Origin of the sequence: Shewanella gelidimarina (assembly GCF_023283945.1) — a bacterium.
GTDB classification, from domain to species: domain Bacteria; phylum Pseudomonadota; class Gammaproteobacteria; order Enterobacterales; family Shewanellaceae; genus Shewanella; species Shewanella gelidimarina.
Genome location: NZ_JAKIKW010000009.1, coordinates 57,672 through 115,342 on the forward strand (window position 1 = coordinate 57,672; position 57,671 = coordinate 115,342).

The 57,671-nt window shown below is 43.7% G+C and carries 49 protein-coding genes and 1 pseudogene (2 of these 50 cut by a window edge); 45 read left to right on the plus strand and 5 right to left on the minus strand.

What is annotated here, in order from left to right:
• Together L2729_RS09765 and L2729_RS09770 are read left to right on the plus strand one after the other, a co-directional pair.
• Nucleotides 1-247: the 3' end of a DUF2804 domain-containing protein gene (locus L2729_RS09765; protein ID WP_248988093.1), read on the plus strand. It extends 818 nt beyond the left edge of the window; only the last 247 of its 1,065 coding nucleotides appear in the window; its start codon lies off the left edge, out of view; it ends in the stop codon at nt 245-247.
• A 65-nt stretch (nt 248-312) separates the two neighbouring features.
• The gene (locus L2729_RS09770; protein ID WP_248988094.1) at nt 313-1,281 is read left to right on the plus strand and encodes a sterol desaturase family protein; all 969 of its coding nucleotides are present in this window, start codon (nt 313-315) and stop codon (nt 1,279-1,281) included.
• A gap of 116 nt (nt 1,282-1,397) precedes the next feature.
• Here L2729_RS09770 and L2729_RS09775 read toward each other — a convergent pair whose 3' ends face one another.
• The gene (locus L2729_RS09775) at nt 1,398-2,663 is read right to left on the minus strand and encodes a methyltransferase (RefSeq protein ID WP_248988095.1); all 1,266 of its coding nucleotides are present in this window, start codon (nt 2,661-2,663) and stop codon (nt 1,398-1,400) included.
• Between the two features lie 129 nt (nt 2,664-2,792).
• Between L2729_RS09775 and L2729_RS09780 the strand changes: the two genes are divergently transcribed.
• From L2729_RS09780 to dinB, 18 genes are all read left to right on the plus strand, one after another.
• Nucleotides 2,793-3,464: an alpha-ketoglutarate-dependent dioxygenase AlkB family protein gene (locus L2729_RS09780; protein ID WP_248988096.1), complete on the plus strand. Its 672-nt coding sequence runs from the start codon at nt 2,793-2,795 to the stop codon at nt 3,462-3,464.
• Nucleotides 3,465-3,641: 177 nt separating this feature from the next.
• On the plus strand, nt 3,642-4,145 hold the full coding sequence (locus L2729_RS09785) for an ACT domain-containing protein (protein ID WP_248988097.1): 504 nt from the start codon (nt 3,642-3,644) through the stop codon (nt 4,143-4,145).
• 183 nt (nt 4,146-4,328) lie between these two features.
• Nucleotides 4,329-4,628 carry a BolA family protein gene (locus L2729_RS09790; protein ID WP_101090036.1) on the plus strand — a complete coding sequence of 100 codons (300 nt, stop codon included), beginning with the start codon at nt 4,329-4,331 and terminating at the stop codon, nt 4,626-4,628.
• Nucleotides 4,629-5,007: 379 nt separating this feature from the next.
• Nucleotides 5,008-5,136: a hypothetical protein gene (locus L2729_RS21675; protein WP_283104196.1), complete on the plus strand. Its 129-nt coding sequence runs from the start codon at nt 5,008-5,010 to the stop codon at nt 5,134-5,136.
• Between the two features lie 185 nt (nt 5,137-5,321).
• The gene (gene luxS, locus L2729_RS09795) at nt 5,322-5,831 is read left to right on the plus strand and encodes an S-ribosylhomocysteine lyase (RefSeq protein WP_248988098.1); all 510 of its coding nucleotides are present in this window, start codon (nt 5,322-5,324) and stop codon (nt 5,829-5,831) included.
• 654 nt (nt 5,832-6,485) lie between these two features.
• On the plus strand, nt 6,486-7,820 hold the full coding sequence (locus L2729_RS09800; protein ID WP_248988173.1) for a Na(+)-translocating NADH-quinone reductase subunit A: 1,335 nt from the start codon (nt 6,486-6,488) through the stop codon (nt 7,818-7,820).
• Complete coding sequence (locus L2729_RS09805) at nt 7,820-9,019, plus strand: NADH:ubiquinone reductase (Na(+)-transporting) subunit B (protein WP_248988099.1); 1,200 nt, start codon at nt 7,820-7,822, stop codon at nt 9,017-9,019. Before L2729_RS09800 ends, L2729_RS09805 begins: the two co-directional genes overlap by 1 nt.
• The gene (locus L2729_RS09810; RefSeq protein WP_101089958.1) at nt 9,012-9,806 is read left to right on the plus strand and encodes a Na(+)-translocating NADH-quinone reductase subunit C; all 795 of its coding nucleotides are present in this window, start codon (nt 9,012-9,014) and stop codon (nt 9,804-9,806) included. Before L2729_RS09805 ends, L2729_RS09810 begins: the two co-directional genes overlap by 8 nt.
• A complete protein-coding gene (locus L2729_RS09815; RefSeq protein ID WP_101089959.1) occupies nt 9,806-10,438 on the plus strand; it encodes an NADH:ubiquinone reductase (Na(+)-transporting) subunit D in 633 nt (210 codons plus the stop codon). The genes L2729_RS09810 and L2729_RS09815 overlap by 1 nt, the downstream gene beginning before the upstream one ends.
• A 5-nt stretch (nt 10,439-10,443) precedes the next feature.
• Nucleotides 10,444-11,052, plus strand: a complete 609-nt coding sequence (gene nqrE / locus L2729_RS09820; RefSeq protein WP_101089960.1) for an NADH:ubiquinone reductase (Na(+)-transporting) subunit E — start codon at nt 10,444-10,446, stop codon at nt 11,050-11,052.
• Between the two features lie 46 nt (nt 11,053-11,098).
• Nucleotides 11,099-12,346, plus strand: coding sequence for an NADH:ubiquinone reductase (Na(+)-transporting) subunit F (nqrF, locus tag L2729_RS09825; RefSeq protein ID WP_101089961.1), 1,248 nt, complete (start codon nt 11,099-11,101; stop codon nt 12,344-12,346).
• 29 nt (nt 12,347-12,375) lie between these two features.
• Complete coding sequence (locus L2729_RS09830; protein ID WP_248988100.1) at nt 12,376-13,392, plus strand: FAD:protein FMN transferase; 1,017 nt, start codon at nt 12,376-12,378, stop codon at nt 13,390-13,392.
• A 12-nt stretch (nt 13,393-13,404) separates the two neighbouring features.
• On the plus strand, nt 13,405-13,626 hold the full coding sequence (gene nqrM, locus L2729_RS09835) for a (Na+)-NQR maturation NqrM (RefSeq protein WP_101089963.1): 222 nt from the start codon (nt 13,405-13,407) through the stop codon (nt 13,624-13,626).
• A gap of 324 nt (nt 13,627-13,950) precedes the next feature.
• Complete coding sequence (gene bfr / locus L2729_RS09840; RefSeq protein ID WP_248988101.1) at nt 13,951-14,418, plus strand: bacterioferritin; 468 nt, start codon at nt 13,951-13,953, stop codon at nt 14,416-14,418.
• 12 nt (nt 14,419-14,430) lie between these two features.
• Nucleotides 14,431-14,898 carry a bacterioferritin gene (gene bfr, locus L2729_RS09845; protein WP_248988102.1) on the plus strand — a complete coding sequence of 156 codons (468 nt, stop codon included), beginning with the start codon at nt 14,431-14,433 and terminating at the stop codon, nt 14,896-14,898.
• A gap of 296 nt (nt 14,899-15,194) precedes the next feature.
• Nucleotides 15,195-15,398, plus strand: coding sequence for a hypothetical protein (locus tag L2729_RS09850; protein ID WP_248988103.1), 204 nt, complete (start codon nt 15,195-15,197; stop codon nt 15,396-15,398).
• A 279-nt stretch (nt 15,399-15,677) separates the two neighbouring features.
• Complete coding sequence (locus L2729_RS09855; RefSeq protein WP_248988104.1) at nt 15,678-17,678, plus strand: methyl-accepting chemotaxis protein; 2,001 nt, start codon at nt 15,678-15,680, stop codon at nt 17,676-17,678.
• A 186-nt stretch (nt 17,679-17,864) separates the two neighbouring features.
• The gene (dinB, locus tag L2729_RS09860; RefSeq protein ID WP_248988105.1) at nt 17,865-18,941 is read left to right on the plus strand and encodes a DNA polymerase IV; all 1,077 of its coding nucleotides are present in this window, start codon (nt 17,865-17,867) and stop codon (nt 18,939-18,941) included.
• Nucleotides 18,942-19,124: 183 nt separating this feature from the next.
• Here the strand turns inward: dinB and L2729_RS09865 are convergent, their stop codons facing one another.
• Complete coding sequence (locus tag L2729_RS09865) at nt 19,125-20,588, minus strand: aminoacyl-histidine dipeptidase (protein ID WP_248988106.1); 1,464 nt, start codon at nt 20,586-20,588, stop codon at nt 19,125-19,127.
• 227 nt (nt 20,589-20,815) lie between these two features.
• Here L2729_RS09865 and L2729_RS09870 point away from each other — a divergent pair, with 227 nt between their 5' ends.
• A complete protein-coding gene (locus tag L2729_RS09870) occupies nt 20,816-22,354 on the plus strand; it encodes a M17 family metallopeptidase (protein ID WP_248988107.1) in 1,539 nt (512 codons plus the stop codon).
• A 2,019-nt stretch (nt 22,355-24,373) separates the two neighbouring features.
• On the opposite strand, the gene L2729_RS09875 is transcribed toward L2729_RS09870, so the two are convergent.
• A complete protein-coding gene (locus L2729_RS09875) occupies nt 24,374-25,015 on the minus strand; it encodes a LysE family translocator (RefSeq protein ID WP_248988108.1) in 642 nt (213 codons plus the stop codon).
• Between the two features lie 115 nt (nt 25,016-25,130).
• Here L2729_RS09875 and L2729_RS09880 point away from each other — a divergent pair, with 115 nt between their 5' ends.
• The 8 genes from L2729_RS09880 to L2729_RS09915 all read left to right on the plus strand — a co-directional run bounded on the left by L2729_RS09880 (nt 25,131) and on the right by L2729_RS09915 (nt 36,395).
• A complete protein-coding gene (locus tag L2729_RS09880) occupies nt 25,131-26,054 on the plus strand; it encodes a LysR family transcriptional regulator (protein ID WP_248988109.1) in 924 nt (307 codons plus the stop codon).
• Nucleotides 26,055-26,464: 410 nt separating this feature from the next.
• Nucleotides 26,465-27,754: an NCS2 family permease gene (locus L2729_RS09885; RefSeq protein ID WP_248988110.1), complete on the plus strand. Its 1,290-nt coding sequence runs from the start codon at nt 26,465-26,467 to the stop codon at nt 27,752-27,754.
• A 516-nt stretch (nt 27,755-28,270) separates the two neighbouring features.
• Nucleotides 28,271-29,947: a sensor histidine kinase gene (locus L2729_RS09890; RefSeq protein ID WP_248988111.1), complete on the plus strand. Its 1,677-nt coding sequence runs from the start codon at nt 28,271-28,273 to the stop codon at nt 29,945-29,947.
• Nucleotides 29,944-30,654, plus strand: a complete 711-nt coding sequence (gene btsR / locus L2729_RS09895; RefSeq protein ID WP_248988112.1) for a two-component system response regulator BtsR — start codon at nt 29,944-29,946, stop codon at nt 30,652-30,654. The genes L2729_RS09890 and btsR overlap by 4 nt, the downstream gene beginning before the upstream one ends.
• Nucleotides 30,655-30,912: 258 nt before the next feature.
• On the plus strand, nt 30,913-32,349 hold the full coding sequence (locus L2729_RS09900) for a carbon starvation CstA family protein (protein ID WP_248988113.1): 1,437 nt from the start codon (nt 30,913-30,915) through the stop codon (nt 32,347-32,349).
• A 741-nt stretch (nt 32,350-33,090) separates the two neighbouring features.
• A complete protein-coding gene (gene proB / locus L2729_RS09905) occupies nt 33,091-34,209 on the plus strand; it encodes a glutamate 5-kinase (RefSeq protein ID WP_248988114.1) in 1,119 nt (372 codons plus the stop codon).
• Entirely contained in the window at nt 34,206-35,474 is a 1,269-nt protein-coding gene (locus L2729_RS09910; protein ID WP_248988115.1) for a glutamate-5-semialdehyde dehydrogenase, read from the plus strand. Before proB ends, L2729_RS09910 begins: the two co-directional genes overlap by 4 nt.
• Before the next feature lie 264 nt (nt 35,475-35,738).
• Nucleotides 35,739-36,395 carry a hypothetical protein gene (locus L2729_RS09915; RefSeq protein ID WP_248988116.1) on the plus strand — a complete coding sequence of 219 codons (657 nt, stop codon included), beginning with the start codon at nt 35,739-35,741 and terminating at the stop codon, nt 36,393-36,395.
• 90 nt (nt 36,396-36,485) lie between these two features.
• Here the strand turns inward: L2729_RS09915 and L2729_RS09920 are convergent, their stop codons facing one another.
• Nucleotides 36,486-37,403, minus strand: coding sequence for a DMT family transporter (locus tag L2729_RS09920; RefSeq protein ID WP_248988117.1), 918 nt, complete (start codon nt 37,401-37,403; stop codon nt 36,486-36,488).
• 304 nt (nt 37,404-37,707) lie between these two features.
• Between L2729_RS09920 and dnaK the strand changes: the two genes are divergently transcribed.
• The 12 genes and pseudogenes from dnaK (at nt 37,708) to secF (ending at nt 53,055) form a co-directional block, all read left to right on the plus strand.
• Nucleotides 37,708-39,633 carry a molecular chaperone DnaK gene (gene dnaK / locus L2729_RS09925; protein WP_248988118.1) on the plus strand — a complete coding sequence of 642 codons (1,926 nt, stop codon included), beginning with the start codon at nt 37,708-37,710 and terminating at the stop codon, nt 39,631-39,633.
• 89 nt (nt 39,634-39,722) lie between these two features.
• Complete coding sequence (dnaJ, locus tag L2729_RS09930; protein WP_248988119.1) at nt 39,723-40,853, plus strand: molecular chaperone DnaJ; 1,131 nt, start codon at nt 39,723-39,725, stop codon at nt 40,851-40,853.
• 87 nt (nt 40,854-40,940) lie between these two features.
• Nucleotides 40,941-41,330, plus strand: a complete 390-nt coding sequence (locus tag L2729_RS09935; RefSeq protein WP_428848235.1) for a M48 family metalloprotease — start codon at nt 40,941-40,943, stop codon at nt 41,328-41,330.
• A 246-nt stretch (nt 41,331-41,576) separates the two neighbouring features.
• Nucleotides 41,577-42,023: pseudogene (locus L2729_RS09940) on the plus strand (M48 family metallopeptidase); the annotation flags it as partial.
• 82 nt (nt 42,024-42,105) lie between these two features.
• A complete protein-coding gene (gene bamJ / locus L2729_RS09945) occupies nt 42,106-42,723 on the plus strand; it encodes a BamJ family beta-barrel-assembly machinery protein (RefSeq protein ID WP_248988120.1) in 618 nt (205 codons plus the stop codon).
• A gap of 63 nt (nt 42,724-42,786) precedes the next feature.
• Entirely contained in the window at nt 42,787-43,602 is an 816-nt protein-coding gene (gene dapB, locus L2729_RS09950; RefSeq protein WP_248988121.1) for a 4-hydroxy-tetrahydrodipicolinate reductase, read from the plus strand.
• Nucleotides 43,603-43,777: 175 nt separating this feature from the next.
• On the plus strand, nt 43,778-44,950 hold the full coding sequence (gene carA / locus L2729_RS09955; protein WP_248988122.1) for a glutamine-hydrolyzing carbamoyl-phosphate synthase small subunit: 1,173 nt from the start codon (nt 43,778-43,780) through the stop codon (nt 44,948-44,950).
• A gap of 28 nt (nt 44,951-44,978) precedes the next feature.
• Nucleotides 44,979-48,200 (plus strand): carbamoyl-phosphate synthase large subunit, encoded by a 3,222-nt coding sequence (gene carB / locus L2729_RS09960; protein ID WP_248988123.1) that lies wholly within the window; start codon nt 44,979-44,981, stop codon nt 48,198-48,200.
• 367 nt (nt 48,201-48,567) lie between these two features.
• The gene (gene greA / locus L2729_RS09965; protein WP_101089987.1) at nt 48,568-49,044 is read left to right on the plus strand and encodes a transcription elongation factor GreA; all 477 of its coding nucleotides are present in this window, start codon (nt 48,568-48,570) and stop codon (nt 49,042-49,044) included.
• 147 nt (nt 49,045-49,191) lie between these two features.
• Nucleotides 49,192-49,707 (plus strand): hypothetical protein, encoded by a 516-nt coding sequence (locus tag L2729_RS09970; RefSeq protein ID WP_248988124.1) that lies wholly within the window; start codon nt 49,192-49,194, stop codon nt 49,705-49,707.
• Between the two features lie 632 nt (nt 49,708-50,339).
• The gene (secD, locus tag L2729_RS09975) at nt 50,340-52,154 is read left to right on the plus strand and encodes a protein translocase subunit SecD (RefSeq protein ID WP_248988125.1); all 1,815 of its coding nucleotides are present in this window, start codon (nt 50,340-50,342) and stop codon (nt 52,152-52,154) included.
• Nucleotide 52,155: 1 nt separating this feature from the next.
• Nucleotides 52,156-53,055 carry a protein translocase subunit SecF gene (secF, locus tag L2729_RS09980; RefSeq protein WP_248988126.1) on the plus strand — a complete coding sequence of 300 codons (900 nt, stop codon included), beginning with the start codon at nt 52,156-52,158 and terminating at the stop codon, nt 53,053-53,055.
• 88 nt (nt 53,056-53,143) lie between these two features.
• On the opposite strand, the gene yhbY is transcribed toward secF, so the two are convergent.
• Entirely contained in the window at nt 53,144-53,443 is a 300-nt protein-coding gene (gene yhbY, locus L2729_RS09985; protein WP_101089990.1) for a ribosome assembly RNA-binding protein YhbY, read from the minus strand.
• Nucleotides 53,444-53,534: 91 nt separating this feature from the next.
• Here yhbY and rlmE point away from each other — a divergent pair, with 91 nt between their 5' ends.
• From rlmE to glmM, 4 genes are all read left to right on the plus strand, one after another.
• Nucleotides 53,535-54,164 (plus strand): 23S rRNA (uridine(2552)-2'-O)-methyltransferase RlmE, encoded by a 630-nt coding sequence (gene rlmE / locus L2729_RS09990; protein WP_248988127.1) that lies wholly within the window; start codon nt 53,535-53,537, stop codon nt 54,162-54,164.
• A 61-nt stretch (nt 54,165-54,225) separates the two neighbouring features.
• Nucleotides 54,226-56,178 carry an ATP-dependent zinc metalloprotease FtsH gene (gene ftsH / locus L2729_RS09995; protein ID WP_283104198.1) on the plus strand — a complete coding sequence of 651 codons (1,953 nt, stop codon included), beginning with the start codon at nt 54,226-54,228 and terminating at the stop codon, nt 56,176-56,178.
• Between the two features lie 28 nt (nt 56,179-56,206).
• Nucleotides 56,207-57,079 (plus strand): dihydropteroate synthase, encoded by an 873-nt coding sequence (gene folP / locus L2729_RS10000; protein WP_428848236.1) that lies wholly within the window; start codon nt 56,207-56,209, stop codon nt 57,077-57,079.
• Between the two features lie 83 nt (nt 57,080-57,162).
• Nucleotides 57,163-57,671, plus strand: partial view of a phosphoglucosamine mutase gene (gene glmM, locus L2729_RS10005; protein ID WP_248988130.1) — the start only. The gene runs 829 nt beyond the window's last position; only the first 509 of its 1,338 coding nucleotides appear in the window; its start codon is at nt 57,163-57,165; the stop codon falls past the right edge of the window.

Consider the following 57,671-nt stretch of genomic DNA (forward strand, 5'->3'; position numbering starts at 1 on the left):
GTTTACGCGACAGCGGATAAAAGGGGAGCAAGCACGGCAGTGGCGGATCTATTCTGATAATGGCCAGGTTGAGCTGACGTTTACTCCGCAAAATTGTCGCCAAGAAAAGCTAAACTTATGGCTAATTAAAAGTAACTTTAGACAGTACCTCGGGCACTTTAACGGATCTATTATCGATAACTTGGGTAACAAACATCAGTTAACTAATGTGCTGGGCTTAACTGAAGATCATTTTGCTCGTTGGTAATCGAGTCAATAAATTCACCTTTTTCGGTGTGAGCAACAAATAGAGATAATAAAGGATTGTATAAGATGGATTTTAATTCACTGATCTCCCACCCTGAAGTGTTGCTGCTGGTATTGGCACCGATTTTCTTCGTCTGTATTTTATTAGAATGGTATGTCGGCGATAGGCAAAATCGATTACCGCTCAATGCGCGCTATCACCTGCCAGAAGTATTGTGTAATTTTGGTTTGGCAGCGATGCACCAACTAACAGACCTTCTCACTGGACTGTTCATCGCCAAGCTTTACTTAATGTTTTTTGGTTGGCGCTTATTTGATATAGAGATGAATGGCGCAACATTTGTCGCATTGATGGTGGCTCAAGATTTTTGCTATTACTGGTTCCATCGTGCCAGCCATCGAATTCGCTGGATGTGGGCGGCTCATGTGGCTCACCATAGCTCGGAGAACATGAACTTTAGTACCGCATTTCGCCAAAGCTTAATGTATCCATTAGCGGGAATGTGGATCTTTTGGCTGCCGTTAGTGGTGGTCGGCTTTGATCCTAATTGGGTGGTGTTTGTGGTGCTACTCAATTTAGGCCTGCAGTTTTTCGTTCATACTCAAGCGATAAAGTCACTGGGGATATTGGAGTGGCTGATCAATACGCCTTCGCACCATCGAGTGCATCATGGGCGTAACCCGCAATACATCGATAAAAACTATGCTGGGATCCTCATTATTTGGGACCGCATGTTTGGTACTTTTGAAAAAGAGGTTGAAACGGTTGAATACGGCATTACTAAGCCTATCAATAGTTTTAATCCGTTAGTGGTCACCTTTACAGAATGGCGCGATATGTTTAAAGACACTTTTGCGGCCAACCTCAGTCCAATACAACGTTTTAAAATACTGTTTGCGCCGCCCGCGACGGCTGAATCGCAAATCACAAGGTTAGATGTTTATCATGAGAGTGGTAATGAGAGTCAAAGTACTAACAGCGATGAGCCACAAGAGCCGCTCGTTGCAGTAAAGTCGGCTACCGACGCTAAATAGGCTGTTGGCAGTGCTGATGGGATAAGTTAATGGTCTTAATTAGCGCAATAAAAAAAACGGTGAGTTAATCGCTCACCGTTTTATTGTCTGTCTATGGTGTGTTAATGCAAATGAGCCTAAGCGTTAGGCTTACCATACAGGGCACTTTGTGGGTGCGGTGTATCAGACGTTTTATCTGTGTCTGCATCAATTTCAACTTCAAGTTCAAGTTCAGGGTCTTGCGCTTTTTTACTGATTTTTTGTGCCTGTAAAATCACAAACTTCCCATTTGATGCCACCGTCGTACAATTCTTGAAAATACGCTGTAACTTTACGTGGTATGCCAAATGTCGATTACCCACGACATGTAAGATCCCGCCATTCTTTAGACGTCTAAATGCATCTAAGAACATCTGCCATGCGATATGATCGGTAATCGCTTCACCTTGATGAAAAGGAGGGTTACATAAGATTAAATCAGGGCGGAAGCCTTCGTTCATGTGTGTTAGACAATCATCCCAAGCAAACGTGGCTTGTTCGCCAACAAGGGTGGGGTTATCTAAATCATTCAATGCCCAGTTGTCTCTCGCGGAAGCGACTGCCATTTCTGAGTCATCAATAAAGTGTATGTAAGCTTCTGGAAAGCATTGCTTAGCGTGTAAGCCCAAAATACCGTTGCCACAGCCCAAATCGATAATGGATTTAAAATCACCTTTAGGCATGTTGTCGAGCATGATCCGTGCGCCTATATCAAGTTTGCTGGCGGCGAACACATTACTCAAATTACTTATCTGCAGTTGACACTCGTCTACTGACCAGTTTGTGGTGGTGGGTAAGGTGCGTGCTTTACCATCTGCGATACAGGTAATAACGCGGGTCTTTTTCCAAGTGAGGCTGGCGCTAGCCTCACCAAGATTACGACTAATGGTTTCGAGCAGTGACTTATTAATCGATTTAGCTTTAGCCCCTATCAGCACAGGGGTTCCTGCTGGCAGGACGTGTGACAATCTCTTTAGCTGGTGGCTAAAGTAGTTAAGATTCTTTGGCAGTTTCATTAACACCAGTTCGATGCCTTGCGGCAACTCGTCACGACTGTTCACCCATGTGAGGCTATCTTCACTGAGCTGGTTGCGCGTTAGGTTCTGGCTTGTGCCCAATAAACTGGTCTTTGCATCTGTCTCTAGCGTTAGTGGCCAATCAGGACTGATGGATAACAAACCTGCGGTTAACGCACCAAAGCCATCATTTACAATCGTGGTGTTGACCGCCGCTTGCTCTGTGTCGATTAGATACTTTACTAAGTGCTCATCGGCAGCGTCCCACGCCTGCAGGTTAGACTCTTGTCTGCTAGGGTAACGGAAGAGTTCGAGCTCGATGCCCGATACTGAAAATTGTGTCGTCATATGCCAATAAGTACCAAATAAATGTGGGCGCGTATTATCGCAGATTTATGATCTTAGGTATATGTTAGGTGTAATGATAGCTTTCTAGCACATTTGATGACTTTAAAAGCAACATTATAAGGGGGAAGGATGAAACAAGAGGGCTTTGGCTTTGATGAACAAACGCCATCGATCGTCGATAAGTCAGAGACTGCGGAGAATTTTGCGCAGGCGGAACGATCTGCAAACCCCCTATCTGCACCTTATACGTTAATCAAGGGGTACCTTAATGAGGCTCAGCAACAAGCGCTATTAATTGAGGCGAGGCAATATCCGATGAGTCAGCCAGAATTGGTGGTATACGGTAAAAGTCATCCTATCCCTCGAAGCCAAGCTTGGTTTGCAGATAAGGGCTGCGATTATTTTTATTCAGGTCTGTTTATCGAAGCTCTACCATGGCCAAAATATGCTGATAAATTGCGACAAAAGCTAAACCGAGATTTCTCTCTGATGAGTAATGGGGTACTGGTTAACTGTTATAAAGATGGCACTGAGTCTATGGGCTGGCATAGCGATGATGAGAAAGAGATTGCAAGCGGTAGCGATATCGCCTCGGTCACATTAGGCGCAAGCCGAGACTTTTTTCTGCGACATAAGCGGACGAAAGAAAAAATAGTACTGACGCTAAATAGTGGTGATCTACTCATCATGCACTGGCCAATGCAGGCGCAATGGGAACATGCGTTACCCAAACGATTACGAGTGTCGCAAAGCAGAATCAATTTTACCTTTAGACAGCTAGTACCTAACTTTCATCTGTGACGAGTAACTCTTCGTCAAATTTATACCGTTTTGTTAGCAAGTTCGCACTCTACGCTTAATAATTACTCTATGCTGGAACAAGGAGTTGTAGTTACGTATAAAATCATTAACGTTAACTGCTATTAAATTGTGAAATGGGCTGACGGCTTTTCACTTATGACTGTTAAGGAGTTTTCGATGAAAAAGATGTTTATTGCAACGGTGTTAGGCGCTGTTACTCCTGGTGTGATTAAAGCCCTGGCTGAAGAAACACGAGAAGCCGGTGGTGAGTGGATAACCAGTAAGGTGATTAAGGTTGACCACCATTTTGCGGCCTTGTTAAAAGTGGCTATTGAAGATGACATGTCACAGCCTTTAAAAGTTCAGTTTGAGCGACAGTTTCCCAAGCTCACTTTTTTATTTGAAGCATCAAGCGCTGCTCCGCTGAGTAATGTTAGGGAGCTTCACCTTAATGTAGATTGTAAAGACCGTCCTGGCTTGACGCGAGAGATCGTGGATGTATTAGTTAATCTAGACCTTGGCATTGAGCATATGGAGTTTAACCGAGTGCATGTGTCGACTATCGGGCAGACAGTATTTACTTCAAAGCTCACGGTATTGCTGCCAAATGAGGTAAGCAACGAGAGTGTGGTTGAACTGTTGGAAGGAATATCGAAGGATTTAAGGGTGAGTATTATTTAAATGGCATTGTTATCGACAGCTCTGCTGTTGAATTAAACGGTGATACTGACTCTGCTTTGTTGCACATTATCAGATAAGGCTAATGTGCGTGTCACCGTATCCGTAAAATAGCCTAGAGTTGACCTTTACTTCTCATGGCAGTAACCTGCCGCAATCGCATTTATGCCATTTGAGAACATCGTTATGTCAGTTGAACAGATCATTACCGAAAAACTCACCGCCGCACTTTCACCTTCGCACTTAGAAGTGATCAATGAAAGCCATAACCATCACGTACCGCCAAACTCAGAAACTCACTTTAAAGTGATTATTAGTAGCAGTGAATTTGTGGGTAAACGTCTGATTGGGCGTCACCGAGCGGTAAACGAGGCATTGGCAGAAGAGTTTTCTCAAGGCCTACATGCACTCTCTATGCATACATTTACACCTGAAGAGTGGGCGCTTGAATCGGCAGTTCCAGCTTCTCCTAAATGTAAAGGCTAGTATTAGTCATACTATTAGCAACACGCGTTTACAAAATCACAGCATTACGCTGTGATTTTTTGGTTTAAGGCGCTTAAATTTAGAATAAACGAACTGGGTTTTTAACGAAGTATCACTGCTGTTGGTTTTTATTAATGAGTGTGTTTTGACCTTGTTTTATCCTACTCGATGACATCTGTTCAACTTTGTTGGCAGCTTACTGTATCTATTACCAGCCTCGTTAGCGCACTCTAAATTCTAAAAAGATTGATGTTGGAGAGTCAGCGAAGCTTACTATGACTTAGCATTTAGTTTGCATAATGCTGCTATGTACGGCAATTCCCCTGGCTGCATGAGCCATAGAATTGTGTTTTAAACATTCGCTGCGGATCTCACCGCATTGTTAAGGTCGTGTAAGGCGGTTAACCAAGGTATGCTGGATGAGCAGACTGCGGGATATGTAGCGGGTTATATTATTAATGAAGAAAGCGTTATTGATAAGTTAATCGCTGCAGAGGTGATGGCTTAACTTACGGCTAAGTCAAAGAAAGCAGCGGCAAAGCCGTCTCAGCAAGGCTCGATAAATGATGCTTATATTGACTACTAAGCTGGGGTACGTAAGTATCAGCTAATGCCAAAAAATCCTTACAGTCGATTAAGGCAGTAACCTACGCCGTGCTCAATGGTAAACAAAGAGCAAATTTGGAGATTAATATGCCGTTATTAGATAGTTTTACCGTTGACCATACTCGAATGAATGCACCTGCTGTTCGCGTTGCCAAATCAATGTCTACGCCTAAGGGCGATACAATAACGGTATTTGATCTGCGTTTTTGTGTACCCAATAAAGAGATATTAAGTGAAAGAGGCATCCATACTCTTGAGCATCTTTTTGCCGGCTTTATGCGTGATCACCTAAATGGCGGCAATGTCGAGATTATCGATATTTCACCTATGGGCTGTCGTACTGGTTTTTACATGAGCCTTATCGGTACACCTACAGAGTCGATTGTGGCTGATGCTTGGTTGGCGGCCATGCAAGATGTACTTGCCGTGGTTGAGCAATCTGAGATCCCGGAGCTCAATGAGTACCAATGCGGTACTTATGAAATGCATTCATTAGATCAAGCCAAAGAAATTGCTCGTAGCATCATATCTGCTGGAATAAATGTGAACCGTAACGATGAACTCACTTTGAGTGATGAGATCTTAAACGGCTTGTAATATCAGTCGTGTCGGTGATGTTAAAAAAGCGGCATTAGCCGCTTTTTTTTGTTTTTGCTTAGCAATCAACGAATAGTGCGTCGATAGGCTTTTTTGACCGTTAACCTATTAAATTACGACCGAGGCATAATAACGGGCTACTTAGTGACCGATTTACAAGCTATTTGAGTTGCTTAGCGGGGAGTGTAAATCACACATTTTCTATATTAAGGTCAAATTCAAGCTGCAATTGTCTGATTCTTTGGTCATATTGTCTAATGAGACAAAGAGGTGTCGATTAAATAATCGGCATTTGAATTCAAGGCCGTTGTTAATCATATCCGCCAAATGTTGGATGCATTTTTATCAATTGAAATCGATTAACCCCTTTATACCTATGGATAAAGGGAGATCGGCGACAACTAATTGAAACCTAAACATCTCATCAATTCGGGATGTTTGTTATTAAAACGTCGGCAACCTTTTAAAACAGGCATATTTTTCATGGCGACCTAGTGATATTTGGGGTAAAATGCGCGCGACCAGCGTGATTGCGATCGCATTTCTGTGATAAATCTGCGCTAGCTCAACACGAAAAAAAGGTTTGTTTAAAACTTGTGTGTTTAGCAGGAACGCGGCGCATTGTCTTTCCTTCATAACGTAGTGCTTGTGGATATGATTACAATAAAGAAAGGATTGGACCTACCCCTAGTCGGTGGGCCAGAGCAAGTTATCTATGATGGCCCGGCCATCAAACATGTAGCTATTTTGGGTGAAGAGTATATTGGCTTACGTCCTACGATGAAAATCAAAGTGGGCGATAAAGTTAAAAAAGGTCAGGTTCTTTTTGAAGATAAAAAGAATTTGGGCGTGAAATATACTGCTTTAGCCAGTGGCACAATTTCCGAAGTTAACCGGGGCGCTCAACGTGTTCTGCAGTCTGTTGTTATTGATGTAGAAGGGGATGACAGTATCTCTTTTGCTAAATTTGACGCCACTGCAATAGAATCCGTTGAGACTCAGCAAGTTCGTGACAACCTGATCGAGTCAGGTTTGTGGACGGCTTTGCGAACGCGTCCTTTCAGTAGAGTACCCGCAGTTGATTCAACTGCAGCCGGTATTTTCGTCACCGCGATTGATACTCAACCATTGGCAGCAGATCCTGTTGTCGTGATTGCTGAGCATAAAGCTGATTTTGAAAATGGCTTAACGCTACTTTCAAAGTTAACCGAAGGTAAAGTTTACCTTTGTAAAGCACCAGGCGCTGATATTCCTGTTGCCAATGCTCAAGTTGAAGAGTTTGCAGGGGCACACCCAGCAGGCTTGCCAGGTACTCATATACACTTCCTATTACCAGCTTCTGCTAATAGAACCGTATGGCAGATTAACTATCAAGATGTTATCGCGATAGGTCAGCTATTTACTACTGGAGAGTTAAACACTCAACGTGTGGTATCTGTAGCAGGCCCTAAAGCGGTTAAGCCTCGATTAGTTCGCACTGTTGTCGGCGCCGCCATGGCTGAGTTGATTCAAAATGAAGTAAGCGAAGGTAATGTACGTGTTATCTCCGGTTCCGTTTTGAGTGGACGTATTGCCGTTGGTCCTCATGCTTATCTTGGTCGTTACCACAACCAAATTAGCTTGTTAGAAGAAGGCACAGAGAAAGAACTATTTGGTTGGGCTATGCCTGGCAGCGATAAGTTCTCGATCACTCGTGCATTTCTTGGGCATCTTTCATCTTCTCGTTTGTTTAATATGACAACGAGCACCGGTGGTTCAGACCGCGCAATGGTACCGATTGGTAACTATGAGCGAGTTATGCCGCTGGATATTCTTCCGACTATGCTACTGCGTGATCTTGTTTCTGGTGACTACGATGGCGCCGCAACATTAGGTGCATTGGAGTTAGATGAAGAAGATTTGGCACTGTGTACTTTCGTATGTCCTGGTAAATATGACTATGCGTCATATCTACGTGACTGTTTAGATACGATCGTGAGGGAAGGCTAATGGGCTTAAAACAGTTTTTCGAAAATATTGAACCGCAATTTGAAAAAGGCGGTAAATACGAGAAGTTTTATGCGCTTTTTGAAGCGGCATATACTGTCTTTTATACGCCAGGTCAGGTGAACAAGGGTCGTACCCATGTTCGTGATAACTTGGACCTAAAGCGTATGATGATTATGGTTTGGGCATGTGCATTCCCAGCTATGTTTGTCGGTATGTACAACGTAGGTTTACAAGCACAAGACGCGTTAGCAGCAGGCTTTGGCTCTCCTGATACGTGGCAGGTTGCTTTGTTCGGGTTGTTTGGTACTGAATTGACTGCAAATTCAGGTGTGGCCGCATTGATGTGGTATGGCGCTTGTTTCTTCCTCCCTATCTACGCGGTGACATTCGCTGTCGGCGGTATTTGGGAAGTGCTATTTGCATCAGTACGTGGCCATGAGATTAACGAAGGCTTCTTTGTTACCTCAATTCTTTTCGCACTAACACTGCCTGCAACAATTCCTCTATGGATGGTTGCTTTAGGTATCACCTTTGGTGTGGTTGTGGCGAAAGAGATCTTTGGTGGCACAGGTCGTAACTTCTTAAACCCAGCACTTGCAGGTCGTGCATTCCTATTCTTTGCTTATCCGCTAAACATGTCTGGCGATACTACTTGGGTCGTTGCAGACGGCTTCTCTGGTGCAACTGCACTGAGCCAAGCGGCGCAAGGCACATTGGAATATGGAATTACGCAAGATTGGTGGAACGCGTTCTTCGGTTTCATTCCAGGTTCTGTTGGTGAAGTTTCGACACTGGCTATCTTGATTGGTGGCGCAGTTATCATCTATACCCGTATTGCTTCATGGCGTATCGTTGGTGGTGTTTTGGCTGGTATGATTGCCGTTTCATTTCTCCTTAACGCGGTTGGCAGCGACACTAACCCAATGTTTGCCATGCCTTGGTATTGGCATCTAGTGTTAGGTGGTTTTGCATTCGGTATGATGTTCATGGCGACAGACCCTGTTTCAGCGTCTTTCACTAATAATGCGAAGTGGGCTTACGGTATCTTAATCGGTGCTATGGCGGTATTTATTCGTGTTATCAATCCTGCTTTCCCAGAAGGCATGATGTTGGCCATCTTATTCGCTAACCTATTTGCTCCATTATTTGACCATTTTGTGGTTCAGTCGAATATCAAGCGGAGGATTGCTCGTGGCTAGTAATAAAGATTCGTTCGGAAGAACACTGTTCGTTGTTGTTGGCTTATGTTTCATCTGCTCTATGTTCGTTTCGACGGCCGCAGTATTATTGAAACCGATTCAGCAAGAAAACAAATTACTTGATAAGCAAAAGTATATTCTTGAAGCTGCTGGTCTGATTAATACTAAAGACGGTAAAGTTGAGAAGGCGCAGGTTCTTGAAATATACAATAAGCATGTAGAGGCTAAACTCGTTGATCTTAAAACGGGTGACTGGGTTGAAGGTAATGCAGATACTTTTGATGCAGAAAAAGCAGCGCGTACTCTAACGACTTCTTTTGTACCGCAAAATGACATTGCGTCAGTTAAGCGTGTTGCAAATAATGCCGTGGTTTACCTCGTTCGTGATGACAACCAGCAATTACAGACAGTGATTATTCCTGTTAAAGGTTATGGCTTGTGGTCAACGATGTTTGCTTTCCTTGCTGTTGAGCCTGATCTAAATACGATTCGTAGCTTGGTTTATTACAGCTTTACCGGTTCTGGTGAAACGCCAGGTCTCGGTGGTGAAGTGCAAAACCCACAGTGGATTGCTAAGTGGACGGGTAAGAAGTTATACGATGAAAAGGGCAACCTTGCTATCAGTGTCACTAAAAACCCGACGGTTGCCGCTTCTCCATACGGTGTTGATGCACTGTCTGGTGCGACGTTGACAAGTAATGGTGTACAGCATTCTCTGACATTCTGGTTAGGTGAAGAGGGCTTTGCTCGCTTTATCGAAAAAGCTCGCAATGGAGGGATTAGCTAATGGCTGATGCTAAAGAACTTAAACAGGTTCTAACCGGACCTATCATCAGTAATAACCCAATTGCTTTGCAAATTCTGGGTGTATGTAGTGCACTCGCTGTCACCAGTAAAATGGAAACGGCGATTGTAATGACCATTGCACTTACTGCGGTAACGGCACTGTCTAACTTGTTCATCTCAATGATCCGTAATCACATTCCAAGTAGTGTGCGTATTATTGTGCAGATGACGATTATTGCGTCACTGGTAATCGTGGTTGACCAAGTACTACAAGCTTATGCTTACGATGTTGCTAAGCAACTTTCTGTATTCGTTGGTTTGATTATTACTAACTGTATCGTGATGGGCCGCGCTGAGGCTTATGCGATGAAGACACCTCCATTGATGAGTTTCATGGACGGTATTGGTAATGGTCTAGGCTACGGTGCAATTCTATTGTCTGTAGGCTTCGTACGTGAATTGTTTGGTAACGGTTCATTGTTCGGTATTGAAATCTTAAGCAAGATTTCAGACGGTGGCTGGTATCAGCCTAACGGCCTATTGCTTCTGCCTCCTAGTGCGTTCTTCCTGATCGGTGCATTGATCTGGATTATCCGTACTATGAAGCCAGAGCAAGTAGAAGCAAAAGGATAAGCATAATGGAACATTATATTAGTCTACTAATTCGTTCTGTTTTCATTGAAAACATGGCGTTATCCTTTTTCCTCGGTATGTGTACTTTCTTAGCAGTATCAAAGAAAGTTAAAACTGCTATGGGACTCGGTGTTGCCGTTATCGTGGTACTGGCAATTTCAGTTCCCGTTAACCAAATTATCTATCAAGGCATTCTTGCTCCAGGCGCTTTAGCTTGGGCGGGTGTTCCAGATGCGGATTTGAGCTTCTTGAAGTTCATCACCTTTATCGGTGTTATCGCAGCTTTGGTGCAAATCCTTGAGATGGCATTGGATAAGTATTTTCCGCCGTTATATAACGCGTTGGGGATCTTCCTACCGCTAATCACTGTTAACTGTGCCATTTTCGGTGCAGTCTCTTTCATGGTTGAGCGTGACTACAACCTGACTGAAAGTTTAGTGTTTGGTATTGGTTCTGGTATCGGTTGGGCATTAGCACTTGTCTTGCTTGCTGGTATCCGTGAGAAGTTAAAATATGCTGATGTTCCTAATGGGCTTCGCGGACTAGGTATTACCTTTGTTACCGCTGGTTTGATGGCTCTAGGTTTCATGTCGTTCTCTGGTGTGTCTCTGTAAAGAGGCACCTAACGACGTCTTAATTTGAACCTTTAAGGATAAGTTAATGGGTATTCTTGAATCTACTCCAATCGATGTGTATCTCGGTGTGAGTATGTTTACCGCAATTGTATTGGTTTTAGTTTTGGTTATTTTGTTTGCCAAATCAAAGTTAGTACCAAGCGGAGATGTCATCATCGGCATCAACGATGATGCAGGAAAAGCAATTACAACTGCTGCAGGTGGCAAGCTACTAGGTGTGTTAGCAGAGAGCGGTATTTTCGTCTCGTCTGCTTGTGGTGGTGGTGGTACTTGTGGTCAGTGTAAAGTACACGTTAAATCAGGTGGTGGTGATATTCTGCCGACTGAGATGGATCATATTAGCAAAGGTGAGGCTCGTGAGGGCTGCCGTTTATCTTGTCAGGTAAACGTAAAAGCTGATATGGAAATCGAATTAGAAGAAGAGATTTTCGGTGTTAAAAAGTGGGAGTGTGAAGTTATCTCAAACGATAGCAAAGCCACTTTCATTAAAGAACTTAAGCTTCAAATTCCTGGTGGCGACTCAGTACCTTTCCGTGCTGGTGGTTACATTCAGATTGAAGCACCAGCGCACCACGTTAAATATGCAGATTATGATATTCCTGCAGAATATCGTGGTGACTGGGAGCACTTTGGTTTCTTTAACCTTGAGTCTCAAGTTGAAGATGAAACAATCCGTGCATATTCAATGGCGAACTATCCTGAAGAGGAAGGTATCATCATGTTGAACGTACGTATTGCGTCTCCTCCGCCGCGTAACCTTACGCTGCCTTGCGGTAAGATGTCATCGTACATCTTTAGCCTAAAAGCGGGCGATAAGGTCACTATTTCGGGTCCATTTGGTGAGTTTTTTGCGAAACAAACTGATGCTGAAATGGTCTTTATCGGTGGTGGTGCTGGTATGGCGCCAATGCGTTCACATATCTTCGATCAGCTTAAGCGTCTTAACTCAAAGCGTAAGATTAGCTTTTGGTATGGTGCCCGTTCTAGTCGTGAAATGTTCTATGTTGAAGACTTTGATGGCCTAGCGGCTGACAATGACAACTTCAAGTGGCATGTCGCACTGTCGGACCCACAACCTGAAGATAACTGGGATGGTTACACAGGCTTCATTCATAACGTGTTGTTTGAAAACTACCTACGTGATCATGACGCACCAGAAGATTGTGAATTCTATATGTGTGGCCCACCAATGATGAACGCTGCTGTTATTAGTATGCTTAAAGATCTTGGTGTCGAAGATGAAAACATCCTACTTGATGACTTCGGTGGCTAACCCCTCTCTAATTGGAGATCTAGGTCATAATGTTTAAGACCTTAGTAAACTGGCTGGCCCTTATCGGGTTAGCCTTTTTTATTTCAGGATGTAGTAAACCTACTGAAGTAATTTCACTGTCTGGTAACACAATGGGCACAACTTATCATATTAAAGTTGTGCGCAGCGAGTCGCTACCAGATGTTCAACTCTTGCAGGCTGAAATTGATATGGCACTTGAAAAAGTGAACGATCAAATGTCAACCTATCGACCAAGTTCTGAGTTGTCTCAATTTAATCAACTGACACGTAATGTACAGATGGAAGTCTCTGCTGATACCGCTAAAGTGGTGGCGGAAGGACTCAGGCTCTACAAGATTACCGATGGCGCGCTTGATATTACTTTAGGCCCGCTTGTTAACTTGTGGGGCTTTGGGCCCGATAAACGGCCAACGACTATTCCGTCTGCAGAGATGATAAGCGAAGCAAAAAGCCGTACAGGCATAGAGTCTCTATCGCTAAGCGGCAATAAGATGAGTAAGCAAAATCCTGATCTTTATGTCGATCTGTCTTCGATTGCAAAAGGCTTTGGTGTTGATAAAATAGCGGCACTATTAGACAAGTATCAACCAATGGGTTATTTGGTTGAGATTGGCGGTGAGATTAGTCTGCGTGGAACAAAAGCTGATGGTACTTTGTGGCGTATTGCAATAGAGCAACCAGGGGATGCCAGCAGTGGTATTCAGCAAGTCATTTCGCCTGAAAACATGGCGATGGCAACTTCTGGAGATTATCGTAACTATTATGAAGAGGAGGGCAAACGCTTCTCTCATTTAATTGATCCGCGCAGTGGCTACCCAATTGACCACAGATTAGCATCTGTCACTGTGCTGCATGCCGAGTCAATGGTTGCTGATGGTTACGCTACTGCGATGATGGTTTTAGGGACTCAGGCGTCACTAGAACTTGCTAATCGCGAGCATCTTGCGATAATGCTAATAGAAAAGCAGGAAGATGGCTTTAAAGTTTTTTATAGTGAGGCTTTTAAACCTTTCGTCACTCAGTAGTTGGAGTCGAATATGAGCACATTTATAGCGGCATTTGTCGCGTTACTCGCATTTTTTTTCTTAATGTCGATAGGCTATCTTGTTAAGAGACAGGTGGTGGCAGGAAGCTGCGGTGGTCTAGGCGCGCTAGGAATTGAGAAAGCATGTGATTGTGATGATCCATGTGACAAACGTAAGGCCAAAATGGCTGAACAGGAACGTCGTGAAAAACTAGAACAGAACAGAATTATCTAAGTTCGTGTTAGCGACGGTTATTAAGGCTCCTCTTGAGGGGCCTTTTTTATATTTTTATTGTTAGCACTAGACACTTTTATCCGCGATTTAACCGCTGAACATCCACTTTCAAGACCGGTAAACCCACAGCACTCCCCATTCAATACACTAGTTTTGCTCGATAAAATCCAGAATTAACGACGTACTCTCCAATTAGGAATTGTAGTGCTAATGATAATGGTTACCTTTTATAAATAATTGAAATATAAGGTTAATTTGTTTTTGTGTGTTTTTTGTTCTAGGCTGTAGTTATTGATATAGATCAATTTTACTAAGGATGAGCAGATGAAAGGACAACCCAAGGTCATTAGCCAGCTAAACAAAGTGCTGACCAGTGAATTGACCGCAATCAACCAATACTTCCTCCATGCCCGAATGTTTAAAAACTGGGGATTGGGTGAGCTAAATGAAAAAGCTTATAAAAAATCAATCCAAGACATGAAGCATGCCGACAAGGTCATTGAACGTATTTTGTTCCTTGAAGGGCTGCCAAACCTACAGCAATTAGACAAAATCCGTATTGGTGAGCATAGCCAAGAGATGCTGGAATGCGACAAAGTGATGCTAGAAGAGCAACTTGTTTCATTGCGAGAAGCAATTGCTCTATGCGAACAGTCAGCTGACTATGTCAGCCGCGACATGCTAGAAGATCTGTTAGAAGATGAAGAGGAGCATTTGGATTGGCTTGAAGCCCAGCTAGAGCTTATTTCACTGACAGGCATTCAAAACTACTTACAATCGAAAATGGACTAACCGGAGATTTTTATGAAAGGCAATAAAGATGTCATCGACACATTAAACAAACTGCTCACCGGTGAGTTGTCGGCAATGGATCAATATTTCGTACATGGACTGATGTACGAAGATTGGGGCCTGAATGAACTGCATGAACGGATCTCTCATGAATCTGATGATGAGCGTGAACATGCTAAGAAGCTAGTGCAACGTATCTTGTTTTTAGAAGGTACTCCTGATGTTGCCAGTCGTGAGCCGCTCAATATCGGAAAAGATACCGAACAGATGCTCAAGAACGACTTAGCATACGAGTATCAAGTCGCTGATAATTTGCGTGTGGCAATTGCATTATGTGAACAGAAAAAAGATTACCAGAGTCGTGAGATTTTAGAGGTCTTGCTCGAAGAGACCGAATCGGACCATATGTATTGGTTAGAGAAACAGTTAGGCCTGATTGATAAAGTCGGTTTAGCTAATTATCTGCAAAGTAAAATGTAGCCTGCTATTTTTACAATAGATAGATGACTTAGTAGGCACCAGAGCTTCGACTAGTGATGGTGCCTAATGCTTTCTATCGTTATTGCCTAGACTTTTCTATTGCCCATCTTTGTGTTTTCCCCACGGCTGTACAGCGAATATTCAGCTTCTCTAAGTTACTATTATTCTCCAATCTAATACTAATAATTAGTGGCGCTGTTGGTTTTTTAGACTAATATTAAAGTGCAGTAGTGTGATTAATTCGATAGTTAATTTAAAAGAAAACGTGAACAGCATTTGAGAAGAAAGGAGAGATTATGATTATTACAGGCAATAGCAACGCATATGAAAGTGAAAATCAGCTAACAATCGAACGTCTTCTTGGTAAGATTGAACGACTAGAGCAACAACTTGAGTTGGCTCAATCTGGAAATCGTCGTTCACAGGCAATGCACAAAGCTAACACGAATAAATCTGCACTTTCTGCAGATGAAATCTCAATGCTGACAACTCTATTTTAATCTTTAGGTTTCTTCAGTTGTGCTCTGTTTAGTTCTCTAACTGTCCAAATTATATTTTTAAAGCATCTTGTTCCGCGATTATACACTCACAAACCTTATCATGGTTTTTCACTTGCATATCATTAGCTAATGTTATTGGCTACTGCGATTAATCCTCTTTGTTCTCAGTGAACCCCTAATTAAGCTGCTAGTAATTAATGTTGTGCTTTGTGCTTTAATCTTGTCAAATTTCTGTTAAATTCATTATTCCTAAAAAATATAATTATAAAGGAATATAGGATGCATTGGTTTAAACGCTCGCTAAGTATGCAGCTCGTTGTGGCAATTGTTGGGGCTTTGGCGGTACTTTTTACCCTCGTTGCATTGTTCTTAGTTAAAAATGAAAGTGCCAGTACTCGTCAGCAAATCGACAACGACCTAAGCGGTCTAGTACTACTTAAATCTAACGAAGTTCGCAGCTATTTTGTCGCTAAAGGTCAATTGATCCACGCCGTCTTTGCTGATCCTATGGTGTTAGAATGGTTCGGTAAATATGATAGTCGTTCAAGAGACCTCTCTTCAGATAAACAATACCAAGCTATTGTTGACTACTTTAAATTTTTCTCAGATAAAGATAACGACATTAAGTCGGTGTTTTTCGGCTCCGCGAATACCTTTGAGTACTTTGACCTTAATGGTCGCTACAACGATAGTGAGTACTACACTAACAAACGCCCATGGTGGCAAGAAGCCATTGATCAAAACGGCATGTTTGTCGGTGATCCTGCCGTAGATGCTAACGACGGATCAATCTCGGCAACAGTGAAAACAGTTGTAAAAGATCAGTCCGGTCGGTTTATTGGCATTGGGGGGATGGATATATTAATCGACACCATAGGTAGTGAACTACTAGCGCCGATTAAATACCAAGGATCAGGCCAGGCCTTCTTGATTACCGATGCAGGTAAATTGGTCTACTTTCCTGGCTTTACTGAACAATTCCCACCAGGCTCTGATGTTGCAAAAGTGGATAGCCAATTTAGAGACACCAAAGGCTTTAGTACTTTAAGCCAACAAATGCAGTCACAAACCTCTGGTTTTACCGAAGTCACTTTTAAAGGTGAGCAGCAAAGAGTGAGTTTTGTGGAAGTGGGGGGGGATTTCCCCGAACAGAAATGGCATTTGGCGTTCATGTTGCCAACGGCGGTCATTGAGGCTCCGGTAACCGATGCCATCATCAACTCCATTTTGCTCTCTTGTTTGATCATGCTTCTTGTCGGTGTAACGGTGTGGGGAATGTTGCTTCCGTTTAGAAAACAGATCAATAACTTACTTCGAGCGATGGAGGATATTGCTGAAGGCGATAATGATTTAGCGAAGCGTATCCAAATGGACCGAGAGGATGAACTTGGACAACTGGGTGCTGCATTCAATCGATTCGCAGCAAAAGTTCAGGGAATGCTACAAGATACTCGAGACTTAACATTAGAAGTTGAACACGGCGTTTCAGCCGCGTCTGAAGTCAGTGAACGAGCGCTTAACTCCGTCGCGCAACAGAAAGCGGAGATAGCCTCTGTTGCAACTGCTGCCACCGAGATGGCGCATACTAGCCAAGAGATGGCAGCAAGTGCACAACGTGCCAGCGACTTTGCCGATAAGGCACAGGCTGAATCGATAGAGGGTGGAGCCATCGTTGCGCAAGCGACTCAAGGTATGCAGTCTTTATCGTTACAGGTGATTGAAGCTGCTAAAGTGGTTAAGCAATTACGCACACGCTCTGAGCAAATAGGTGAAGTCCTCAATGTCATCAGAGGCATTGCAGAACAAACCAACTTGTTAGCACTTAACGCGGCTATTGAAGCCGCAAGAGCGGGTGAGCAAGGGCGTGGTTTTGCGGTTGTGGCTGATGAGGTGCGTACGTTGGCCTCGCGCACTCAAGATTCAACCGCAAATATCCAAGAGATTATTCAGACGTTACAACAAAATGCTAATGAAGCTGAGCAAGTGATGGAAGCAGGAGTCGAGCAGGCTAATATTGGTCAGGATCTCACTGCTAAAGTTGAGCTTGCGCTCGATAACATTACTGGTGCCATTGGCGCTATTCAGCAACAAACTATCGAAATATCGGCAGCTGTTGGTCAGCAAGCGGTGGTCGCTGAAGAGGTGGCGTGCAATGTAGAAAATGTACGCGCTTTATCAGATGACTCTTTGGCGGCAAGTGAAGAGCTATCACGTAACTTTGACAGCTTTGCACGAGTAACAGAGTCATTGTCGAGTAATATTAAGCAGTTCAAAATCTAATATTCTGCAGTATTGAGCATGAGATAGAGCTCGAGATTAAACTCAAAAACGGAGTCCATTGGCTCCGTTTTTTGATCCAATACATAAGTATTAATACGTCTCCACTGCCGCTGAAAGCACTATTTAGTTAACTTTTCTTGAGTACTGTTTTTATATACAGTAATATCTGCGGTAGAGGGCTTAAGATTGAAAAAAATAATTCATGTCGATATGGACTGCTTTTACGCTGCAGTAGAGATGCGTGATTTTCCAGAGTTGAGAGGCAAACCCATTGCTGTGGGTGGAAGGAGTGATCGCCGTGGTGTGATCAGTACTTGCAGCTATGAGGCCAGAAAATTTGGCGTGCGCTCAGCAATGGCATCAGGTTATGCACTTAAGCTTTGTCCTGATCTCATCTTAGTGCCTGGCAGGATGCAGGTATATAAAGACGTTTCCAGTCAAATTCGCGCGGTGTTTGCTAAATATACCAGTCTCATTGAACCACTCTCATTAGATGAAGCCTATTTAGATGTAACCGATAGTCCACATTGCCACGGTTCAGCAACATTGATGGCTAAAGCTATCCGCGATGATATCTATGCCGCTACTGGGCTTACTGCGTCAGCTGGCATTGCACCGGTTAAGTTTCTTGCAAAGATTGCTTCGGATCTGAATAAGCCAAATGGTCAGTACTTGATTCGGCCAGACCAAATAGACGAATTTGTAAAAACATTACCGCTGATTAAAATACCAGGGGTCGGCAAAGTCACGGCTAAAAAGTTAGCCGATATCGGTCTACATACCTGCAGTGACGTGCAAGCATATCCGGATAATAAGCTCGTAGAGCGATTTGGAAAGTTTGGTTCTGTGTTGATAGAAAGGGCAAAAGGCATCGATAACAGAGGCATATCCCCCAACCGAGAGCGTAAATCTGTTGGCGTTGAAACTACATTAGCCAAAGACATACATACATTAGAGCAGTGCAAAGCCGTTATGCCGCAACTTATTCAAGAGTTAGGGGCAAGGGTGGGTCGCAGTGCCAAAAAGCGCACCATTCACAAACAAGTAGTAAAGCTTAAGTTTGATGATTTTAAACAAACCACCATAGAGCACCGCAGCGATGAGGTGTCGGTTAATTTGTTTTATCAATTATTAGCGCAAGCCTTGGAAAGGCAGCAAGGTAGAGGTATTCGTTTGTTAGGTGTTGCCGTTGGGTTGGCGTCTAGTACATCGAATGACGATGAGGTGCAAACAGCTGCTCCACAGATGAACTTAGGGTTTTAATCACATGGTTTAAACCAAGGACTTTTAAACAAGGGCTGTAGAACGAATATGTTAATCACCTTATTTTAATGCCTTTGTTGGTCAGCGTTAGTGTCTGCAAAAGTACTCATCGAAAAAAGCCGCTAAACAGTTAGCGGCTTTTTGGCTTGTGCGTTTGACTCATCGCACAGGTTATAGGCAAATTTAGCTGCCTTTAACGGGTGTGCGCTCAAGTACCGCTAACAATAGTTTCCAGTATTGGCCAACAGTGGTGATGTTAACTTTTTCATCTGGGCTGTGTGGGTAGCGAATGGTCGGGCCAATAGAAACCATGTCCATCTCAGGGTAAGGCTTTTTAAATAAACCACACTCAAGACCAGCATGGATCACCATAATTGTTGGCTCTTTTTTATAGATGTCGGCATATGTTGCTCGAACACTTTCCATTACTGGTGAGCTGTTGTCAGGTTTCCAGCCAGGATAAGCACCGCTAAATTCAACGTTGGCCCCCGCAAGGTTACTCAAAGAGGTTAATACGCCTTCTATCTCCTCGCGGCCAGAGTCTATTAATGAACGGATAAGACAAAGAATTTGAACAGAATCCGTTTCAGTACTGATGACACCGACATTAAGAGAGGTTTCTGTTACGCCTTCAACTTCGTCACTCATACGCACTACGCCGTTAGGGCAGGCATTAAGGACATCGATTAATATCTGCTGAGAGTCTTCACTCATCACCTTTGTTTCGGCAGGGATCTCAGTCAATGTCAACGTAGTGTCAGGATCTGCAATCGCAAGCTCTTGGCGAACTAAGGCTTGGAATTCATTAATGCGCTGCTGCAGAAGGCTCACGTTTTCAGCTGGGATCATAAAGCTAAACTGTGATTCACGCGGGATAGCGTTACGTAGCGAACCACCAGTGAAGTTTGTCAGCTCAAGTGCAAGTTCATCACTATGATCAAATAGAAATCTAGCGAGTAACTTATTGGCATTACCGCGACCCAAATGAATGTTTACGCCTGAATGACCACCTTTGAGGCCCGCTATCGATAGCGTAAAGCTTGAATTTGTAGGTTCAGGAGATTGCCACACCATAGGAACACTGATTTGACCATCTACACCGCCAGCGCAACCCATGTAGATCTCGCCTTCTTGCTCAGAGTCTGTGTTGATAAGAATTTCAGCTTCAAGCATGCCAGCTTCTAAGCCAAATGCACCTGTCATGCCGGCTTCTTCATCGATAGTCAATAAGACTTCAAGTGGACCATGGGCAATATCATCAGCGCCTAGGATAGCTAATGCTGAAGCCATACCGATGCCATTATCAGCACCTAACGTAGTGCCTCTTGCTTTAACCCAGTCACCATCAACGTAAGCATCGATAGGATCTTTTTCAAAATCATGCACTTTATCGGCATTCTTTTGTGGAACCATATCGATATGGGCTTGCAGTACCACTATTTTACGATCCTCCATGCCCGCAGTTGCAGGTTTTTTGATGATCAAGTTACCGACTTTATCTTCAATAACGGAAAGCTGCTTGTCTTTTGCCCATGCTTGAATGTGCTCACTCAAAGCTTGTTCATGCTTTGATGGGTGTGGAATAGCACAGATTTGTTCGAACCATTGCCATAGTGCTTGTGGTTGTAGCTGGTTTAGTGCGGTCACAGAAAATTCCTCTATATCTAAGATTATCACTAGAGCGCTGGTGCGCTGGAGGCTGAAAATGGCAATATTCTATCATAGTCTTTGTTTGCGCAAGAGGGGTTTACTCCGCTTTACCTGATGACTGTCAGCAGAAGTTGCCAGATCAGTTTTTAAGCACAATTAAGTCGTTGGTAATCTGTGCTCAATAGGACAATAATGCCAGCAATTAAAAATAAAAAGGAAGGGTTATGGCTGCTGTAAAATTTGTTGATGTTGTCGATAAAGAGGCAATTTTTGAAGGTAACGGTTGGGATGCGCTGGTGGTGGTTTCCGCCGATCTTAAATCTATAAAAGTGGATGAAGTGGCAATGCTGGCTGATCATGGCCAAAAAGTCGATCAACGTGTCGGCAAGTCAGTGACATTGTTGTTTGCGCCAGGTATGGCGGGTGGACGCTTAGTCATTGCGCCAGTGTCGAAGGCAACTGATGAGTATGAGGATGTTAGAGTTTTTGCTGATGCGGCACGTCAGGGGATTAGAGTCGCCAAAGAGGCGGGTGCAAAACGGCCGTTGTTGCTTGTTAACGGTATTGCAGAGGCGCGCTATCAAAAATCGGTTGAGGTCGCTGCTTTAGCTTGTGGTCAAGAACTATGGCAAGCGTTAGAACTGCGAGAAGCGGGTGGAGCAGATGAGGAGTTAGAGTGCATTGGTTTATTGAGTGATGCGCATAATGCTGAGACGTTAACAGCGATTGAAGAGGGACGTACTTTAGCCAGAGATCTATGCGGTACTGAACCTGAGCGTATGTCAGCTCCTGCATTTGCAGATTACTGTTTAACGGCACTCACCGATAGTGGCTTAACCATCTCAGTGGTAGAAGACAGAGATATTCTAGAACGTGATTACCCGCTGTTAAGCGCGGTAGGTCGTTCATCTTTTGCAGTGCTTAGGCATCAACCTCGTGTGGTAAAGCTTGAATATGTCGGTGAAGGCGATATTGAGCGTACCTTCCTCTTTGCAGGAAAAGGGGTTGTTTATGACACGGGCGGTGCTGATTTGAAAGTGGGCGGTTCTATGGCGGGAATGAGCCGCGACAAAGGTGGCGCTGCTGCCGTTGCGGGCTTGATGAAAACCGTGAGTATGCTTAAACCTAAAGGTATACGTATTATTGCTGAGTTAGGATTAGTACGAAATAGTATTGGTAGTGAAGCGTTTGTCACAGATGAAATTATCGCGAGTCATGCTGGTCTTCGAGTTCGAATTGGTAATACCGATGCCGAGGGCCGACTGGTGCTAGCCGATTTACTGTCTCATCTGCGCATCAAAGCGGAGTCTGCCGTTCACCCTGAAATGTTTTCTGTGGCAACCTTAACCGGGCATGTTGTGCGTTGTTTTGGTGGTTATACTGCGGCGGTAGAAAATAGTGTGGCTAAGCAAGCTAATGTGGCTGAACGTATGCAGCAACAAGCGGCTGTGTGGGGCGAACCTATAGAAGTGTCACAATTGCGTCGAGATGACTTTAGCAAAATAGTGGATCCATCTGGCGCTGCAGACATGCTTTCGTCAAATAATGCTCCCTCGTCTATTACAGCTCGAGGGCATCAATACCCTGCCGCGTTTTTAATCCAGGCATCGGGTTTAAGCCGTCATGGCTTGAGTAGTGCTAAGCCTATCGCTTATACACATTTAGACATTGCAGGCAGTGCCACAGAAGGGCACCCACAATACGGTAGCCCAACGGCAACGCCTTTGGTCGGGCTATTTAACTATATGGTCGATAGTCAGTAATTTTCAGAAGCCGACTACAATGTCGGCTTTTTACGGGGTATTGGTGTAATTAAATTACGTAAAAAGCGCTTTTGCAGCTTTTTTGATAGAAATACTTGTAATAAAATTACATTTCGTTATAATGATTCTCGTTGATTAGGCAGGTGCCTAATCAAGCTAGTCTATCCAGGATGGATAATTCTCCAAGGAATCGAGCGACAAGTTGACTTTGCTTAACCCAAGATGGGTTGTAACAAAAAGCATAGTATTTGGAATTCAACTTAGTTAGGAGTATTGATTATGTCTTTTACAATGAGTAGCACTATTTATTCGCAGAGCTTTTGGTTAAACACAGATGCTTTGCGTGGTGGTATATACACCATGGCATACAAGGGCTAATCCTTCTTGTAGGCTTTTAGTTTTCATCATATTTATTGCGCCTTTTAGGTGCTTATAGACCAAGTTGTGAATTGATCATCAATTTGCAATTGATTACCGCTAGCGCGTTAACCAATTTCCAGTAGGAACACTTGAATACGTCTTGCCCACTCTATGAGTGGGCTTTTTTTTATCTGTTGGTTTGCTACATGATAATTCATCAGGTTGAACGTTAGTGATTATCGTTGTTTAATCGTAATTTTTTTGATCTTAAACTGTTAACATTTAAAGGCGGGCCTACAAAAACAGCTGTTTTTGTGATTTAGACACACAATTGGTGTGGTTAAATTACCGTTAAAGCCTGTTTTTGGCATTATTTGTAATTAATAGTTGTAATTAAATTACAAAAACCTATAATAGCAACTCTTGGTTAGGGTTAATACCTACCAAGGTTAGTCTATCCAGGAAGGATAATTCTCCAAGGAATCGAGCGACAAGTTGACTCATCAGTTTAATTGGACTCAACCCCGTAATTAAATTGATTTGAGTATTTTTTACAACTTTGTTTAGGAGTAATGATTATGTTATTTACAGCTAGTAGTACTATTTATTCGCAAAGCTCTTGGTTAAATACAGATGTTTTGCGTGGCGGTTTATTCGCCATGACTTTTTAGGGCTAACCCTCCTTTAAAGTAGTTCCATATCCATCAACCTTATAGCACCTTCTGGGTGTGTTTAGACGCAAGTTGTGTATTGACCTTGTTGATACGCCATTGATTAACGCTAGCGCGCTAACCGATTTCCGATTGGAACACTTGAATATGTCTGCCTGCTCTTTGAGCAGGCATTTTTTTGCCTAAAATTTGGCAAAAGGTAAATTTTCTACATCTACATCTACATCTTCATCAGATTATTGATATCTCATTGTTATTTTCATTAAGGCACGGCGTGACGGCCGATAAAGTCGTGGCGCTTCGCCCACACCAGAGCCAAGGGGCAAAGCGCTTGTACCTTTGACAATCCCTCAGCGCCCCGGCGAAATTTAAACAGCGAAATTTCCAACGGGGAAGATTAGATTCTGCACGTTTGGTTAATGTATTTAAGCCATGATATTTACTGAAAGATTGCTATTTCTTATTTGAAGGCTGATAACTAAAATGCTGATAGTTTGCGCTTTTCGAAACCAGTGTAGACGAGGCTGAGGCCTTCGGAAACATGGCCAATGCTGTTCCAGACAGAATTTGGCATTTCCTCCCTCCATGGAGGTCAGACGTTTTCGTTGAGCCCACAGGGATTTGTTCACGGCGAGCCTCTGTTGCGTCTGCACATACGGTCGTTCATTCACATCCATGTCATTACGACATTCGCACATCCATGTGCAGCACAACCGCAGGTCATTGGAACCACTATAGTCAGCAGCGAACGCATTTATGCCCCAAAGCGTGTTCTGCGCTATTGATAATGACATATCTAATGTCAGACACCGTAGAACATGGCTTTAACTATTGAGAAAGGCGAAAGAAAGACCTGATTCTAGGCACATTTTGGAAATGTGGCTAAAGTGCACGATCACCACTCATCGGGTAAAGCGGTTGGAATACCATCCTAGCGGTATCATTAGCGTTAGGCCTATTCTCTAATTCTCAAGAGCAGGCCATTGACTTAAATGGAATTCACTAAGGTGAGTTTTATCGCAATGAGCATTAATATAAATCCAGCCCCTTTATCAATTTTTTGTTTATGCCGATTGAAGCGAGGCAGTATATTTGGGTGCGATAACAGTAATACAACCCCAATGTACCAGGTAAAATGTGCCAACATGATGATTAGGCCATAACCTATTTGCATTATTAGCGGGGTATCGAGTGACACCACCTGAGTAAAAATACTTAAGAAAAATATGGATGTTTTAGGATTTAATATATTGCAGGTAAAACCTAAGCGCATCGCTGCAAAGGGTGACATTTGAACTGTTTGGTTGTTTTGGTCTGTATTTAAAAGCGCGCGCGTTGTTAATAACTGCCAAGCAATATAAATAAGATAAGCGGCTCCTAGATATTTTATTGAATTGAATAACCATGCCGAATTTGAAATTATGACGGCTAATCCTGCAATTGAATAACTGGCATGAATACAGACAGATAAACACATACCTAAGCTAGTATATAAACCTGCCAAACGGCCATTGTAAATACTTGTACGGGTTACCATCACAAAATCAGCTCCAGGTAACACAGCCATAAAAATAGCAATGGTACTTACTGCAATAATTTCTGCCATATAAGTATTTATTAACAACTCCATCTTTACCTCTCATTATTTAGAATATGCCTACATCTACGTATGTATTACGCTACACCTATGTTAATTTATGAGAGATTTAAAACAATACTCCCATTTGTAAAAGGACCTGTGCCTAATGGACACAAATAAAATAATCCCTTTGTTACCCGATATGGCGATTTTGGTCACTGTTGTTGAGCAGGGAAACTTTAGTAAAGCCGCCAGAAAACTTGGGGTAACCCCCTCAGCTGTGAGCCGCCAAATTAGCCGGTTAGAAGATGCATTAGGCATCAAACTATTACAACGTACTACGCGACAACTTGCGTTAACGGAGTCTGGGAAAATTACTTTTGATTATTGTAAACAGATGGTTGAGTCTGCAGAGCAAGCGGTTAATGCCAGTACCTCAGCCACATCGACGGTGAGTGGATTATTGAGAGTGGCAGCACCCAAATCGCTAGCGAGTCGGGTATTAAGACCACTCTTTGTTGAGTTTTTAAAATGTTACCCAGATATTCAGTTACATCTAAAAGTGACCGACCGTGTTTTAGATCCTATTCATGATGGTGTCGATTTTTTGATCCACATTAATGACAATCCCATTGAAGCATTGGTCAATGTTAAAATTGGTCGCGTTGAACTGGTGTTATGTGCCAGTCCTGATTTCCTTGAAAACCATGCACTGCCTACACATCCAGATGATTTAAAATATCTACCATGCCTTTGTTTAGGTGAAAATATGGCCGACAATCGTTGGCGATTTAGCAATGAAAATCAACAAGCAACCGTGCACGTGACGGGATCATATTTGCTTAACCACAGTGAAATGCGTTGTGATGCTATTGAGCAGGGCTTTGGTGTTGGAGGTTTGCCAGATTACATCGCGCAGCAGGGTATCGAAACGGGGAAACTAATTCCGTTATTGAAAGATTGGCAGTTACAAGGCAATTATCACGGTGACATTTGTCTGCAGTATGTGCAAAGTAAATATATGCCAAATAAAAACCGCGTGTTTATCGATTTTATGAAACAAAAGTTACTTGTAATTGAATCGGATTAAACATCTAGTGTAGTGGCCACTGAATTAGAACTCCTCCCATACCGTGCTCCTTGGTGTTACAGAACTTAACCATACTAATTGCAATGTGCATCCTAAAGTTTGGAGCTTAAAATCTAACAAACTTTTATCTAAAAATGAATTAGGAAGGGGGGACTTTTTGGCTCCAAAATAATCAAGTTCTATTGCTAATAGACAATTTAATCTAACCCAGTCACTACTTTCTTGCCAATAAATCCTGCTGTAAAACTATCAAAAAGGCCTTAATAATTAGGCTATTCCAACCGTTTTTAAATGACTAGCCTCAATTATTATCTGCCCGTATAATCGGCTAAAAATAGGCTTTGTTAACAGTGCGTCAACATTAGCCATAACAATATTTCCTACAGAATAAAATCAAGGAACCTTGTTCCATGCTAGAAAAAATATTCAAACTGAAAGAAAATCAAACTTCGTTAAAACAAGAGGTTATTGCTGGATTAACCACTTTTTTAACCATGGCTTATATCATCTTTGTTAACCCTATGATGTTAGCTGATGCGGGAATGGATCACGGTGCAGTGTTTGTTGCCACCTGTTTAGCCGCCGCGATTGGTTGCTTGGTTATGGGAATAGTCGCTAATTATCCGATTGCGCTGGCACCTGGAATGGGTTTAAACGCTTTTTTCACCTACACGGTGGTAGGTGAAATGGGTTATTCATGGGAAACCGCGTTAGGCGCTGTTTTTCTTTCAGGGATCTGCTTTTTAGTGCTGTCGCTGGTGCGTATTCGTGAATGGATTGTGAACAGTATTCCGATGTCTTTGCGCTTAGGCATTGCCGCAGGTATCGGTTTGTTCTTAGCACTGATTGGTTTGAAAAATGCTGGGATTGTCGTTGCTAACCCTGCGACGTTGGTGACGATGGGCGATGTGACAGCATTCCCAGCGGTGATGGCAGCACTTGGATTTTTCTTGATCATTGCCATGGTGCATAGAGGGATGAAGTCTGCGGTCATTATTAGCATTTTAGCGGTAACTGGGCTGGGGCTGTTATTTGGCGATGTGCAGTATCAGGGGTTAGTGGCTATGCCGCCATCAATCATGCCGACATTTATGAAGATGGATCTATCGAGTGTGCTAGAAGTGAGCATGCTGTCGGTGGTATTCGCTTTTCTATTTGTCGACCTGTTTGATACTTCAGGGACATTAGTTGCGGTTGCGCAGCGTGGGGGCTTTTTAGATGACAAAGGCAAATTGCCACGCTTAAACAGGGCGCTAATGGCAGACAGTACCGCGACGATAGCAGGGGCGATGCTTGGGACGTCTACAACCACCAGTTATATTGAAAGTACGGCGGGTGTGAGTGCGGGCGGCAGAACGGGCCTAACTGCGGTCGTGGTTGGGCTGCTATTTTTGGGGGCTCTGTTTATGTCTCCTTTAGCAGGTATGGTGCCAGCATACGCCACAGCCGGAACGTTATTCTATGTGGCCATTTTGATGATGTCTGGTCTGGTGCATGTGGAATGGGAAGATATTACCGAAGCAGCTCCAGTCGTTGTGGTTTGTATTTTAATGCCACTGACGTTTTCAATCGCTACCGGTATCGCCATGGGCTTTATCTCTTACGCTGTGATCAAATTGATGAGCGGCCGCTATAAAGATTTAAGTTTTGGCGTGGTTATTCTGGCGGCGCTGTTTGTGGCTAAGTTTATGTATGCTTAAGGGCGTTGCAAACTCAAACATTACTGCAATTTGACACGATAAATGATAAAGCCACCTAGTGTGGTTTTTTGCCTGCAATAAAACTTACGCCACTTTTGACCATATATAGCAGGTTGAAGATAATGACGGCTGTAGCCATTACAGTCTAATTTTTGCAGATACGCTTGGCCGCGGTTTAGATGCTTTGTTCCGACTCAATAAATGTCTTCTTATCTATCCAAGATCGCTATCAACTCTTCAGCAGTCATCGCACTTGCGTACTGGTGTGACAATAAGCATGACCCTAACGATTTATGCATCAGGAGTTTTAGCTCCTCTTTGCTAATTGCTTTCCCTAGGGTTAACATTAATGCCATGACTTAATGGGTATGTACTGAGTTCGATATACGTTGCCTCATATGAGGTGACAATTAGACTTGGATCTTACACTCACAAATAGATCTCAATCAAAATTTGAATTGATATTCTGCATATCTTGCTATTGATTGCCAACAATGACTCATTGGAATACTTATCATGTCGTTGATTTTACTTTTAACCCAACAGATGAGCCTTTACCTCGTGATGGTCTATCTTGTCAGTAAAACCCCTTTATTCAAGTTCTTTGCAGAAGCTGCCACCCGGTTGCCTCACAAAATATTCATTTACCTGATTTTTTCAGGCTTTTGCATCATGGCAACCTACTTTGGTGAACAAACAAACGATGCTATTGCCAATACCCGTGCCATGGGTGCCGTCTTAGGCGGGCTGTTAGGCGGTCCGGTGACCGGTTTTTTAGTCGGACTCACGGGAGGATTACACCGATACAGTTTGGGAGGTTTTACCGATATGGCCTGTGCCATCTCTACGACTCTCGAAGGGTTTTCTGCGGGCATAGTCAGTCTTTATTTACGCAGGCAAGACAAAAGTGAACTGATTTACGCCCCCTTGTTGGTTTGCTTGGTAACCTTTTGTGCTGAAATGCTTCAGATGGGGGTGATTTTACTCGTCGCTCAACCTTTTGATGATGCATGGCACCTAGTCAAACAGATAGCCCTACCTATGCTCTTAGTTAACTCCATCGGTGCAGCCCTGTTTATGAGTATGGTAAGAGATCAAAAAACCATGTTCGACAAACTCTCATCCGCATTCTCAACTCAAGCTTTAAAAATAGCCGAGCGAAGTGTCGGACTATTATCGAAGGGATTCAATCAAGAAAGTAGCACTCAGGTTGCCCAAATCATCATCGAAGAAACCCACGTCGGAGCCGTTGCGATAACCGATAGAGAGCACCTGCTGGCCTTTATAGGAACCGGTGCCGACCATCATATTCCTGGCACGCCGATATCATCGAAAATAACTCAAGATGCCATCGATAATAATTGTGTCATGTTTGCCGATGGGGTCAATATGGCTTACTCCTGTTCTATCTCGCCACAATGTAGACTAGGCTCCAGCTTAGTGATCCCACTTCGTTGTGAAAATGAGGTCATTGGCACCATTAAACTTTACGAGCCAAAGAACAAGCTATTTCTCAACATTAACCGAACGCTGGGTGAAGGCATTGGTCGATTATTGTCGAACCAAATCTTATTTGGACGCTTCGAACGTCAACAAAATATGCTCACTCAGGCAGAGTTGAAGTTATTGCAGGCACAAGTTAATCCTCACTTCCTCTTCAATGCGCTCAATACCATCGCAGCCATCACAAAAAGAGATCCCTTAAAGGCAAGGCAACTGATCCAACAATTATCTCAATTTTTAAGAATTAACCTCAAACGCACCACAGGCCTCGTGACTCTTTCTGACGAACTTGAACATATAGATTCATATCTGACTATCGAGAAAGCACGCTTTCTCGATAAGCTAAACGTTGAGATAGATATCCCTGAACGTCTATTACCTTTTCGCCTGCCCGCATTTACCTTACAACCCATCATTGAAAATGCTGTAAAGCATGGTACCAGCCATATGCTAGAGCGGGGTCTTATAAGCGTTACTGGCAAGATCCACGATGATTTATTAATATTAGAGGTAATCGATAATGCAGGGCTATACAAGTTAGATAACAATTCGGAGGGGCTGGGGATGAATTTGGTTCATAAACGAATACAAAATCAGTTTGGATCTGAATTTGGTATAGATGTTGATTGTCGCAAAGATGAATACACCAAAGTCAGTATTAAGCTGCCATATACGGAAACCCACACGTGATCACATCACTAATTATCGATGATGAGCATTATGCTCGAGAAGAGTTAGCCGACCTACTGAGTGAAAGCTCAGATATAGAGGTTATTGGGCAATGCAGTAATGCTATCGAAGCATTACAGATGATCACAAAACTAAAGCCACAATTGATCTTTCTGGACATTCAAATGCCAAGGATCACCGGTATTGAACTCATTGGTATGCTGGATCCCGACATCATGCCACGTATCGTTTTTGTAACCGCTTACGATGAATTTGCCATCAAGGCCTTCGATAATCACGCCTTCGATTATCTGTTAAAACCCATCGATGAAAAACGGCTTCAACAGACATTAAATCGCGTCAGAAAAGATCTTAAACCAAGATCTGTCAGTATTCTTACACCTGAGCAGTTAACTCATCTCCCTTGTTATAGCGGAAGTAAGCTTAAGGTGATATCGATTAAAGAGGTAGAGTTTGTATTCAGCGATCTCTGTGGTGTTCATGTTGCAACTGATAAGGAGCAAGTACATACGCATTTGACCTTAAAAGTGCTGGAAGAAAAAACCTCATTAATCAAATGTCATCGACAGTACCTGATAAGTCCTGAAGCCATATCTGAAATAGAGATCCAGGAAACCGGAGCCGAAGTCACAACAGGCTCAGGCGCTAAAGTGCCTGTTTCAAGGCGTTACTTAAAACCACTGAAGCAGATATTCGGTTTCCTATAGTCTGTTGGGGTTTTTAGCCGAATCCTATGCTATAAAATGTTTGTCGAAAGCAACGACAGCAGTCGGAGCTTATTAAGCTCTGGCTTCAAAAGGTTTAACATTTCGGCAAACAACCCGTCAGATCTGTAACAAGGCAAAACCACTTAGGGTCGATATAAAACCGTTAACCCTCTCAATCTGACCACTTACCTTATTCTCCATTTTCTAAATGACAAACCTCTTTACACTGACTGCAATTCAAAATGGGGGAGTGTAATTATGATGTGGTTTCTAATGTGTGTCGGCCTGCTTATTGGTGGATATTTTATCTATGGTGCTTTCGTAGAGAAGGTCTTCGGTATCAATGCTCAACGCCAAACACCGGCATTTACTAAAACAGACGGCGTTGATTTCGTGCCGATGTCCAAGGGTAAGGTCTACCTTATTCAACTGCTCAATATCGCAGGTGTAGGACCCATCTTTGGCCCTATTCTCGGTGCTCTTTATGGCCCCGCCGCCATGCTATGGATTGTCTTCGGTTGTATTTTTGCCGGTGCCGTTCATGATTACTTTTCCGGTATGTTGTCTGTTCGTAATAATGGTCAGTCAGTTCCGAATCTTGCAGGTAAATACTTAGGTAAAGGCGCAAAGCACTTTATGAATGTATTTGCCATCATCTTATTATTACTTGTCGGTGTGGTATTTATTTCGGCGCCCGCAGGACTACTAGGAAAGCTTACCGGTTGGGACGTATCAATCTTCCTCGGCGTTATCTTTGCTTACTATCTTATCGCTACCATTGTACCTGTCGATAAGATCATCGGTAGGCTCTATCCATTCTTCGGTGCGCTGCTGCTCTTTATGTCAATCGGTCTGACTATTGCCATCATGGTCTCGAGTGAATACACACTATTGCCTGGCTTCGAAGCTGGCGACTTCCTGACTAACCTTAATCCTAATGATATGCCTTTGTGGCCTGCATTATTTATTACTATTGCCTGTGGTGCAGTATCGGGCTTCCATGCGACTCAATCTCCTTTAATGGCTCGCTGTGTCGAAAGTGAAACGAACGGTCGCTTTGTTTTCTTCGGCGCGATGATAGGTGAAGGTGTCATTGCGCTTATCTGGTGTGCCATTGCTCTCTCTTTCTTCGGTGGCGTTGAAGGCCTTAACGAAGGGATGGCGGGTAACCCGGCAAACGTTGTATATGAAGCATCTACTGGGCTTCTGGGTACCGTCGGTGGCTTTATGGCAATCTTAGGCGTTATTGTCCTGCCTATCACCTCTGGCGATACAGCCTTTCGCTCAGCTCGTTTAATTCTGGCTGAATTTTTCAAAATACCACAGACTGAATTACCTAAGCGTTTAATGCTAGCCGTCCCCTTATTCATCATGGGGGCAATTCTGACTCAAGTTGACTTCGGTGTTATCTGGCGCTACTTCGGGGTCGCAAACCAAACTACTGCGGTCATGATGCTATGGACAGCCTCTGCATACTTGCTGCGACACAACAAGTTCCACTGGATCTGTACGGTACCGGCCATGTTCATGACGACAGTAGTGATTAGCTTCCTGTTGAGCTCACACACCTTAGGTGCAGGGCTGCCTATAACGATTTCAACCATAGCGGGACTTGTCTCTACCGCTGTCATTACCTCATTGGTGATGATCAAGACAAAGGGCAAAGGTGATGAAGGAGTTATCGAAGAAGCTTAACATTTGCCCGTTTAGCTTAGGCCATCTAAATGCCAGTCATGTGACTGTAACGCCGTTCATTTAATGATTTATCGCGCGGTTGACTGATGTTCTAGATGCTTAAAAATCCGAGTCCTATCTCTAGGTCTCGGGTTTTTTTATGTCAGTTTGCCAAGCTTTTTAACTGTTCAATAAATTTAAACCAATTCAAACCAATTCAAGTTGAATCGCTCAATGCCTTACGACCTCTAGAATTGAGCAAGCTCGGGTGTTCATTGGCGCTTATGAAACGTAAGTTAATATAGAGTCAATGACTTGGCTTCTGGTTGGGATGGCAAGCTATTAGCGTTAAGGAGCCGATTATCAGAGTGAGTAAAGCAAGAATTGTGGTGACCTGTAACCTAGAACGGTACCTGATGGTGAAATGTGTCACCAGCTCATAGGAGACCGGCTGACATATCAGCTGAGTTTTTATGCTTCTTTAGCTTATGATATGAGCTTTAACGAACTCGGTATTGCCCTCGGGGCTGCCTCAAGATAGGCCAGAAATAAAAATGCCGATAAGTTTAATACCACTATGTATGGCTTTTTTGCCAGTTTTAAAATTTACACCACTTTTGGCCATATAAGGCAGGTTAAACACCAATAATATGAGATATATCCAATTCATCTTATTTTTTTACGGCTCTTTGAGGGTACTCACTACCAATTCAAACCGAGATTGGGTATAAGGTTTATTCAATGCATTTTAGCTAGATAATAATGAACTTAAGTGAGATTGCTTATCGCCGTGTGGTGGTAAAACTTGGAACGAGTGTGCTGACCTCGGGCAGCCGTAAGTTAGACAAAGCACATTTAGTCGAACTTGCGCGTCAAATGGCCAGTTTGATGAAGGCGGGTGTCGAGGTTGTACTGTGTACATCTGGTGCTATCGCCGCAGGAAGAGAACACTTAGGTTACCCCGAACTCCCCGATACCATCGCGAGTAAGCAATTATTGGCAGCCGTTGGCCAAAGTCAGTTGATCCTTGCGTGGTCTCAGCTATTCAGTATTTATGGTTTACACGTTGGCCAACTGCTGTTGACCCGCGCAGATCTGCACGACAGGGAGCGCTACCTTAATGCAAGGGACTCGTTAAATGCACTGTTAGCCCATGGCATTATTCCCATCATCAATGAAAATGATGCCGTCGCAACCGCTGAAATTAAAGTCGGTGATAACGATAATCTATCGGCCAGAGCCGCTTTGCTTTGTGATGCAGACATACTTATTTTATTGACCGACCAAAAAGGGTTGTTTGACGCAGATCCTCGCAAAGACCCCAATGCAAAGTTAATCACTCAAGTTGATACTATCGATGACAGCCTACGCATGCTTGCTGGTGGAGCGGTATCTGGCCTGGGTACGGGCGGAATGGCGACCAAGCTAGAAGCGGCAGATATTGCAAGGCGAGCAGGGGTTGAGGTGGTGATTGCGTCGGGACATCATAAAGATGTTATTCAAAAAGTGGTCTGTTCAATCCCAGTGGGTACCCATTTTACCGCCTTAGAAAACCCATTAGAAAGTCGCAAACAGTGGATCCTTGCGGGTCCAGCGACCCGTGGACAACTGATACTGGATCCCGGTGCGGTGGAAGCGGTCACTCATAAAGGCAGAAGTCTGCTTTCTAAAGGCATTGCTGACATTAAAGGGCAATTCCAACGTGGGGATACCATAGAGCTAACCGATACACACGGTAAAGTCTGCGCGAAAGGGATGAGTCGATATAGTGCTAAAGATCTAAGCCTGATAGCGGGAAAACATTCAGATAGCATCGAGTCGGTGCTCGGTTATGATTACGGTGATGCAGTGGTTCATCGCAACGATATGGTGGTGTTATGAGTAATAGTGAATTTTTAAACAGCCTAGGCCAAAAGGCAAAAACGGCAAGCTACGCGTTAGCGAGCTTAACAGGCGTACAAAAAACGGCTTTATTACGTTGTATCGCCAGTAAGTTAACCAATGCAAAGTCTGACATTATTGCGGCTAATCAAAAAGATGTCGAACAGGCTCAAGCTAATGGCTTGTCTGAAGCTATGATAGACCGGTTATTAATGGACGAGCCAAGATTACTCAATGTGATTGCCGATATTGATAATGTGATGGGGTTAACCGATCCAGTGGGGAGCGAGATTGATAGCAGAGTGCTTGATAATGGTCTGCGCTTATCTCGTCGTCGCGTACCGCTTGGGGTTATAGGCGTTATTTATGAGGCACGACCTAATGTTACCGTTGATATCGCAGTCTTAGCATTAAAAACCGGTAATGCAGTGATACTGCGGGGCGGTAAAGAAACCTTGGCGTCAAATAGAGCCCTATGTAAAGTCATTCGCAGTGCGATGGCGGATCAAGGTTTACCTGAGGATTGTGTTCAGCTTATCGATAATCCAGATAGAAGTTTGGTAACAGGCTTATTAAAGCTCGATAAATATGTCGATATGATCGTGCCTAGAGGCGGGCAGAACTTACAGCGTTTATGTGCTGAACAAGCGACTATCCCAGTTATTTTGGGCGGTATCGGGATCTGCCACCTTTTTGTTGATGCAGAGGCTAATCTCGAAAAAGCGATTTCGGTGGTAGAGAATGCCAAAGTACAGCGCCCAACCGTTTGTAATGCTTTAGATACAGTATTAGTGCATCAACAAAATGCACAAAGCTTCATCCCTGCGCTATGTAAGCACTTAGCGAGTCAAGGTGTTAGCTTTTATGGCTGTGAACAAACTCAGGCTATTATGGCGACGCACGAGCAAGAGGTTCTAGCGGCAACTGACGAAACCTTTTCAACGGAATGGTTGTCGTTAACCCTAGGAATCAAAGTGGTCAATACGCTTGATGACGCCATTGCGCATATCCGTCAATATTCGAGTGGTCACTCTGAGGGTATTTTGACTGATAATATTCATACCGCGAGCGAATTTATGAATGCGGTAGACTCTGCAGCTGTTTACGTTAATGCAAGCACCCGATTTACCGACGGTGGTGAATTCGGCCTTGGCGCTGAAGTTGCTGTAAGCACGCAAAAGTTACATGCTCGTGGGCCAATGGGGCTTGAAGCACTGACGACATATAAGTGGCTGGCCTGGGGAGATTACACCGTAAGAGGTTAATCACTCATCTGTTTTTAAGGCCGCTAATGCGGTCTTTTTATTCGTTCTAATAAATACCGCAGTATTGAGCTGCCTAGCTCTACATATGTAGTCACACCCTACTGGTAAAAAATACTATTAGTTAGTATAGAAGACCATAGCTCCATGTTCCTATTTTTCAGGGTGAACCTATACCTTTGAAAATCATATAGTTTAAAGTTGGCCTGTTGATTGCAATTCAATATTCAGTAAATGCAATATGAATCAAATCAAAAGGACTTCATTATGACGATCGTAAAGGCTACAACAATCAAAACAGGTGTTATCGCATCGCTATGCTTTATGTTGGCGATGGTCTCAACGACGGCTTTTGCGGCATCGACACGTACCCTTAGCCAGAGTTATGCCTATAACGGTCAGGTCGTTAATCTAGACATGGACATAGGTTCGGCAAAGTTTATTGCCACAGACAATAGTGAAATCAAAATTGAAGTGGTGGTTGAAAGTGCTGATACCAATTGGTTATTTTTCTGGGGCGATACCGATCTCAATAAAGTGGCTATTGAATCTACTGTCACGACAAGCAACATCAGTTTAATGCTCAGTGAACAAGGCAATATAGAGCAGCAATGGACTGTCTATTTGCCAACACAAGCGGCCTTATCATTGGACGTCGGTATTGGTAGTGTTGAAGTTACAGGTTTGTCGAATAACATTGATATCGAACTGGGTATCGGTAGCGCAAGAGTTGAGCATCAAACTTTGTTTAATACTGTAGAGCTTGACTCCGGTGTTGGGGATGTTTCAATTTCAGAATTGGGAAAGCAGTTAGCCGTAGAAGATAATGTGTTGGCCCAGTCATATTCGAGCAAAGACTTGAGCGGAGAGGCGGCATTGTCAGTTGATGTTGGAGTGGGTGAAATAGTGGTTGTTAAGCTATAGGAATAACATCTTTAGCAACTGTTCAATGATAAATAAACCGGCATAGTTACCGGTTTATTTATGTTGTTAATTTTATTGCTCTTTACAATATTACTGTGCTGGAATTCGTCTTTTGTTACGCCAATTACCCAACTTAGGGAGCACCTGCTGCAGCGCAAGAGCAGATAAAATCAAGCCTAAGCCCATATAAGTCGAACGTTCGATACTTTCATGCAGGATCCAAGCGATAAAGCCTATCGATAGCACGGGGGTGATAAACACCAGTGTGGTAATGCTAGCGGTGCGCTCCGCTTTCTTCAACGCAATAAGCCACAGCACAAAGGTCACACCCATCTCAAACAGACCAACATACATACCGGCTAACATGCCTTCTACATTCCAAGTCGGTAGCGATTGTGTCATAAGCAGTGCCGTGACAATGAATGGCAACCCAACAAGGAAGCTGAGTAATAAGCTCACCACAGGGTCACCTTTATCTTTGGTGTTAACGATCCAATAGAGAGACCACAGCAGCGTGCTGGTGAGTGCCAGTACCACTCCAGCGGTGCTTTCAAATTCAAAGCCAGTCAAATTGCCTTTAGTCGCAATGGTAAATACGCCCAAGTACGCCACTAGAGCAGCCACTAGGTCACTCTTTCTTAACTTTTGTCCCAATAAAGGCACTGACAATAAAGGCAACAAAATTGCCCAAGTGTAATTAAGCGACAATGCTTGCTGTGCAGGTAAAAGGTCATAAGCTTTAAATAACACTAAATAGTACAAGAAAGGGCTGAGCAAACCGGTTTGTAAATAAAACAGTGGCCGGCTGACAAATTGCGTTCTAACCAGTGACAACTTATTTTGTGCCACAAGGATAAATCCAAGCGCAGCAATAGAGGTGGTCACAGCAACTAGTACTAGCTGCAGCGGAGTGTAATGTGTCAGGGCAATTTTAAAAGCCGTTGCTACGGTTGACCACAGCAATATTGCACCGATGCCAAAAACGTAAGCCTGATGGGATTGTTTCAATTTTAATTACTCTACTGCTTCGAGACTACATTCATACGATCAGCTATCACATACGTTAAACTGAACGACACCTTCTTCGATTGTATGCATTATACATCGTTCTTGGGTCTGAACTAAGTGTGAGATCTAAAATATGTAATCAAATGACAAAATTTACACTTTTCCCTTGTATTCGTTTCAAACGTCCCAATATAGGTAACCAAGAGACGAAATGGACAAAATGTAAGACTTGAAAACGATTCAGTCTGACCCCATTTCTATTACCAGATAACAAATTTAGTTAAGACATATTTCGGAGGACTCCATGGGTAGAATTATTGGTATCGATTTAGGCACAACAAACTCTTGTGTTGCAGTATTAGATGGCGACAAAGCGCGCGTATTAGAGAATGCTGAAGGCGATCGTACTACACCCTCAATCATCGCATACACTGCAGATGAAACTTTAGTTGGCCAACCTGCAAAGCGTCAGGCTGTAACAAACCCAACTAACACCGTATATGCGATTAAGCGTCTTATTGGTCGTCGTTTTAAAGATGACGAAGTTCAACGTGACGTTGATATCATGCCATTCAAAATTGTTGGCGCAGATAACGGCGATGCTTGGGTTGAAGCCCAAGGCAAGAAAATGGCTCCACCACAAATCTCTGCTGAAATCTTGAAGAAGATGAAGAAGACTGCAGAAGATTTCCTAGGTGAAGAAGTCACTGAAGCGGTTATTACTGTTCCTGCATACTTTAACGATTCACAGCGTCAAGCAACTAAAGATGCTGGTCGTATTGCTGGTCTAGAAGTTAAGCGTATTATCAACGAGCCTACTGCTGCTGCACTTGCATACGGTATTGATAAGAAGCAAGGCGATAACATCGTTGCAGTATACGATCTAGGTGGTGGTACATTCGATATCTCTATCATTGAAATCGACAGCGTTGATGGCGAGCAGACTTTCGAAGTGCTTGCGACTAACGGTGACACTCACTTAGGTGGTGAAGATTTTGATAACCGTATGATTAAGTATCTTGCGGATGAGTTCAAAAAAGAACAAGGTCTTGATCTACGTAACGATCCACTAGCGATGCAGCGTCTTAAAGAAGCTGCTGAAAAAGCGAAGATTGAGCTTTCAAGCACCACTCAAACTGAAGTTAACCTACCTTACATCACAGCTGATGCAACAGGTCCTAAGCATTTAGTGGTTAAGATCACTCGTGCAAAACTTGAGTCACTTGTTGAAGACTTGATTACTCGCACACTTGAGCCACTAAAAGTTGCTCTAGCAGATGCTGACTTAAAAGTTTCTGATGTCAACGAAGTGATTCTTGTTGGTGGTCAGACTCGTATGCCTAAAGTACGTGCAGAAGTTTCTGCTTTCTTTGGTAAAGAGCTACGTCAAGATGTTAACCCTGATGAAGCCGTTGCTATTGGCGCAGCTGTTCAAGCGGGCGTACTCTCTGGCGACGTTAAAGACGTATTGCTACTAGACGTTACGCCGCTGTCTCTAGGTATTGAGACTATGGGTAGCGTAATGACTAAGCTTATCGAGAAGAACACTACTATCCCGACTAAAGCGTCACAAACGTTCTCGACTGCTGACGACAACCAAAGTGCTGTGACTATTCACGTACTTCAAGGTGAGCGTAAGCAATCAAGCGGTAACAAGTCTCTAGGTCAATTCAACCTAGAAGGTATTGAGCCAGCTCCACGTGGCATGCCACAAGTTGAAGTTGCTTTCGATATCGATGCCGATGGTATCTTGCATGTATCTGCTACAGATAAGAAGACCGGCAAAGCACAGAACATTACGATTAAAGCCTCTTCAGGTCTAAGTGATGAAGAAGTTGAAGCAATGGTTCGTGATGCTGAAGCTCATGCTGATGAAGACGCTAAGTTCGAAGAGCTAGTCACAGCGCGTAACCAAGCCGATGGCATGGTTCACTCAACGAAGAAGCAAATCGAAGAAGCTGGTGAAGCATTACCTGCTGACGAAAAAGAGAAAATTGAAGCTGCAATGGCTGCTGTTGACACTGCGACTAAAGGCAATGACAAAGAAGCGATTGAAAAAGCGACTCAAGAACTAATGGAAGCCTCTTCTAAGCTAATGGAAATTGCCCAAGCTAAAGCGCAAGCGCAGCAAGGTCAACCAGAAGGCGCAGACGAAGCTCAACAAGACGCTCACGCAGCTGATGATGTTGTTGACGCTGAGTTTGAAGAAGTGAAAGACGACAAAAAATAATGCCGGATAACTCCTAATTTATTCTAGCGGGCGTTATGAGGAAACTCTAACGCCCGTTCGTGTAACTCCAGCAAAGAAAGCATGAGATTATGTCAAAGCGAGATTTTTACGAAGTATTAGGTGTCGGACGTGACGCCAGCGAACGCGAAGTGAAAAAAGCTTATAAGCGTTTAGCAATGAAGTTTCACCCAGATCGCAACCCAGGTGATAAAGAAGCAGAAGCTAACTTTAAAGAAGTTAAAGAAGCTTACGAAATCCTTACCGACAGCGATAAGAAAGCCGCCTATGATCAGTTTGGTCATGCTGGTGTTGATCCTAATCGTGGTGGTGGCGGTCAAGGCGGTGCTGATTTTGGCGACGTGTTTGGCGATGTATTTGGTGATATCTTCGGTGGTGGCCGTCGTGGCGGCGGGCAACGTCAAGCTGCACGCGGTAGTGATCTACGTTACAACCTTGAACTGTCTTTAGAAGAAGCAGTTAAAGGTTTAAGCAAAGAACTGCGCATTCCAACATTGGTCGCGTGTGAACCTTGTAGTGGTAGTGGCGCTAAGAAAGGCTCATCACCCACCACTTGTGGTACCTGTCATGGCCAAGGCCAAGTGCAGATGCGTCAAGGGTTCTTTGCTGTTCAGCAAGCCTGTCCAACGTGTCATGGTCGCGGTAAGATCATTAAAGACCCTTGTAATAAGTGTCATGGTGAAGGTCGTGTTGAGAAGAGCAAAACCTTGGCTGTTAAGATCCCTGCAGGGGTTGATACCGGCGATCGTATTCGTTTAACTGGCGAAGGCGAAGCGGGCGAGTTTGGTGCACCTGCTGGTGACCTATATGTTCAGGTCAGTGTACGTGAACATGCTATTTTCCAGCGCGATGGGAATAACCTTTATTGCGAAGTGCCAATTTCATTTAGCAAGGCGGCGTTGGGCGGCGAGATTGAAGTACCGACATTAGACGGTAAAGTTAATCTTAAAATCCCAACCGAAACGCAAACTGGCCGTATGTTCCGTATGCGCGGTAAAGGCGTGAAGTCTGTACGCAGTCATGCTGTTGGTGACTTGTTATGCAAGGTTGTAATGGAAACTCCGGTTAACCTGAATGAACGTCAGAAAGAGTTACTTCGAGAATTCGAAGATACACTCACTGGCGAATCAAAAAAACATAGCCCAAAAGCTGACGGTTTTTTTGACGGTGTTAAAAAGTTTTTCCAAGACTTGAATAGCTAATAAAAGTCATCGACTGGCTGATTTAGAACGACTAAAGCCTCGCATAGCGAGGCTTTTTTTTACCCAAAATAATGGACTGAATCTGCTATGAAAGGATTACTAATAATGGTGAGTACAGCGTTGTTTGTATCAGGCTGCGTGACTCATCAATCGCCGACAGGTAGAGATCAAACACTATTGTTTTCCACTCAAGAGATGTCACAGTTGGGAGACGCCTCTTTTACTGAGCTTAAAAAGAAGGAAAAGGTCAGTCGTAACGTTGCACTCAACCAACTTGTAAATTGTGTGGCGGCTCGAATTACACGGGCACAACCAGATCAAGGTCAGCGTTGGGAGGTTATTGTGTTCGATTCTAAACAAGTGAATGCCTTTGCACTGCCTGGCCGGCATATTGGTGTTTACACTGGCTTGCTCAACGTTGCGATCAATGAAGATCAATTGGCGACGGTTATTATACCAATTGCATTAAGTATTTGACCAATTCAGAGCGCCTCAGACTTTTCAATTCAAGGCACATTGGTGAAGAAATGGTTATTCCCTTTTAAGCTAATGCAAAGCAGAAGTGGAAAGTCTGAGTCGCTCACGTAGTGCGGCCGACGTTTAAATCAAATGGCAAAGCCCTTTAAGCTTCGTTGTGGGCTTTGGATATAGAATAACTATTAGCTTCAATCCCCCATCTTGCCTACAGGGCTTTGAATTCCGCTGAATGGTCAAACTTTTAATGCAATTGGTATTAGCCATGAAGTTGCGCATGTTCTGGCTAACCATAGCAATGAGCAAGTATCGCGCGCGAAAATGACTGGAGTGGGAATGCAGTTTGCGGATCTTGCTCTAGGTGTTGGTGGTGTTTCAAATCAAGAGGGGTATATGGCCGCCTTAGATTTAGGCATTCAAGTGGGGTATATGTTGCCTTATGGTCGAGAGCAAGAGACCGAAGCCGATATTATGGGTGTACAATTGATGGCATCTGCAGGGTTTAATCCTGCCGAAAGTGTAGCACTGTGGCGTAATATGGCTAAAGCGGGTGGTGAACAAGGTCCTGAATTGCTATCGACCCACCCATCATATGGCCAGCGCATTGAATCATTACAGGAAATGCAGGCTAAAGCTCAACATCTTTATGAGGCTAATCGTGTTAGTGTGAAAGATACTTGTCAAAGGCCAAAATAGCTGCGCTTTTTAGGGCTATATCACAGAAAATATGCTAAGGTTTCGCGCGAAAATTCATTGAATCATTGAGAGAATAATCATTATGTCTGATAAGTTCAGTACAATTGAAGAGCAAGCAAGTTACGGTGTTGGTCGTCAACTAGGTGAGCAACTCGCTGCTAACTCATTTGAGGGTATCGATATTTCAGCTGCTCAATTGGGTCTATCTGACGCTTTTGAAGGTAAAGAAAGTATTGTTGATATGCAAGATATGCAAGTCGCATTTACTGAAATCAGCCAACGCATCCAGAAAGTGCAAGAAGCTGCCGCTGCCGCTGCATCAGAAGAGGGTGATAAGTACCTAGCTGATAACGCTGCACGTGACGGTATATTGACCACTGAATCTGGCCTACAGTATGAAGTTATTGCTGAAGGTAATGGCGACAAGCCTGATTATGATTCAACAGTACGTGTTCATTATCACGGTACTTTCATCTCTGGTAATATATTTGATAGTTCAGTTGCTCGTGGCGAGCCTGCTGAATTTCCAGTGTCTGGCGTTATCGCTGGTTGGACTGAAGCATTACAACTAATGCCTGTCGGTTCTAAGTGGAAGTTGTTCGTGCCGCATCATCTAGCATACGGTGAGCGTGGAGCGGGTGCTTCAATCCCACCGTATTCAGCTTTGGTATTTGAAGTTGAATTGTTAGACATTATCTAAGTTAGCCAATAAGCCTAAGTTAATACTTAGGCTTTTTTTTGACATTTGTAAGGAGTGACCGAGATGACTGAAAAAGTAAGAGTGGCTATTACCGGCGGCAGTGGTCGTATGGGACGTACTCTTATTGAAGCGGCTAAACAGAATGATCTCATTTTGTTAGGTGCTGCGATTGAGCGTGCGGGTTCTACGTTGATGGGTGTTGACGCGGGAGAACTTGCAGGTGTGGGCGCAATGAATGTTGCGATTACCGACTCGCTAGATAAGGCCGTTGATGATTTTGATGTGCTCATCGACTTTACTTCGCCTGAAGCTAGTGTCATCCATGCTGGTTGGTGTGCTAACAATGGCAAAGCTATTGTTATCGGCACAACCGGATTCAATCATGCTCAAAAAGAGCAAATTTCAGCATACTCTAAACAAGTGCCAATTGTGATGGCGCCTAATATGGCTGTCGGCGTAAACCTCATGTGGAAGCTGCTTGAAGTGGCTGCCGAAGTGATGGGTCATTATAGTGATATCGAAATTATCGAAGGCCACCACCGTTATAAGAAAGACGCCCCTTCAGGGACGGCACTCAAAATGGGTGAAGTCATCGCTGAAGCATTAGGCCGTGATCTTGATAAATGTGCCGTCTACGGCAGAGAAGGGATCACTGGTGAGCGCGATAGAGAAACCATTGGTTTTTCGACCATACGTGCTGGCGATATCGTTGGTGAACATACTGCAATGTTTGCCGATATCGGTGAGCGACTCGAAATAACCCATAAAGCATCGAGTCGGATGACCTTTGCGAATGGAGCGATGCGAGCTGCATCCTGGTTGGTCGTTCAGGGCGAAGGGCTCTATGATATGCAGCAAGTCCTTGGCTTAAAACAATAAATATTAAAAACCGCTATTAGCGGTTTTTTTTTGCGCGAACAGTTATTTTTGTTAAAAGCACAGTTCCGCTATAGACGAGTACCCATTTTCCATATAAAATCGGCGGAATTTGTCAAAATTTCGTATTTTATCGAAAGTTGGTATTTTAAAAAAACACAAAAAACATTGTATTTCAATGATTTGGCTCTTTCCGGAGGTCGCGTTGACAAAGTCTGCCTTACTCGTACTTGAAGATGGAACCGTTTTTTCTGGCACTGCAATTGGTGCTGAAGGGATGTCTGTTGGTGAAGTGGTATTTAACACTTCAATGACTGGTTACCAAGAAATTTTGACTGATCCATCGTATTCACGTCAAATCGTAACCTTAACTTACCCACATATCGGTAATACTGGCACCAATGATGAAGACACTGAGTCCTCATCTGTTCATGCTTGTGGTCTAATTATTCGAGATTTGCCACTTACCGCAAGTAATTTTCGAAATCAGCAATCTTTAAGTGACTACTTAAAGGCCAACAACGTCGTTGGTATTGCGGATATTGATACCCGTAAATTAACTCGTATACTACGAGAAAAAGGCGCCCAAGCAGGATGTATTCTTGTGGGTGACTTAGATGAAGCCAAGGCGGTAGCAGCTGCTAAAGCGTTCCCTGGTTTAAAAGGCATGGATTTAGCCAAAGAAGTTACCACCACTGAAGCCTATCAATGGCGCAGCGGTAGCTGGCGTCTTGTGGGCGGTTTACCGTCTGACAAGACTGAAGCAGAGCTTAAGTATAAAGTCGTTGCTTATGATTACGGTGTTAAGCGTAACATTTTGCGCATGTTAGTCGACCGTGGCTGTGACGTGACTGTTGTTCCGGCACAAACACCTGCATCGACAGTGTTAGCGATGAACCCAGATGGGATTTTCCTATCAAATGGTCCTGGTGACCCAGAACCTTGTGACTATGCAATTACGGCGATTCAAGAGATTTTAAAGACGGAAATTCCTGTCTTTGGTATCTGTTTAGGTCACCAGTTATTAGCATTAGCCTCAGGCGCTAAAACCTTGAAAATGAAATTTGGTCATCACGGTGCAAACCACCCAGTGAGCAATATCGAGCAAGGCAATGTAATGATCACCAGTCAAAACCACGGTTTTGCTGCAGATGAAACAACCCTGCCAGCCAATATTAAAGTGACTCACAAGTCACTGTTTGATGGTTCTTTGCAAGGTATTCACCTTACTGATAAGCCAGCGTTTAGCTTCCAAGGTCACCCTGAAGCGAGCCCTGGACCACATGATGCCGCGCCACTGTTTAATCATTTCATAGACTTGATTGAACTCTATCGCCAGAACGCCAAGTAGTAACCTCATCCGGGAGAAGATTTAAGCAATGCCAAAACGTACCGATATAAAGAGTATTCTTATCCTAGGGGCTGGACCAATTGTTATTGGTCAAGCCTGTGAGTTTGACTACTCAGGCGCTCAAGCCTGTAAAGCCCTACGCGAAGAGGGTTACCGAGTTATTCTTGTTAACTCTAACCCTGCAACGATTATGACTGACCCAGAGATGGCCGATGCAACTTATATCGAGCCTATTCACTGGGAAGTAGTACGCAACATTATTGCTAAAGAGCGCCCAGATGCGATCTTACCAACAATGGGTGGCCAGACTGCACTTAACTGTGCACTCGAGCTTGAAAGCCGTGGCGTACTAAAAGAGTTCAATGTCGATATGATTGGCGCCACAGCCGATGCAATCGATAAAGCGGAAGACCGCAGCCGTTTTGATAAGGCGATGAAGTCGATTGGACTTGAATGTCCTCGTGCTGGTATCGCTCATAATATGGATGAAGCTCGCGCTGTATTAGCAGAAGTCGGCTATCCATGTATTATTCGCCCATCATTCACTATGGGCGGCAGCGGTGGCGGCATCGCGTACAACAAAGAAGAATTTGAAGATATCTGTTCTCAAGGTCTGGATCTTTCTCCGACCAGCGAACTGCTTATCGATGAGTCTTTGATTGGTTGGAAAGAGTACGAGATGGAAGTGGTACGTGATCGCAAAGATAATTGCATCATTGTCTGTGCCATTGAAAACTTCGACCCTATGGGCGTGCACACGGGTGACTCGATTACCGTAGCACCTGCGCAAACGCTAACCGACAAAGAATATCAGTTGATGCGTAATGCATCGCTTGCAGTTTTGCGTGAGATTGGTGTTGAAACCGGTGGTTCAAACGTACAGTTTGGTATCAACCCAGTTGATGGCCGTATGGTTATCATCGAGATGAACCCGCGTGTGTCTCGCTCATCTGCATTGGCGTCTAAAGCAACGGGTTTCCCTATCGCTAAGATCGCCGCTAAGTTAGCCGTCGGTTACACTCTGGATGAATTAAGCAACGACATTACCGGTGGCGCGACGCCAGCGTCATTTGAACCTGCTATCGATTACGTTGTCACTAAAATACCTCGCTTTAATTTTGAAAAGTTTGCCGGTGCTAATGACCGTCTAACGACGCAGATGAAGTCTGTTGGTGAAGTGATGGCCATTGGCCGTACATTCCAAGAATCGCTGCAAAAGGCTTTACGTGGTCTTGAAGTCGGCAAAAATGGTCTATGTCCTGAAGTTGATTTAGCGGACAGCGAAGCGCTTTCTCGTATTCGTCATGAGCTAAAAGAACCTGGTGCAGAGCGTATTTGGTATATTGCCGATGCATTCCGTTTAGGTTTGTCGGTTGAGGATATCTTTGGTTTAACCAATGTTGACCCTTGGTTCCTAGTGCAAATTGAAGACTTACTTAAGTCTGAAACACAAGTTGCCGAAGCGGGCTTTGCGGGTTTAGACAAAGATACTTTACGTAAGCTTAAGCGCAAAGGTTTTGCCGATTCGCGCTTAGCAGCGCTTGCCGGTGTTAGCGAGACTGAAGTGCGTAAATTACGTACTCGTTTTGAAATTCATCCGGTTTACAAGCGTGTTGATACTTGCGCCGCTGAGTTTGCAACCGATACCGCATACATGTACTCAACTTATGAAGAAGAGTGCGAAGCTAACCCATCAAATCGTGAAAAAATCATGATATTGGGCGGCGGACCTAACCGAATTGGTCAAGGTATTGAATTTGATTACTGTTGTGTACACGCGGCGTTAGCGTTACGTGAAGACGGTTACGAGACCATCATGGTTAACTGTAACCCTGAAACGGTATCTACCGATTACGACACCTCAGATCGTCTGTATTTTGAGTCGATTACTTTTGAAGATGTACTTGAAATCGTGCGTATCGAGAAGCCAAAAGGCGTTATCGTGCAGTACGGTGGCCAAACACCGCTTAAGTTAGCCCGTGATCTTGAAGCCGCTGGCGTACCCATTATTGGTACAAGTCCAGATGCCATTGACCGTGCTGAAGACCGCGAACGTTTCCAGCAAGCGATTGTGCGTTTAAACATGAAGCAACCTGAAAATGATACGGTTACAACTGTTGAAGGCGCTGTTATCTCTGGCGAGCGTATCGGTTATCCATTAGTGGTTCGTCCATCGTATGTACTCGGTGGCCGCGCAATGGAAATCGTCTACGACGAACAAGATCTACGCCGTTATTTCAATGAAGCGGTGAGTGTTTCAAATGCATCACCAGTATTGCTAGACAGATTCCTTGATAATGCGATTGAAGTCGATATCGATGCAATTTGTGACGGTGAAACTGTGGTTATCGGTTCTATCATGGAACATATCGAGCAAGCGGGCGTTCACTCTGGTGACTCTGGTTGTTCTTTACCTCCTTATAGCTTGAGCCAAGATATTCAAGATCGTATGCGTGTGCAAGTGGGTAAGTTGGCCATGGAGCTTGGCGTTATCGGTTTGATGAACGTACAGTTTGCCATCAAAGATGACGAAATCTACATGATTGAAGTTAATCCTCGTGCAGCGCGTACCGTTCCTTTTGTATCGAAAGCGACAGGTGTACCGTTAGCCAAGATTGCGGCACGTGTTATGGCGGGTCAAAGCCTTAAGTCACAGAATGTGACTGAGGAAGTGATCCCACCGTTTTTCTCTGTAAAAGAAGTGGTATTGCCGTTTAACAAGTTCCCTGGCGTTGATCCATTGCTCGGCCCTGAAATGCGCTCAACAGGTGAAGTGATGGGCGTTGGCGACACGTTTGCTGAAGCCTATGCTAAAGCGCAGCTTGGTGCGACGTGTGAAGTGCCTAAATCAGGCCGTGCATTATTATCTGTTCGTAACAGTGATAAGGCCCGTGTTGCCGATTTAGCCGCTAAGTTGATTGAACTGGGTTATGAAATTGATGCGACTCACGGTACTGCAGTTATTTTAGGCGAAGCGGGTATTAACCCACGCCTAGTGAACAAGGTACACGAAGGTCGTCCGCATATTCTTGACCGTATTAAGAATGGCGAATATACCTACATTGTCAATACCACTGAAGGTCGTAAGGCGATTGAAGATTCACGTCAACTTCGCCGCGGTGCACTGCGCTATAAAGTGAATTACACCACGACATTGAATGCTGCATTTGCAACGTGTATGGCGCATGCTGCCGATTCCCGTTCAAATGTGACGTCAGTGCAAGAGCTACATAAACGTATTGCTAAGTAAATTTAAGTGATGCAAAAAAGGCCGCATTTTTTGCGGCCTTTTTTATGATTTATTTTCAGGATGATGCCCAAACGATAGATATGGATATAAACCCCGGTACAACTTCTATGTTACTAGCGCTCAGCGCAGGCGAATAAAGCTGAGGTAGAAGTAAAGGTGCAAATTAGGTGAACGGACTCTCGATTAATAAAGATTTATCTGACTTTGCTAGTAAGTATTGCCAAGGTTGAGTAAGCTCTATAAATTCTGCAGGTGCAACTTTTGCCCTCAGCGTTTACAATAGCGCAATTCCACAGATTATTGCCACGTTGACAAATTGACCCGTCAGCGAGGACTGCTTTTGTTTTAAAGGAGACGAAAGAAGCTTATGAGTAAGGTTCCAATGACAGTCGTCGGTGCTGAACGACTACGTAAAGAATTAGAGATTTTGAAATTTGACCGTCGTCCGAAAATTGCACAAGCAATCGGTGAAGCGCGTGAGCTAGGCGATTTGAAAGAAAACGCTGAATACCACGCTGCTCGAGAAGAGCAAGGGCTATGTGAAGCTCGAGTTCGTGATATCGAAGGTAAACTGTCTCATGCACAAGTTATTGATGTGACGGACATGCCTAATACCGGTCGAGTTATTTTCGGTACTACAGTGACGATCTTAAACGTCGATACTGATGAAGAAGTGACCTATCGCATCGTGGGTGAAGATGAAGCTAATGTGAAAGAGAATTTACTTTCAGTGAGCTCACCTATCGCACGTGGTTTGGTTGGTAAGAGTGTTGATGATGAAATCTCGATCACTACACCCGGTGGTACCAACGACTTTGAAATTATTAAAGTCCAATATATCTAACTGAATTGTTCAGATATTAAAGAAAACCGCTGTTTAGCGGTTTTTTTATGAGATTTTTATTGTGATGCTATTAAAAGTTTGTATAAGCTGAGCGCTACGCTTAGTATATAAATCTTAATAGATATACCTGAATATAGGCAAAAATTAGTGCAGTTATTTTGGCGGTTTGGATTCATCTTACTATTCATCGGGGGATTATTTCTCACTCCTATGTCTGCGAGTGCATCTGTGCCAAAGCAAAATAATGACATCAGCTTTGTTACTTTAGATCTTACTCAATCTGAAGTGCAGCTTGGGTCTTCTAGTTACAATTCGATCGCTCTAGATAGCCAGCAGCTGCATAATCTATCCAGCAATATGCTTTTAAGGTTACAAGATAAGCAAGCCAAGCAGACTGAAGGCGATAGCTCTGAATATGCCCCACTGGTGTCGCAGCGTTTTATTAATTTTTCGCAACACGATCCGCTACGAAATCGTCCAAGCTTTCTGTTAGCTTTTGAGTTTTTATCCCCCCCCATTCCTTCTTTAACTGTTGGTTATCGAATAGATGTCAGCCCTGCTGTGGATTGGTTGTTGCATATTGAAAGCGCTTCTCATCGACTTTCTGCATGGAAAGAATCTAATTTACTCTACCGTTTTTCTCACTCCCACTCCCTTAGCTAAGTATCGATAAGCCCGTTGGCTTAACTATCGAGAACGGTTGCTAGCAGTCATTCCAAAGTCAAATTCACACTTAACCGTGTGTGCTTGAATATCGCTCCATTGTGAATTGATGTAAGCGAACACTGGTGAAACTGTATTTGTCCTTTGCGGCTTAATTGTCATCAATATCTGTTTTAGACGTTTGAAATTGACGCTTTATGTCGATTAGATATCAGCGTCTGATTTTTATATTGGAACTTGATGCCAAGCAAGCTTGGACAAAATCACTCTCTCGATAGCTAGGGGCTGTTGATCTTTCGAGCTTAGTTTTTGTTCGAATTCAATGATTTTAGTACAAGGCTTGAGCGATGATGCTTAGCTGGCTAAGCGAAAAGCTCGTAACGCAGTCATAAAATTATTGAAACGAACCCTAAAGGCCGCGCTTCTTGGCTATTTTTACGGTGTTGTAGGCTATTTGTGGAGAATAACTAAACGACATAGCCTCCGCCTTGTCAAAATAGCCAATAAACTGCGGCAAAAACAACCGTGAAAGATCAACAGCCCCTAACAAAACAATATTGCATTTTCCAGTACCTACTGGGATAACAGCAAATATTTATCGCGTTACTAGTGAATATAAAGAGCAAGACAATATGAGAGAAAATAAAAAAACGACGATTTTAAATCATTACAGTGCATGGAAGTATGTGCTGTTATTAGTCACCATTATCATTATGTTATTCAGTGCACTGCCTACTTTTTATGGTGAAGATGCCGCCGTGCAAATCGGTGCGAAGGCTGGTCTAAAAGTTGACTCTTTAGCGCTACACCATTTGCTCGAGTCCCAGGGCGTTAACGTCAAACGTATTGACCAAGCTAAGGGGGAAACACTGATCGTACTCGATGATAACTCGCAGCAAGCCCAGCTTAAAACGATGCTCTCCGAGCAAGTTGCTGATCCTTCAGAGTTGACTCTAACACTGGCACCAGATGCACCCAATTGGCTGCTATCTCTAGGTTTTTCACCCATTAAACTTGGCTTAGATCTTAGAGGTGGAGTGCAGTTCTTACTTGATGTAGAAATTGAACCGGTTTACAAACTGCATTACGACGCTCTTGTCGAATCCGTAAGGCAATTTATTCGTGAGCAGTCTCTTTATGGCGCCAAGGTTCAGCAACGCTCGAGTGGAAAGGTAAACATCTCAGTCTCAGATCCAAACCAAAGGCAGGCGCTAAGACAATTCGTTAAGCAGCAGTATCCGAATTGGCGGGTAACGAATGCGGGTGATAGCGCGCTTAATGTGGATTTATTAGCGAGTGAAAAAATTAATATTCGCGATTTGATCGTAAAACAAAACCTGCAAATTATGCGCAGTCGTATTGAGCAGCTCGGAATAACCGAAGCTGTTGTGCAGCGTCAAGGCGAGCACCGCATAAGAATTGAGCTGCCAGGCGTGCAAGATCCCGCGGCTGCTAAATCGGTCATTGGCGCAACGGCGAGCCTAGCATTTTATCAGGTTATGCAACCGGGTTCTGTGAATGCCAAAGTGTTAATTGATGAGCTGAAAGCACCAGTCTATGTGGCAAGGAAGCCCGTTTTAGGTGGCGAGCATATCATTGATGCTAGGGCTTCTTTAGGTGAAATGGGCTTGCCGGAAGTCGTTATTCACCTCGATCGTGACGGTGGAAAAATCATGTCGAACTTCTCTCGTGACAATATCGGCAAACCGATGGCGACCTCATACAGTGAATATAGCCGAGATAATAAAGGCCAGATAAGGCAAACCACAGAAGTGATTAGTGTCGCCACGGTTCAGTCTCAGCTTAGTGACCGTTTTAGCATTACGGGTGCAGGTGACTATGCCAGTGCACAGCAGCTGGCTTTATTACTTCGAGCAGGGTCTATGACTGCGCCAGTGACTATCGTAGAGGAGCGCACTATTGGCCCGAGCTTAGGCGAAGAAAACATTACTAATGGCTTTTCGGCACTTGCTCTAGGGATGGCGTTTACCCTGTTATTCATGGGGCTTTGGTATCGCCGACTCGGTTGGATAGCAAACATTGCGTTAGTTGCAAACATGGTTTTGCTATTTGGTCTTTTGGCTTTGATCCCTGGGGCAGTGTTGACCTTACCCGGTATTGCGGGACTGGTATTAACGGTTGGTATGGCGGTTGATACCAATGTACTTATTTTTGAAAGGATTAAAGATAAGTTAAAAGAGGGAAAGAGCTTTGCGCATGCGATTGATAGAGGTTTTGACAGCGCTTTGTCCACCATTATAGATGCCAATTTTACCACGATGATCACCGCGATAGTGTTGTATTCAATCGGTAATGGCCCTATTCAAGGGTTTGCTTTGACCTTAGGGCTGGGGCTATTAACGAGTATGTTCACCGGTATTTTTGCTTCAAGAGCATTAGTTAATTGGGTTTATGGACGCGATTTTAGCCGCGATGTGAAGGTGTAATATGAATTTTAAAAAATTAAGTAAGTTAACTAGAGCGCGCTACTTATCTAGTCTAATGTCTTTAATGATAATGTTCTGCTCTGTCGGCATTATTTTTGTTAATGGTTTTAATTGGGGTTTAGACTTCACCGGTGGTGTGGTTACCGAGGTGAAGCTTGATAGCAATATCAAGGCCGCTCAGATAAGTGAGCTACTAGCGCTACACTCAGATCAAGATGTGAGTGTTATTTCGGCGGGTGAAGCTGGACGTTGGGTGCTGAGATATAGCCAAGTTAACGCTGAATCGAGTACGAGTATCACCGATGTTTTGGCTCCATTGACCCATAATCTCGAAGTGCTTAATTCGAGTATCGTTGGGCCGCAAATAGGCCAAGAGTTAGCAGAGCAGGGAGGCTTAGCACTTTTAGTTGCTATGTTATGTATCCTCGGCTACCTAAGTTTTCGCTTTGAATGGCGTCTTGCCAGTGGTGCACTATTGGCACTATTTCATGATGTGGCTTTTGTCTTGGCATTCTTTGCGTTAACTCAGATGGAGTTTAACCTTACTGTACTCGCAGCAGTGTTAGCTATTTTGGGGTATTCGCTAAATGACTCTATCATTATCGCAGACCGGATCAGGGAGCTATTAACCTCTAAGCCTAAAATGGCGATTGAAGCGGTATGCAGTCGGGCGGTGCAGGCGACATTCTCTCGCACCATGGTGACGAGTGGTACCACTTTAATCACTGTTTCTGCATTGTGGATAATGGGCGGTGGCCCTTTAGAGAGTTTTTCGATAGCAATGTTTCTCGGCATTCTGATTGGTACCTTCTCGTCAATTTCTATCGGGACCTGCTTGCCTGAGCTGCTGAAGGTTAACTCTGAGCATTATAAAGTAGAGCCTATATGTGACGCTCCATAATTAAAGGCACAAAAAAAAGCCGCTGAATAATCAGCGGCTTTTTTTATTTATCTTGCAAACTTTTCTTTTTTAAAAGAAACTTTGCTAATTACTTTGCCTTAGGCACAGCAATTTTCATTTCTTCAGACTGTCGGAACAGTACTAAGACGTGACCGATAAGCTGTATTTTTTCAGCTTGGGTTTCACGTACGATGGCGTCGACGATTGCATTTTTAAGCTCTCTGTCACCAGAGGCTACTTTCACTTTGATCAATTCATGATGAGAGAGTGCACTATCAATTTCAGCCAGTACACCTTCAGTCAGGCCGTTGCCACCAAGCATCACTACAGGCTTTAAATTATGCGCTAAGCCCTTTAAGTGCTGTTTTTGTTTGGTTGTTAAGTTCATTTATACCAACTTTATGCTGAGTTACTGTTGAAAAGCCGCTATTCTACCCTTATATATGCTTTGTGTAACTCTCAATTGTTGCGGATTTTAAATGTCAGGTAAAAAACGAACCGCCAGCTCTTCACGCTGGATGCAAGAACATTTCGATGATCACTATGTCAAGCTAGCGCAAAAGCGCGGCTTTAGGTCGCGAGCGGCCTTTAAGATAGAGGAGATCCAAGAGAAAGATAAACTTATACGATCCGGCATGACCGTGGTCGACTTAGGCGCAGCACCTGGAGGATGGTCGCAAGTGGTTGTTAAACTCGCTGGCGACAAAGGTAAAGTTATCGCGTGCGATATTTTACCTATGGACCCGATTGTTGGGGTCGATTTCCTACAAGGTGATTTCCGCGAAGAGAACGTACTTGATGCGCTGCTGACGCGAGTTGGTGATGCTAAAGTGGATGTCGTATTATCTGATATGGCGCCAAACATGAGTGGTACTGGCGGGGTCGATCAACCTCGTGCTATGTATTTAGTCGAACTCGCATTAGATATGTGCCATCAAGTTTTGGCACCTAATGGCTGTTTTGCTGTTAAAGTCTTTCAGGGGGAGGGCTTTGACGAGTACATGAAATTAGTTAAACAAGCATTTAAAACCGTTAAAACACGTAAGCCAGATTCATCGCGAGCACGATCACGTGAGGTCTATCTTGTGGCGACGGGGTACAAGTTATAGTAATCTATCGTAAGTACTCTAACATTAGTTTTCGAAAGACTTTAAAAAGAGGTCGAGTAATTTGAGTGACATGGCTAAAAATTTAATTCTCTGGGTTGTCATCGCGGTTGTGTTGATGGCAGTGTTTCAGGGCTATTCCCCCTCTTCTTCTACCAAGCAGAAGATGGATTATTCTACCTTTTTAGACGATGTTCGTGACGGGCAGATTAATACTGTCGAAGTGAAAAGCGATCAACGTACGATTGAAGGAACAAAGCGTACTGGAGAGAAGTTCACCACTATTATGCCAATGCCAGATCTTGACTTGATCAATGATCTAGCCCGTAAAGGCATTATGATGAAAGGACAAGAAGCTGAAGAGTCGGGTTTCTTAACTCAAATCTTTATCTCTTGGTTCCCTATGCTGCTGCTTATCGGGGTATGGATTTTCTTCATGCGTCAGATGCAAGGCGGTGGTGGTAAAGGCGCAATGTCATTTGGTAAGAGTAAAGCCAAATTGATGAGCGAAGACCAAATTAAAACGACTTTTGCTGACGTTGCTGGTTGTGACGAAGCGAAAGAAGACGTTAAAGAATTGGTTGATTACTTAAAAGAGCCAACGCGTTTCCAAAAGTTAGGCGGACGAATTCCTACTGGTGTGTTACTTGTTGGCCCACCAGGTACCGGTAAGACGCTAATTGCTAAAGCCATTGCGGGTGAAGCTAAAGTGCCTTTCTTTACCATTTCAGGTTCAGACTTCGTTGAAATGTTTGTGGGTGTTGGTGCATCGCGAGTGCGTGACATGTTTGAGCAAGCTAAAAAGTCTGCTCCCTGCATTATCTTCATTGATGAAATTGATGCCGTAGGTCGCCAGCGTGGCGCAGGTGTTGGTGGTGGTCATGATGAGCGTGAGCAAACCTTGAACCAACTGCTGGTTGAAATGGATGGTTTTGAAGGCAACGAGGGTGTCATTGTTATCGCCGCGACTAACCGTCCAGACGTGTTAGATGCAGCGTTATTACGTCCTGGTCGTTTTGACCGTCAAGTTGTTGTGGGTCTGCCTGATGTTCGTGGTCGTGAGCAAATTCTTAAAGTCCATATGCGCAAAGTGCCATTGGCTGACGGTGTTAAGGCAAGTGTTATTGCTCGTGGTACTCCAGGTTTCTCTGGTGCAGACCTTGCTAACCTTGTCAACGAAGCGGCATTATTTGCAGCTCGTAACAGTCGCCGCGTCGTGGGCATGGAAGAGTTCGAAAGTGCTAAAGACAAGATCATGATGGGTGCAGAGCGCCGTACTATGGTGATGTCTGAAGCTGAAAAAGAGATGACCGCTTACCATGAAGCAGGTCATGCGATTGTCGGTTGTTTAGTGCCAGAGCATGATCCTGTGCATAAGGTGACTATTATTCCACGTGGTCGAGCGTTGGGTGTGACTTTCTTTTTGCCTGAAGCGGATGCTATTAGCCAAAGCAGACAGAAACTAGAAAGCCAGATTTCAGTTGCCTATGGTGGTCGTTTAGCCGAAGAGATTATCTACGGTAGCCAGAAAGTGTCTACGGGTGCTTCGCAGGATATTAAATATGCGACATCAATAGCACGTAATATGGTGACCCAGTGGGGCTTCTCTGACAAGTTAGGCCCAGTACTCTATGCTGAAGATGAGAATGAAGTCTTCCTTGGACGCAGCATGGGTAAGTCGCAGCATATGTCAGATGACACTGCGCGTATTATCGATGCTGAAGTTAAGCTGCTGATATCGTCTAACTACGATAGAGCGCAAGTGTATCTTACCGAGAATATGGACATCCTTCATGCGATGAAAGATGCGCTGATGAAGTATGAAACGATAGACTCGAATCAAATTGATGATTTGATGAAACGTCGTGAAGTGCGTTTACCTGCTGAATGGGAAAAAGATAAGCAGTCTAAGGATAATGACAGTAATGACGCTTCTTCTGAAAAGAAAGAAGATGTTAAGGATACTGAAGATAGTAAAACGGATGTAAGTGATGCAGACGAATCACCTGCTAAGTAATCTTTAGACAATTTTAGAAGACCCCTTTATGGGGTTTTCTTGTTTATGGAGCTTTATTTTGTCGATATTAACCAGTGGTGATAAAGCGTTAGATTTATCAACTGCCGTGATCATGGGGATCCTAAATGTCACCCCAGATTCTTTTTCTGACGGTGGAGAATTTGCTTCAATAGCGAGAGCCTGCGATCAAGCCGATACCATGGTCGCTCAAGGGGCGACCTTTATTGATATTGGTGGTGAGTCTACTCGTCCTGGCGCTAAGGATGTCTCTGAAACTGATGAGCTCGGCCGAGTTATTCCGCTGATAGAGTATGTCGCTAAAACTCATAATGTATGGATCTCAATCGATACTAGCAAGCCCGTGGTAATGAGAGCCGCTGTTGCTGCAGGTGCGCACCTTATTAATGATGTTCGGGCACTGCAAGAGCCTGGTGCATTAGTGGCGGCAGCTGAGCTTGGTGTCCCTGTTTGCCTAATGCATATGCAAGGTAAACCTCGAACCATGCAACAAGCACCTGTTTATGATGACGTTGTTAAGGATGTTGCTCAGTTTTTTGAGTGGCGTATTGAGGCTTGTCTTCAAGCGGGAGTCAAACGAGCGAATATTGTGCTCGATCCGGGATTTGGTTTTGGCAAGTCATTAGCGCATAATTACGAGATACTGCAGCGTTTAGCTGAATTGAGTACATTTGAGCTACCAATTTTGGCTGGGATGTCTCGCAAAAGCATGTTTGGACAACTACTTAATCGTGAAGTGTCACAAAGACTAAGTGCCTCTCTTGCTGCTAATATGTTGGCAGTACAGGCGGGCGCAAGTATTGTGCGAGTGCATGATGTACAAGAAACCGCTGACATGATGGCTGTGTTAAGTGCAACTAAAAATTACAAGGATTTAAGCTAAGCACTCGCTTAGCTTAAATAAAGTATGATTGGGTAGGATCTGGGCATTCCTTTCTACCCACCGTTATTAATTTTGGAGTTTTCGTGAAACAAAGACAATTTTTTGGTACTGACGGTATTCGCGGTAAAGTAGGTGCGGGTAAAATGACCCCTGAGTTAGCGCTTAAGCTGGGCTGGGCTGCAGGAAGAGTGTTATCCCGAACGGGCACGCATAAAGTTATTATAGGTAAAGACACCCGTATTTCTGGTTATCTATTTGAATCGGCGCTCGAAGCTGGGCTGTCAGCCGCAGGCCTTGATGTCATGCTGATAGGTCCAATGCCAACACCTGCCGTTGCTTATTTGACGCGAACATTCCGTGCAGAAGCTGGCATTGTGATCAGTGCATCACATAATCCTTATTATGATAATGGTATTAAGTTTTTCTATACCGATGGCAGCAAACTTGATGATGCGGTAGAACTCGAAATCGAAGCCGAATTGGAAAAGCCATTAACCTGCGTAGAGTCCCACCTTTTAGGCAAAGTTTCTCGTATAGATGACGCTGCGGGTCGTTATATTGAATATTGTAAAAGTCATTTCCCAGCAGAACA

Coding starts and splice junctions, on each gene's coding strand:
- L2729_RS09870 (WP_248988107.1), top strand. CDS start 20,816: ATGGCTGCTGTAAAATTTGTTGATGTTGTCGATAAAGAGGCAATTTTT.
- secD (WP_248988125.1), top strand. CDS start 50,340: ATGAGAGAAAATAAAAAAACGACGATTTTAAATCATTACAGTGCATGG.
- L2729_RS09770 (WP_248988094.1), top strand. CDS start 313: ATGGATTTTAATTCACTGATCTCCCACCCTGAAGTGTTGCTGCTGGTA.
- L2729_RS09885 (WP_248988110.1), top strand. CDS start 26,465: ATGCTAGAAAAAATATTCAAACTGAAAGAAAATCAAACTTCGTTAAAA.
- folP (WP_428848236.1), top strand. CDS start 56,207: ATGGGGTTTTCTTGTTTATGGAGCTTTATTTTGTCGATATTAACCAGT.
- carA (WP_248988122.1), top strand. CDS start 43,778: ATGATTTGGCTCTTTCCGGAGGTCGCGTTGACAAAGTCTGCCTTACTC.
- bamJ (WP_248988120.1), top strand. CDS start 42,106: ATGTCTGATAAGTTCAGTACAATTGAAGAGCAAGCAAGTTACGGTGTT.
- L2729_RS09815 (WP_101089959.1), top strand. CDS start 9,806: ATGGCTGATGCTAAAGAACTTAAACAGGTTCTAACCGGACCTATCATC.
- nqrE (WP_101089960.1), top strand. CDS start 10,444: ATGGAACATTATATTAGTCTACTAATTCGTTCTGTTTTCATTGAAAAC.
- L2729_RS09880 (WP_248988109.1), top strand. CDS start 25,131: ATGGACACAAATAAAATAATCCCTTTGTTACCCGATATGGCGATTTTG.
- proB (WP_248988114.1), top strand. CDS start 33,091: ATGAACTTAAGTGAGATTGCTTATCGCCGTGTGGTGGTAAAACTTGGA.
- L2729_RS09775 (WP_248988095.1), bottom strand. CDS start 2,663: ATGACGACACAATTTTCAGTATCGGGCATCGAGCTCGAACTCTTCCGT.
- L2729_RS09800 (WP_248988173.1), top strand. CDS start 6,486: ATGATTACAATAAAGAAAGGATTGGACCTACCCCTAGTCGGTGGGCCA.
- L2729_RS09890 (WP_248988111.1), top strand. CDS start 28,271: ATGTCGTTGATTTTACTTTTAACCCAACAGATGAGCCTTTACCTCGTG.
- yhbY (WP_101089990.1), bottom strand. CDS start 53,443: ATGAACTTAACAACCAAACAAAAACAGCACTTAAAGGGCTTAGCGCAT.
- L2729_RS09875 (WP_248988108.1), bottom strand. CDS start 25,015: ATGGAGTTGTTAATAAATACTTATATGGCAGAAATTATTGCAGTAAGT.
- L2729_RS09780 (WP_248988096.1), top strand. CDS start 2,793: ATGAAACAAGAGGGCTTTGGCTTTGATGAACAAACGCCATCGATCGTC.
- L2729_RS09790 (WP_101090036.1), top strand. CDS start 4,329: ATGTCAGTTGAACAGATCATTACCGAAAAACTCACCGCCGCACTTTCA.
- nqrF (WP_101089961.1), top strand. CDS start 11,099: ATGGGTATTCTTGAATCTACTCCAATCGATGTGTATCTCGGTGTGAGT.
- bfr (WP_248988101.1), top strand. CDS start 13,951: ATGAAAGGACAACCCAAGGTCATTAGCCAGCTAAACAAAGTGCTGACC.
- dnaJ (WP_248988119.1), top strand. CDS start 39,723: ATGTCAAAGCGAGATTTTTACGAAGTATTAGGTGTCGGACGTGACGCC.
- bfr (WP_248988102.1), top strand. CDS start 14,431: ATGAAAGGCAATAAAGATGTCATCGACACATTAAACAAACTGCTCACC.
- dnaK (WP_248988118.1), top strand. CDS start 37,708: ATGGGTAGAATTATTGGTATCGATTTAGGCACAACAAACTCTTGTGTT.
- secF (WP_248988126.1), top strand. CDS start 52,156: ATGAATTTTAAAAAATTAAGTAAGTTAACTAGAGCGCGCTACTTATCT.
- carB (WP_248988123.1), top strand. CDS start 44,979: ATGCCAAAACGTACCGATATAAAGAGTATTCTTATCCTAGGGGCTGGA.
- greA (WP_101089987.1), top strand. CDS start 48,568: ATGAGTAAGGTTCCAATGACAGTCGTCGGTGCTGAACGACTACGTAAA.
- L2729_RS09900 (WP_248988113.1), top strand. CDS start 30,913: ATGATGTGGTTTCTAATGTGTGTCGGCCTGCTTATTGGTGGATATTTT.
- L2729_RS09850 (WP_248988103.1), top strand. CDS start 15,195: ATGATTATTACAGGCAATAGCAACGCATATGAAAGTGAAAATCAGCTA.
- L2729_RS09910 (WP_248988115.1), top strand. CDS start 34,206: ATGAGTAATAGTGAATTTTTAAACAGCCTAGGCCAAAAGGCAAAAACG.
- L2729_RS09830 (WP_248988100.1), top strand. CDS start 12,376: ATGTTTAAGACCTTAGTAAACTGGCTGGCCCTTATCGGGTTAGCCTTT.
- L2729_RS09935 (WP_428848235.1), top strand. CDS start 40,941: ATGAAAGGATTACTAATAATGGTGAGTACAGCGTTGTTTGTATCAGGC.
- rlmE (WP_248988127.1), top strand. CDS start 53,535: ATGTCAGGTAAAAAACGAACCGCCAGCTCTTCACGCTGGATGCAAGAA.
- luxS (WP_248988098.1), top strand. CDS start 5,322: ATGCCGTTATTAGATAGTTTTACCGTTGACCATACTCGAATGAATGCA.
- nqrM (WP_101089963.1), top strand. CDS start 13,405: ATGAGCACATTTATAGCGGCATTTGTCGCGTTACTCGCATTTTTTTTC.
- L2729_RS09915 (WP_248988116.1), top strand. CDS start 35,739: ATGACGATCGTAAAGGCTACAACAATCAAAACAGGTGTTATCGCATCG.
- L2729_RS09805 (WP_248988099.1), top strand. CDS start 7,820: ATGGGCTTAAAACAGTTTTTCGAAAATATTGAACCGCAATTTGAAAAA.
- L2729_RS09785 (WP_248988097.1), top strand. CDS start 3,642: ATGAAAAAGATGTTTATTGCAACGGTGTTAGGCGCTGTTACTCCTGGT.
- L2729_RS09855 (WP_248988104.1), top strand. CDS start 15,678: ATGCATTGGTTTAAACGCTCGCTAAGTATGCAGCTCGTTGTGGCAATT.
- dapB (WP_248988121.1), top strand. CDS start 42,787: ATGACTGAAAAAGTAAGAGTGGCTATTACCGGCGGCAGTGGTCGTATG.